This is a genomic window from Pseudoxanthomonas spadix (assembly GCF_003703395.1).
In the GTDB taxonomy this organism is placed as follows: domain Bacteria; phylum Pseudomonadota; class Gammaproteobacteria; order Xanthomonadales; family Xanthomonadaceae; genus Pseudoxanthomonas_A; species Pseudoxanthomonas_A spadix.
In genome coordinates this window covers 114,784-163,688 of the sequence record NZ_RDQN01000007.1, presented here as the reverse complement: position 1 = coordinate 163,688, position 48,905 = coordinate 114,784, and the positions used below count along the sequence as shown (strand labels likewise).

The window sequence follows — 48,905 nt, the reverse complement described above, 5'->3', positions numbered from 1 at the left end:
AGACGCGATACGAAGCCCTGCGCCAACGGGGCAAGTGCGCCAAGGTCGCCATCACCGCCTGCATGCGGGTACTGCTCACCCGCCTCAACGCCATGGCCAGAGACCAAACTGAATGGAGAATGACAGGCGCCTGAGAAGACAGTTGCTCCTACGGGGGGGAGAAGGGTTTCGGCGGCGCTGGGTCGCACGACCGCCCTCATTGCGCTGCGCAGCCGGCCTCGGTGACGATGCGCAGTACGCGCTGGTATTCGGCCCGGTTGCGGGCTTCGTTCTCCGGTTTTGCGTAGCGGGCGGCCACCTCGGTTTCGCCCAGGCGTTTTTTCCAGGCGCTGCACAGGCGCTGGTCGGGCACGCGCGCGCAGACGTCGTAGATCACCTGGCAGGCCTTGCCCGAGCCGTTGAAGGCATTGCCATCCAGGCCGACGGTCTTGAGCGGCGCGCAGCGCGACTGCGGCGCGGCGTCTTCGCTCAGGTAGGTGCCGCTGTCGTAGGTGGTGCACTGGAACAGGATCGGCGGGGCGGTGCCGGTGACCTTGCCGGCCGGGCCCTCGTCCTCCGGCGCCGCATTGCCGGCCGGTGCATCGGCGACGGCATCGTCCCTGTGCAGCGTGGGGTCCTCGATCAGGGTCATGCCGCCGATGGTCTGGATGGTCTGGGCCTGGTCCGGCGCTGGCAGGCCCAGCGCGTCCGAACGCGGCTGTTCGGCCGCTTGCGCCGGGGTGGCCGTGGCCGCAGGTGCGGCCGCAGCCGGTGCATTGCCCGGCAGCGGCATGCTGGGCACGCCCTGCACGGCCATCTTCTGGCTGTTGCTGCCAGCGGGGCAGGGGCTGTTCTGTACGGTCAGGGCGCCGGTGGCATCGGTGCAGCGATAGAGGGTGGTGGCCGGGCCGCTCGGGGCCGGCGGGTCCACGGCCGGATCGGGTCTGGCGCTCAGGTGCAGCGGCGGCGGCGCCCTGGTCCTCGATGACGCGGTGGCGGCCGGCGCCTCGGAGGCGGACGTGGCCCGCACCGGTGCCGGCTCGGTGGATTTCAGCGAAGACGGCAGCGGCTGGGTGGCCACGTCCTTGACCTGGCGCCTGTCCTGCCTGCTGCCTTGCGGGCAAGGCGCGTTCTGCACCGTCATCTGGCCCTGCGCGTCGGTGCAGCGGTAGATGGTGGTCTGCGCCCGCGCCGCGCCAACGGCGCACAGGCTCAGGACCGACAGCAGCGCCATGCACGCCCACTCCTTCAACGACATCAGTCTGCTCCGCAATCGTTGGCCAGCCGCGCATCCAGGGCACGCTGTTCCTGGTCCAGTGCATGGCGCTCGCTCTGCAGTGCGCTGTGGTACTGGCGCTGGATCTGATAGCGCCGGTCGCGCAGGCGATCGCAGACCTCGGCCTGGGGCAGTTGATGGCAAACGTCGCGCACCCAGGTGTTGCCGATCGCCACCGCACCGCGGCCGTGATAACCCAGTGACCAGATCGGCACCAGCCGCGGATTGCCGTCGCCGCTGTCGCTGGTGTAGGTCTTGCCTTCCTCGGTGGTGCATTCGTACATGGGGCGTGGCGGCGTCCGGTAGACCACCACTTCGCGCACGATCGGCGCCGCAGGCGGGGGCGCCGGTGGCGGCGCTGGAGGCGTCGGCGCCGGTGGCGGATCCTGCGGGCGCAGCATCTGCCGCACTTCCTGGCGCTGGCCGGCCGGGCAGGGCGCATCGCTCAAGGTGACATTGCCGTTGTTGCCCTGGCAGCGATAGACGGTGACCTGGGCGTTGGCCTGTGCCGCCACCAAAGCCAGCACACCGGCCAGGACGCAGGAAAAGAGCCGGGGCGAGGCAGGCGACATGGCGGCATCTTGCGCGATCGGCGGCGGCCGCAACAGGGCCTGTCCGCCGCGATGTTCAGCCGCGCAGAACCTGGCCGCTCAGGGCGTCGCGGATCACGCTGGGGCGATCCAGCCCACCGGTGGCGCCCGGCAGCAGGCCATCGAGGCGTTCCAGCAAGGCCGGATCGAGTGCATCCTGCGCCGAAACGGCCGGCCGTCCGCTCAGATTGGCGCTGGTGGACACCAGCGGCCCGCCGAATGCCTCGCACAGGGCGATCACCTGCGGATGCGCGCTCACCCGCACCGCGATCCCGCGATGCACGCCGGTCACCCAGCGCGGCGCGGCCGGCGCGGCCGGCACGATCCAGGTGTTGGCGCCCGGCCAGCTGTCCAGCACCGCGCGGCGACGATCGTCCGGCAGCGCCGACCAGTCGAGCAGCGCATCGAGCTGGGCCACGCGCGCGGCAATCAGGATCAGGCCCTTGTCCAGGGGACGCTGCTTGATCGCCAGCAGGTGCCGGACCGCAGCCTCGGACATCGGATCGCAGCCCAGGCCCCAGACCGCTTCGGTCGGATAGGCGAGCACGCCGCCGTCGCGCAACAGCGCAGCGGCAGCATCCAGCGACAGCATGGGGACGGCCATCGCGCGACTTCAGAACGGCGCGGCGCCCTGGCTGGCAGCCTTCTTGGCCACCGACTTCTTGGCCACGGTCTTCTTCGCGGCGAGCTTGCTGGCCGCGCCTGTCCCCTTCCCGGGATTCCTGGCGGTCTTGCCGGTCGCCTTTTTCACGGCCTTGCGGGCGGCGGGCTTTTTCTCGGCCGGCTCGGCCTTCTTGGTGACCTTCCTGGCCGCGGTCTTGGCCCCCTTTTGCGGGGTCTTGGCGCCGAAGCCCTTGCGCACCGGCTTGCCGGTTTCTTCCAGCAGCCTGATCACCTCCTCACCGGTCAGCGACGCCGGATCGCGGTCCTTGGGGATCTTGCCGTTGAGCTTGCCATCGCTGATGTACGGGCCGAAGCGGCCGTTGAGCACCTGGATCTGGCTGTCCGGGAAGGTCTTGATGATCCGGTTGCGCGCGATTTCTTCCTTCTCCTCGATCAGGAACACCGCGCGGGCCAGGTCGATCGTGTACGGATCGTCTTCCTTCTTCAGCGAGGCATAGCTGCTGCCGCGCTTGGCGAAGGGTCCGAAACGGCCGATGCCCACGCTCACCTCCTCGCCCTTGTCCTGGCCCAGCGCGCGTGGCATCAGGAACAGCTCCAGCGCGTCTTCCAGCGAGATGGTGTGCATCGACTGGCCCGGACGCAGCGAGGCGAACCTGGGCTTGTCCTCGGCGTCCTCGGCGGTGCTGCCGATCGCCGCGTACGGCCCGAAGCGACCCAGGCGCACGCTGACCGGCTTGCCGGTCTTGGGGTCGGTGCCGAGCTCGCGCGCGCCACTGGCCTCGGCGCGGTCGACCGATTCCTTCTTCTCTTCCACCAGCTGGCTGAAGGGGCCCCAGAAGCGGGCCATCAGCGGGATCCAGTCTTCTTCGCCGCGGCTGACCGCGTCCAGTTCGTCTTCCAGCTTGGCGGTGAAGTCGTAGTCCACGTAGCGGGTGAAATGCCCGGACAGGAACTTGGACACCGCGCGGCCCACGTCGGAGGGACGGAAGCTGCGGCCTTCCATTTCAACGTACTTGCGGAAGAGCAGGGTCTGGATGATCGAGGCATAGGTCGAGGGACGGCCGATGCCGTATTCCTCCAGGGTCTTGACCAGCGCCGCTTCGGTGAAGCGCGGCGGCGGCTGGGTGAAGTGCTGCTCGGCCACGATGCGGTCCAGCGGCACGCTGTCGCCGGGCTTCATGGCCGGCAGCTTGCGGCCTTCGTCCTCGTCCTCGGCGCTCCTGGTGTCCTTGCCTTCCTCGTACACGGCCAGAAAGCCGGGCACCACCACGGTGGTGCCGCTGGCGCGGAAGCTGTGCGCGCTGCCGGCGGCCAGCTCGACGCTGACCGTGTTGAGCGTGGCCGGGATCATCTGGCAGGCCACGGCGCGTTTCCAGATCAGCTCATACAGGCGGCGCTCGTCGTCGGACAGGAACCTGGCCACCTGCGACGGGGTGCGCAGTGCGGAGGTCGGGCGCACGGCTTCGTGGGCTTCCTGCGCGTTCTTGGACTTGGTCAGGTAAATGTTGGGCTGGTCCGGCAGCGAGGCGGTGCCGTAGTCGCGTGCGATCACGTCGCGGATTTCATTCAGCGCATCCTGCGACAGGTTCACCGAGTCGGTACGCATGTAGCTGATCAGGCCCACGGCGCCTTCATCGCCCAGGGCGACGCCCTCGTACAGCTTCTGCGCCACCTGCATGGTCTTGCGTGTGGTGAAGCCCAGCTTGCGCGAGGCTTCCTGCTGCAGGGTGGAGGTGGTGAACGGCGGCGCCGGGCGGCGCTTGCGCTCCTTGCTGGTCACATCCGTCACGTGCAGCACGCCCTGGGCGGCCTGCTGGATGCGCATGCGCGCCGCTTCGGCGGTGTCACCGTCGGTGACGGTGAACTGCTCGAACTTCTGCCCGTCCAGCTTCACCAGCTTGGCGGTGAAAGGCTGCGAGGGGTGTGCGCAGGCGGCGGCGATGGACCAGTACTCGCGGGCGATGAAGGCCTCGATCTCCTCCTCGCGCTCGACGATCATGCGCAGCGCCGGGCTCTGCACGCGGCCGGCGGAGAGCCCGCGCTGGACCTTGCGCCACAACACCGGCGAGAGGTTGAAGCCGACCAGGTAGTCCAGCGCGCGGCGCGCCTGCTGCGCATCGACCAGGTCGCCGGCGATGGCGCGCGGCCTGGCCATGGCTTCCTTGATCGCGCGCGGGGTGATTTCGGTGAACACGACCCGGTGCATGGGCTTGTTGCCGATCAGGTTGCGCTCCTTGAGGATCTCGGCGATGTGCCAGCTGATCGCCTCGCCCTCGCGGTCCGGGTCGGTCGCCAGATAGATGTCGTCGGCGCCCTTGGCGGCCTTGGCGATGGCTTCGACGTGCTTCTGGTTCTTCTCGATCAGGTCGTAGCGCATGGCGAAGTTGTTGTCGGGGTCGACCGCGCCTTCCTTCGGCACCAGGTCGCGCACATGCCCGTACGAGGCCAGGACGGTGAAGTCCTTGCCGAGGTATTTGTTGATCGTCTTGGCCTTGGCCGGCGATTCGACGATGAGCAGGTGCTTGGGCATCAGTGGGGTTCGATTGGGTTCGGGACGGGCCGCGCGAAAGCGGCGAGTGTGCGCCAGAAGGACGGGGGACAGCGGGCCAGGCCCGGGCCTGGCGGCGCCGGGCGTTCAGCCTTTCTCTATTTATAGTGGAATCACGCGCCCGGGCCGGCTGTCAAGCGCGGTCCGTTGCGGCAGGTGCGTCTACTGGCCGAAGCGGCCGGAGGCCAGGGTGACAGCCAACACCCCGAGCAGCGCCATGCCGAGCAGGATCAGGGCGCCGGCGGCGACCAGGATGGCGATGGTCACCGTGCCCAGTTCGCGACGCTGCCGTTCGGGCTGGTCGGTGCGTCCAGGCCGATGTGGCCGTGCCGAACGCGCTGCGCCAGCGCCTGTGCCTGCATCGGGCCGTGGGTCTGCCGGTTGCGGCCCGCGTAGTACCAGTTGCCCCCTGCCAGCATTCAGCTATCCTTGGCAGAAGATCTGGAGCAAAGCCATGCAGCAGACCTATACGGCAGTCGTAAAACGTGAAGCCGACGCCTGGATCGGGTGGATCGAAGAGGTTCCTGGTGTGAATTGCCAAGAGGCAACCCGCGAGGAGCTTCTTGAGTCTCTCCGGGTCACCCTGGCCGAGGCCATCGAGTTCAACCGCGCCGATGCAATCGACGCCGCCGGTCATGGATTTGAAGAGTTGCCTATCGCGGTATGAAGCGCCGCGATTTTCTTCAACATCTGACATCCAACGGCTGCAGTCTGCTCCGTGAGGGCGCTCGCCATTCCTGGTGGCACAATCCGGCACTTGGCAACCGCAGCGCCGTCCCGCGCCACACCGAAATCAATGATCATCTCGCTCGCAAGATATGCCGTGATCTGGGCATCACCGAGCCAGGGCAGCGCTGACAATTCGTTCAGGCCGAACCCGCCTCGCGGGCCGGCTTGATTCAGGCGTTGGACATGGTTCCCGGTCCCGGCTGAGGACGTTCAGTGAACCGGCTCGGGTTCGTCGGCGAACATCTGGGTTTCCATCCAGGCGTAGGCCGCTTCCGAACCCGGCTGGTTGAACAGCACCATCAGCACCACCCACTTGAGGTCGTCCAGGTCCAGCTCGTCCTGGTCCAGGGCCATGGCCCGGTCCAGCACCAGCTCGCGCTGGTCCCCGTCCAGCACGCCTTGCTGTTCCAGGAACATCAGGAATCCGCGGCCCTCCACGTCCAGTTTTTCCAGCTCAAGGCCATGGAAGATGCGGATCGGGCCATCCACGCGCGGCTCGGTCGCGGCTGGCCGCTGTTCGGCCAGCGCATCGAGCCAGTCGAAGGCCTTGTTGATTTCGGTGGGGCTGAAGCCGGCCTGGATCAGGCCGTTCTGAAGGGAGTCGCGGTCGCGGACCGGGTCGGCGTCTTCGGTGAAATAGTGTTCAAACAGGTACAGCAGGACATCCAGGATGCTCTCTTTCATTGCCCTCGGCCTGTGCTTCCAAAGCACTGTGGAGGTGGGAAAACTACGATCTGCGTGAGTAGCGCCCGTGTTCGACCGCGACCCGCCCATCCAGTTCCATGACCAGCAGCATGGAGGACAGCTCGGCGGTCGTCAATCGGGTCCGCGCGACCAGTGCATCCATACCGGTTGGGTCATGGCCGAGGGCCTTCCACAAGCGCTGGTAGTCCGGATCCGGGAGCGCGGGATCTGCAGAGACTTCTGGATGAGGGCTCCCGGACCCTTCCGCAAGGCGCTGGCGCAGGGCCTGGGCCAGCTCGCCAGCCAACCCGCCGATTCCCTCCACGATCTCCTGCGGCCGCTCGACCAGGGTGGCACCATCGCGGATCAGGCGATGACAGCCGCGGGCCATCGGGTTGTGGATCGAGCCGGGCACGGCGAACACCTCGCGCCCGGCCTCGGCCGCCTGCCGGGCGGTGATCAGGGCGCCCGAGCGCTCGGCGGCCTCGATCACCACTGTGCCCAGGCTCAGCCCGGCCAGCAGCCGGTTGCGGCTGGGGAAGTGCGCGGCGCGCGCCTGGGTCCCGGGCGGGAATTCGCTCACCACCGCGCCCTGATTCACGATCCGCTCGCGCAGCCGTGCGTGGGCGGCCGGATAGGCCAGGTCCGGGCCGGTGCCGACCACCGCCACGGTGCGGCCCTGCGGCAGGGCCAGGGCCGCCTCGTGCGCGGCCGCGTCCACGCCGGCGGCCATGCCACTGAAGACGACCAACTCGGCCGCGGCCAGTGCGTGGGCGAAGGCGCGCGCGTTGTCGCGCCCGCCGGCAGTGGGCGAGCGGCTGCCGACCACGGCCACCCCCGGATGCCAGAGCAGGTCGGCATCGCCTTCGACGAACAGCGCCAGCGGCGGCGAGCCGATCTGGCGCAGCAGGGCTGGGTAGTCCGGATGCTGCCAGTGCAGCAGATGGTGGCCCGGTGCGGTCAGCCAGGCCGTGCAGCGATCCAGGGCGGCGCCGCCGGGGCAGTGCAGGCGCGCGCAGCGCTTGTCATCCAGGCCAGCCGCGCGCCAGGCAGCCGGGCCGGCGGCCAGCGCCGCCTGGGCGCTGCCATGGGTGTCCAGCAGCAGCCGTCGCGGCGCGGTGGCGCCGCCGGCCAGGATCAGGGTCAGCAGGGCGCAGGTTTCATCTTCCATGCGGCCAGCCTGGCCCGGAAACGACGACGGCGCACTCGGGCGCCGTCGCGGTATTGGGTAGGAAAAGCCTGAAACTCAGTGCAGGCTGGCGGTCGCGGTGGAGCCCTGGCCGGCATCGGGATCGCGCAGGAAGTAGCCCACGCGCGAAGGCGCCGAGCCTTTCATGATCAGGCCGTAGCTGACCTTCTCGTAGGTCTTGAACAGCATCACGTGCGCGGTGTACTGGTCGGGCAGCTTGTTGCGGCCCTGGCCGGGTTTCCTGGTCTCCTCGATGCGCGAGCTGGGGCTCTTGAGCGGGTCCAGCCTGTAGCTGCCCGGGCGCCAGATCGACAGCACGGTGCCGTTGTCCAAGCCTTCGCGGCGGCCCCCCGAGACGGCGACCACGTCGTGCTCGCCGCCGCGGCTGAGCGTGTCGGCCACCGAGATGACGCGGACCTTGCCGTCGACCAGCGGGGTCCTGGGCGGGTGCGGGAAGAACTGCAGGTCGTAGGGCTGGGCCTCGACCGGGATCAGGCGGTCGCCGGCGCGCACTTCGCGCCCGTCGCCTTCCAGTTTGAGCGTGGTGATGTTGCCTTCGGCATCGACCGCGGTGACCGTGCCCACGCTCATCTGCTCCAGCTCGTAGCCCAGGAAGTCGCTGTGCTCGTTGGGGACCTCGGTCTGCTTCCAGAGGCTGCCTTCGCCCAGGGTGCGCTTGCCGCGCCGGTCAAGATCCGAACTGGGCCTGGGCTCGTCGTAAAGCCTGGTCGGCCGGACCACGGCGTAGCGCTGGCCCAGCTGCGGGGCCTGCAGGCCAACGGCGTAGAGGTCCAGATCGCCGAAGGCGCGCAGGCGGTCCTCCTGCAGTCCGGCCACGTAGGGCAGCTCCTCGAAGCTGTCCACCACCCGCATGTTGCGCAGGAACGGCTCGATGTCGGCCAGCGGCAGGCCGGTCAGCGGGGCTTCCTGGCGCGGACCGGGCTGCACCGCCACCCGGTCCAGGTAGGCCAGGCTGATGATGTCGCCGGGATAGATCAGGTGCGGATTGGCGATCTGCGGATTGGCCTGCCAGATCTCCGGCCACAGCCAGGGTTTCTTGAGAAAGCGCGCCGAGATGTCCCACAGCGTGTCGCCCTTCTGCACCACGTAGGTGTCCGGGTGATCGCCGGCCAGCTCCTGCGCGGTCGCATAGGCGGCAAGGGTCAGGAACGCGACAGCCGCAGCTGTACGAAAGTGTTTGAACATGGCGGTATGTACCTGATTCCCCAACAGGCGGTCCGCACTATAGTCCACAAACCAAGCGAAGGCACAAGCGCCCTGCGCCAGTACCGTAGCCCGGAGATAACGGAACATGGTGAAAGTGATGGATTCAAGTCCAGGGCAAGGCGCAAGCTGCCGCCAAGGCAGGCCGCCTTGGCAAGGCTTGCAACGCCGCCCTGGGCTTGAATCCGCGCTTTCACGTTTCGATATCTTCGGGTTGCGGTACTAGAATGGCCGGCCACTTGCCGGACCCGCGCTGGCACCCCATCTAGGTGTTCACCATGGCACTGCTGCCCATTCTCGAATTCCCCGACCCGCGCCTGCGCACCCGGGCCGTTCCGGTGACCGCCGAACGTCTGGCCGAGCCGGCATTCCAGACCCTGCTCGACGATATGTTCGAAACCATGTACCAGGCGCCGGGGATCGGCCTGGCCGCCAGCCAGGTGGACGTCCACCAGCGCTTCATGGTGATCGACGTCAGCGAGGAGAAGAACACCCCGCAGGTGTTCATCAACCCGGAAATCGTCGACAAGTCCGGTGAACAGGTCTGCCAGGAAGGCTGTCTGTCGGTGCCGGGCATCTTCGCCGACGTGACCCGTGCCGAGGCGATCACGGTCAGGTTCCTGGACCGCACCGGCGCGGCGCAGGAGCTGCAGGTCGAAGGCCTGCTGGCGGTGTGCATCCAGCACGAGCTGGATCATCTGGACGGCAAGCTGTTCGTCGATTACCTCTCGCCGCTCAAGCGCGAGATGGTCAGGAAGAAGCTGGCCAAGGCCAAGCGCAGCGCGGCCTGATGGCCGTGGCAGGTGCTGGCCGGCGCCGTCGCCCGCGCCGGTGGGCGATTCCCTTCGCGTTTTCCTTCCCCGTCCTGGTCGCTCACCGATGAAAATCGTCTTTGCCGGCACCCCGGAGTTTGCCGTGCCCTCGCTGCGCACGGCTGCGCGCCACAACGAAGTGGTCGCCGTCTATACCCAGCCGGATCGTCCGGCCGGCCGCGGGCGCGGGCTGTCCGCCTCCCCAGTCAAGCTGGAGGCGCTCAGGCGCGGCATCCCGGTGCTGCAGCCGCAGACCCTGCGCGATCCCGGCACCCAGGCCGCCCTGCGGGCGCTGGCGCCGGACCTGATGGTCGTGGTCGCCTATGGCCTGATCCTGCCCAGGGCGGTGCTGGAGATCCCCCGCCATGGCTGCTGGAACGTGCATGCCTCGTTGCTGCCGCGCTGGCGCGGGGCCGCGCCGATCCAGCGTGCGATCGAGGCCGGCGATAGCCAATCGGGCGTGTGCCTGATGCAGATGGACGCCGGCCTGGACACCGGCCCGGTGATTCTCAGGCAGGCCACGCCGATCAGCGAAACCGACACCGCCGGCCTGCTGCACGACCGCCTGGCCGAGCTGGGTGCGCAGGTGCTGGCCGATGGCCTGGGCCTGCTGCGCGCCGGGATCCGGCCGATCCCCACCCCACAGCCGGCCGAAGGGGTGACCTACGCCCACAAGCTGGACAAGGCCGAAGCCCGCCTGGACTGGAGTCAGCCTGCCGCCGCGCTGGCGCGCAAGGTGCGGGCGTTCATGCCCTGGCCGATCGCCGAGGCCACGGTGGCCGGCGAGCGCCTGCGCATCCATGGCGCCGTCGCCCTGGACCTGCACCACCAGGCCGCGCCGGGGACCCTGCTGGCCGCGACCCGCCAGGGCCTGGACATCGCCTGTGGCGCCGGTGCGTTGCGCCTGCGCGTGGTCCAGCGCGAAGGCGGCAAGGCGATCACCGCGGCCGATTACCTCAACGCGCGCCGCGACCTGGCCGGCGCATGAGCACCAGCCAGGCCGGGGTGGCGGTGCGGGTGATGGCCGCACGCGTGCTCGATGCAGTGCTGCACCGGGGGCGTTCACTCAAGGGCGAGCTGGCCACCGCCCTGCCGCAGCTGGCCGACGTGCGCGACCGCGCGCTGCTGGAGGCGATCTGCTTTGCCGCGCTGCGCCGCCGGGGTGCCTACGGCGCGGTGCTCGAGGCTTGGATGAGCCGGCCGCTGGGCCCGCGCGATGGTGACCTGCGCGCGCTGCTGCTGGCCGGCCTGGCCCAGCTGGACGCGCTGGAACTGCCGCCGCACGCGGCGCTGTCGGCCACGGTCGAAGCCGCGCGCACGCTGGGTCGACCGCACCAGGCCGGGATGGTCAACGCGCTGCTGCGCCGCGCCCAGCGCGAAGGGGTCCGGCAAGGCGATCCGGCCCAGGCCTGGCCCGCCTGGCTGCGCACCCGCATCGGCGCCGCCTGGCCGGCGCAGGCCGAGGCGATCTTCGCCGCCAGCGCCCAGGCCGCGCCGACCTGGCTGCGGGTCAACCGGCAGTTGGGCACGCGCCAGGCCTATCTGGCCGAACTGGCCGGGGCGGGCATCGACGCGCAGCCCAGCGCGGTGCTGGCCGACGCGCTGTGCCTGGCCGGCTCGGTCCCGACCGCGGTGCTGCCCCGGTTCGCCGAAGGCGCGGTGTCGGTGCAGGACGGCTCGGCCCAGCAGGTGGCCGACCTGTTCGCGCTGGCCGACGGTGCACGCGTGCTCGATGCCTGCGCCGCGCCGGGCGGCAAGTCGGCGCACCTGCTCGAACGCTTCCCCGGCCTGGCGCTGACGGCGGTGGACGTGGACGCGCGGCGCCTGCGCCAGGTGCGCCAGACCCTGGAGCGGGTCGGCGTGCAGGCCACCGTGCGCGCGGCCGATGCCGCCGACCCGGACGCCTGGTGGGACCGGGTGCCGTTCGACGCGGTGCTGCTGGATGCGCCCTGTTCGGCCACCGGCATCGTGCGCCGCCAGCCCGACGTGCTGCTGCACCGGCGCCAGGACGACATCGCCGCGCTGAGCGCGCTGCAGGCGCGCCTGCTCGATGCGGCCTGGGCCGTGCTCAGGCCTGGCGGCACGCTGGTCTACGCGACCTGCTCGCTGCTGGTCGAGGAGAACGCCGGTCAGATCGATGCGTTCCTGACTCGGCACGTCGATGCGCAAGCCGACGATCCCGGCTCCGCCTTCGGCCATGCCAGCGGTGCGGGTCGGCAGCGGCTCACCGGCGAGGACGGCATGGACGGCTTCTTCTATGCGCGCCTGCGCAAGGCCGCCGGCTGAGTCGCCGCGTCCGCACCGCTGCGCAAGCGCACGGCCCTCTGACATCGCCCCGCTATCATTTCCCGCCATGCGCCCACTGTCCTTCGCCCGTCCCCGTCCCCTCGATGCCTGGCTGTTGTTCATCACCGCGTTGCTGGTGATCGGTGCGGGCATCGGCCTGCGCGATCCCTGGCCGGCCGACGAGCCGCGCTTTGCATTGGTGGCCCAGCAGATGGTGGCCAGCGGCGACTGGCTGTTCCCGCATCGCGGCACCGAGCTGTACTCGGACAAGCCGCCGATGTTGATGTGGCTGCAGGGCCTGTTCTACCTGCTGACCGGCAACTGGCGAGTGGCCTTCCTGATGCCTTCGCTGCTGGCCTCGCTGCTGGCGATCTGGTGCGTCAAGGACCTCGGCCAGCGCCTGTGGACGCGCAAGGTCGGGCTGTACGCGGGCTGGGCGCTGCTGTTCGCCTTCCAGTTCACCTACCAGGCCAAGCGCGCACAGATCGATGCGCTGGTGCTGGGCATGGTCACCCTGGCCAACTACGGCCTGATCCGCCACCTGATCAAGGGCCCGGACTGGAAGATGTGGGTCCTGGGCTGGTTCTTCGCCGGCCTGGGCACGATCACCAAGGGGGTGGGGTTCCTGGCGCTGCTGATGATCCTGCCGGCGGCGCTGGCCTCGGTGCGCGGCTGGCCGGGGGTCAGGGTCGGAGCGGGCGACAGGCGCTTCTGGCTGGGGCCGTTGGCGTTCCTGGTGGCGGTCTCGATCTGGCTGGTGCCGATGGTGGGTACGGTGCTGACCTCGGCCAATCCCGAGCACCGCGCCTACCTGGAGGACATCCTGTTCCGGCAGACGGCCAAGCGTTATGCCCAGTCCTGGGACCATCCGCAGCCGGCCTGGTACTTTTTGGGCGTGCTGCTGATGTGGGCGCCGACCATCCTGGCCCTGCCGTGGGCAATCGCCCCGTGGGCACGGCGCCTGCGCCTGCGCCACGACCCGCGCTATCTGCTGCCGATCGCGTGGTGGTTGATCGTGATGGTGTTTTTCTCCATTCCGCGGGGCAAGCGCGATGTCTACATCATGCCGGCCCTGCCGATGCTGTGCCTGGCGCTGGCGCCGCTGCTGCCGGGGATCCTGCGCCAGCGGGTGCCGCGAGGCGTGCTTTATGCCTTTTCAGGGGTGCTTGTGGCGGTGATGCTGGGGCTGGGCGTGACGATGCTCACCGGCGAACCGGGCTTTGAACGCAAGTTGCATGCCGAACGCGGCCTGGACCGGGCGGTCACCGATGCCCTGGCCTGGGTGCTGCTGGCCATCGGCAGCTGGGGTGTGGGCAGCCTGCTGTGGTTCGCCCGGCGCCCGGCCGCGGCGCTGTTTTCGGTGCTGGGCGGGGTGTGGGTGTTGTACGGCATCGCCGTGGCGCCGTTGCTCAATGATTCCAGCTCCGCGCGCGGGGTGATGCGCGAGGTGGCCATGCGCATCGGGCCCGAGGCCGAGCTGGGGATGGTGGCCTGGAAGGAGCAGAACCTGCTGATGAGCCAGTCGCGCACCACTACCTTCGGCTTCAACCAGACGCCGTGGAGGGAACAGCTGCGGCGCGGGCTGGCCTGGCAGGCCCAGGCGCCGGCCCGCCGCTGGCTGCTGGTGCAGGATGTGGCCTTGCCCAGCTGCGTGGATCGCCAGGTGGCCGAGCAGCTGGTCAACTCCAACCGGCGCGGCTGGTGGCTGGTGCCGATGGCCGCCCGGGTGAACTGCCCGGTCTCGCCGGAGCTGCCGGTGGACGGGGCCGCCGGCGCCACCCAGGCCGAAGACGGGTGAGCTGGCGTTCGGCTTTCGCGGCGTAGATGAATCCGATGCTCGCGCCCCGCCACAGGATGTTTCTGGACCAGCCGTTCCCCGACTCGCGGCGGCTGCGCACGGCGCGTGCGCTCTACGCCTTGGCATTGCTGCTGATGCCTGCATGCATGATCGCCACCCCGTGGGGGCTGACCCCGGCCGCATGCCTGACCCTGGTCGCCGTGCTGCTGGCGCCGGACCGCATCTGGGCCGCGCGCAAGGCTGCCGGCTGGCCGGTGCTGATGATGACCGGGGTGGTCGTGACGGTCGCCTGTGTGGTGAGCTTTTCGGTGCTGGTGCACCACGATAGCTGGGACGAAGCCGGCAGCCGCGGCCGGGTGCTGCTGATCCCGCTGGCCTCGCTGATGGTGCTGGGCCTGGCGCCGCCGCGCGCCGCGCTGTGGGGCGGGGCGGTCCTCGGCTTGCTGGGCGCGGCGGTGGTGGCGATCCTGCAGATCCGGCAGCACCTTCCGCGCGCCGATGGCTGGACCAACGCGATCACCTTCGCCGATGCCGCGGCGATGCTGCTGGCGCTGGTGGTGTTCCTGCGGCCTTCCGGTCGGTTCGCGATCACTGCCCTGGCGGCCTGTGCCGGGGTGGTGGCGATCGGACTGAGCGGGACCCGAGGGGCCTGGCCGGCGGCAGCGATGGTGGTGATCATGGCGCTGTTCGTGCGCGCCACCAGTGGCCGTGGGCATCGCCTGGAAGCCTGGGCGCTGGCGGTGCTGGCGCTGCTCAGCATCGCGCTCGTCCTGCCGCAGGTGCAGCAGCGGGTGGAGGCGCTGCGGGTGGACCTGATGCGCTATGCGGCGGGCGATCCGGATTCGTCCTCGGGCGCACGCCTGCAGTTGCTGGACCTGGCCACCGAGGCCTTGATCGCCGATCCCTGGACCGGCGTGGGCGTGGGCCGTTTCGAGCGGGTGCTCGAGACCGCGCCGCAATGCCGGGTCCCGGCGCCGGACGACTGGTGCCGGCTGCGCCACGCGCACAGCGACTTCCCCGAATGGGGCGCGACGATGGGCATCCCCGGGCTGGTGGCGCTGTTGGCGCTGTACGGCGTCCCGGCCTGGCTGTTCGCCCGCCAGCTGCTGGTCCAGCCCTTCCCGCGCCGGTCGCGCAGTGCCGCGCTGGCCGGATTGGCGGTGGTGGTGGTGTTCGTGTTGTGCGGGCTGAGCCAGTCGATGTGGGCGCACCAGCTGACCGGCAGCAGTTTCGTGGTCCTGGTCGGGGTGTTGCTGGGCTTCAGCCTGCGCGAAGACCCGCACAAGGCTTAGGAGTTCCTACGGATCCCGCACCGGCTGGCCGTGCTGCAGCAGCCACAGCATGATCGCCTTCTGGCGCACGTAGTTGGCGCGCACGTAGGCGTAGACCAGGCCGCGCCAGCCATCCAGGAAGCCCAGCCGGAACACGTAGCCGCGCCAGAACCGCCAGGCCGGTGACACCACCAGCTTGGCCCACGAGGCGCGCTTGCCGCGGGCGAATTCGTGCTGGGCCATCATCAGGGCGTAGCGCTGGGTCTTGGCCAGCTGCTGTTCCAGCGAGCGGTACGGGAAATGCAGCAGATGGCCGGCCAGCGTGCGCACCGGTCCATCGACGCTGGCCGCTTCGTGGATCTGGCGGCTGCCGCGCCAGCCGCCACGGCGCCGGTCGAACAGCCGCAGGACCCGGTCCGGATAGGCGTTGCCGTGGCGCAGGAACCTGCCGAAATAGTCCGAAAGCCGGTTGAAGCGGTAGCCCGCCGCCCCGGCAAACCCGCCATCGCGAGCGGCCAGGATCGACGCGCGCAGGGCATGGTCCACGCGCTCGTCCGCGTCCAGGCACAGCACCCAGTCGTGCAGCGCCTGTTGCACGGCAAAGTCCTTCTGGCTGCGATAACCGTCGAAGGCGCGAACCAGGACCCGTGCGCCCAGCGATTCGGCGATCCGGCAGGTGGCATCGGCGGAACCGGAGTCGACCACGATGATCTCCTCGCAGAAGGCCAGCGAGCGCAGGCACTCGCCGATCCGGTCGGCCTCCTCAAGGGTGATCACGCACGCCGAGATTGGCACCGCGGCCCGCTTCACCGGCTCGGTTCCGCGGCCAGCGTGGCATCCAGGGCGACCACCCGGTAGCCGGCGTTGCGGTACAGCTCGGGCCCGCGCAACGGACTGGCCACAGGCACCACTGCGGCGCGCACGCCGTAATCGCGGGCGAGCGCGGCCAAGCCGCTGGCCGGCAGGCGCGCATAGGCCGCATCCAGGGCCTGGGCCACTTCGATCCGCCCGGCTCCGGTCGGCAGGGCGCCGCCGGTGATTGCATGCAGGCGCTCCAGCCATTGCTCGCGACCGGCGCCACCGTCGGGGTTGATCTTGAATTCGACCAGGGTGGAGCGGTCGCTGCACGCGGTGAAGCCGACATGTCCCGGCGGGGTTGCATACAGCACCTGTGGACCGCGTGCGCGCACCCAGTCGCACAGCTCGGTCCAGTCACCGCGCATGCGGGCGGCATCGACCACGCGCAGGCTTGGCGGCTCGCCCTTGGCAAACGCCACACCCAGGGCCCCCAGCGCAAACAGGGCTGCCGCCAGCCACGGCCAGCGCTCGGCCCGGGGCGCAGGCCAGGGGCCCTGCGCCAGCAGCGCGCACGCGGCCAGCACCGGCACGAACATGCTCAGCCGCAACAGCTGGGCGCGCGCGATCCAGCCACTGCGCAGCAGGTAGTAATCCAGATAGTGCAGCACGGTGAAGGCCATCAGGATGAGCGCGACCGACAGCAGTGGTGCGAACCGTGTCGCGCGCGCATCGCCACGGCTGCGCCAGCGCCGCCACGTCCAGGCGAACAGGCCCAGGTACAGCAGCACCACGGCCATGCGGTTGCCATGGAAGGTGAAGTGCTGCGGCATCCGGAAGGCCACGTCCTGCAGCGCGCCCATCTGCCGGGTCAGGCCCTGCTGCGCCAGCGCGACCAGGTCGAACAGCGCCGGCGCGGCGATCAGCAGGGCCGCGGCCAGTCCCGGCAGCCAACGAGCCGGCCGCCGCCAGATTCGCTGCCGGGTCGCTTCCAGGGCCATCACCAGCATCCAGATGCCGCCGATCTGCAGGTGCACCAGCGCCACCGCGCCGGACAGGGCCAGGGCCAGGTTCCAGCGCCCGCGCACCAGCGCGGCCAGCGCGAACACGATCCCGGCATGGGCGAAAGTCGGCGGCATGATCGGGCCGTTGCCCAGGAACCGGTTGGCTTCCACGCCGTGATCGAGGAACGCAAAGCCGCTGGCCAGCGCCACCGCCAGCAGCATCCGGCGGCCCCGCGCCAGGGCCAGGGCCGCACCCAGTTGCCACAGCGCGGCAAACACCAGCAGGTAGCCGGACCAGGTCAGCACGGCAAAGGCGGCGCGTTCGCCAAGCGGCAGGGCCAGGGCCGCCACCAGCAGCGCGAAGATGCGATGGTGGTGGGCGCGAAGCTGGATGCCGAAATCGCCGGGCAGGTAGCCCGGATCGAGCAGCCGGCGCACCACCGGGATGAGGCCGGCGTGGTTCTCACGCCCGACCTGGATGCCATGGTCCAGGGCGATGGCCAGCGCGGCGCAAGCCACGATCGCGGCCAGGGCCAACGGCCGGTTCGGGACTTGCAGGGACGGCGGCTGCGACATCAGGGCTGGTCTGGCAAAACGGCGCACAGTTTATCGGAAGCCTGTGGCGGTCCCATGGAAAGGCGGCGCTGGTATCGTGCCGCGCATGTCCGCCTACCTGTTGCTTGCCTCGGAGCTGTATTCGCTGCCTGTGCTGCGCCCGGTCGCCGCTGCCGCGCAGGCGGCGGGCCACCGCGTCGGCTGGCTCTGTGCCGCCCCCCTGGCAGCACGGCTGGGCCCGGGCGAAGTACGCATCGCCGACCGCGCCGCGCTGGCCGCGTTCGCGGCCGACGCCACGTTTTCCACCGTGCACCGCATCCCCCCGCAATTGCCGGGCAAGCAGGTGCAGTTGTTCCACGGCCTGAACATCGACAAGCGCGACGACGGCGGCCGCGGCCATTTCCGCATCCGCGACCTGTTCGACCTGTATTGCACCCATGGTCCGGCGACCACGCCGCGGTTTGCCGCGCTGGCGCGCGAGCATGGGGATTTCGCCGTGGCCGAAACCGGCTGGCCCAAGCTCGATCCGCTGTTCGCGCCCGCGGCGGGCAGGCCGACGTTGCGCGACGCCGCCGGCGGCAGGCCGGTGGTGATGGTGGCCTCGACCTTCACCCGATCGCTGAGCGCGGCCCCGGCACTGCTGTCGGTACTGCCGGAGTTGATCGCCCGCGGCGACCGCTACTGGCTGCTGACCCTGCACCCCAAATGCCCGCCGCCGCTGTTCGACGCCTATCGCGCCCTGGCCGGTGCCCACGCCCGGTTCCTGGAATCGCCCGATGTGGTCGACATGCTGCGGGCCGCCGACGTCCTGGTCTGCGATACCTCCTCGGTGATCGAGGAATGTGTGCTGCTGGACAAGCCGGTGGTCACCCTGCGCACCCGCCGCCCGCAGCCGTACCTGCTGGACGTGCAGGCACCGGAACAGGTCGATGCGGCCATCGATGCGGCGTTGGCGCAACCGCCGGCGCAGATGCAGGCCGCCAGGGAGTATGGCGCGCGAATCCATCCCTCGCGCGATGGCCACGCCGCCCAGCGCGTGGTGGCCGCCACCGAGCGCCTGCTCGAAGGTGGCTTTGGTCCGCTGCGGTCGCGGCCAGCTCACCCGTGGCGGCGCTGGCGCGCGCGGTCGACGATGCGGGCGCTGTTCGAGCCGGGGCTGTCGTAGCGCGGGTCTGGGCCGGCCATCCTGGGCCGCCGCGTCACGTGCGTGGACGCGTGCGCGGATCAGCAAGGCAACAGCGCGAGGGTCCACGGCCCCATCGCAACGGTTTGAGCCGATGGTAGGCTCCTGCGCGATGACCGCCGCCGGGAGCACCGGACGGCACACATGCCGGACCGAGTTCCCTCGACCTGGCGTTTCTTTGCACTTCCCGCCAGGTCACGCGCGTTGCACGACATCCCTGCTCCCGACCGTCTGCCACCACCGCTCGGCGAAGATCCGGACACCGGCACGGGCCTGCCCGAAGGCTGGCAGCAACTGCCTGCGCGCGGGGCAAAGCTGGCCGCCGCCGGTGCCTTGCTCGGCACCCTGGGCGCAGGGCTGGTGGCCCTGCTGGTGGCGCACCTGACCCTGCCGCTCGCCTTGCCGTGGCGGTGGCTCGTCGCCGCCAGCGCGGTGCTGGCCGTGCTGGCCGGGGGGATTGCCTACCGCCGCCATCGCTATACGCGCTGGCGCCTGGACGCGCAGGGCCTTGCCCTGAGGCAGGGACGGTTGTGGCAGAGCCAAACCCAGGTCCCGCTTTCGCGCGTGCAGCACCTGGACCTGCGCCGCGGCCCGCTGGAACGCGCCGCGGGCCTGGCCACGCTGGTGGTGCACACGGCCGGGACCCGGCTCAGTGCGGTGTCGGTGTCCGGCCTGGACCAGCGCGACGCCGAGCGCCTGCGCGAGCGCCTGGCGCGCCAGCTGGACCGCGACGACGACGCACTGTGAGCGAGGCGGCCGCCATCCCGGCAGCGATGCGCGAGCAGCGCCTGCATCCGTGGTCGTGGCTGTTCGTGCTGCTGCAGCAGCTCAAGCAGTTCCTGCTGCCGCTGATCGTGCTGGTGGTATTCGGCGGCCGCGACGGCGAGCGCGATGTCTACGAGAACGTGGCCACCCTGGTGGTGATGGCGATCCTGGTCGGCGTCTCGCTGGTGCGTTACCTGACCTATCGCTACCGCATCGGTGCCGATGGCCTGAGCATCCGCAGCGGGCTGCTCAGCCGCAACCGCCGCGAAATCCCGTTCGCCCGGATCCACAACGTGGTGGTGCACCAATCGCTGCTGCACCGGATCTTCGGCGTGGCCGAACTGCGCCTGGAGTCGGCCGGCGGGGTCAGACCCGAAGCACAGATGCGGGTGCTGCGCCTGGACCAGGCGCTGGCCCTGGAACAGCTGGTGCGCCACCGTGGCCAGGCAACCGCGGAGCAGGCGACCCAGGTGGCCGACAGCATCACCCTGTTGACCCTGGCGCCAGGCGAGATCGTGCGGCTGGGGTTGATCTCCAACCGCGGCATGATCGCCATGGCCGCCACCGCCGGCGCGCTCTACCAGGTGCTTCCGCAGAAGATGGCGGCCAGTGCGATCGAGGATTATGGCCAGCAGGTGTTCGGTTACGCCGGCCAGCTGCACCTGGGCTGGATGTCCGGCCTGATCACCGCGGCCAGCCTGCTGGTGTGGGCGATCGCGCTGCTGCGGGTGCTGTCCATCGCGCTGGCCGCGCTGCAGTACCACGGCTTTCGCCTGAGCGAATCGCAGCGCCGGCTCACCGTCGAGCGCGGCCTGCTGGCGCGCGTGCGCACCAGCGCCGCGCGGCGACGCATCCAGTCCTGGACGCTGCGCGAGGGCGTGCTGCATCGCTGGTTCAACCGGCGCAGCCTGAACATCGATACCGCGGTGGTCGAGTCGCGTGGCGAGCACCGCAAGTCGATCCGCGAACTGGTCCCGCTGGCCACACCGGACACCTGCGATGCGCTGGTGCGGCACGTGCTGCCCGGCGTGCAGTGGCCGCCCACGCACTGGCATGCGGTGCCGATCCGGCACTGGTGGCGGCTGTGCCTGTGGCCGGCGTTCTGGCTGGCATTGATCGCCGCGGCGCTGTGGCCGCTGGCCGGTCAGTCCGCGCTGCTGGTGTTGCTGTGGCTGCCGTGGTCGGCGTTCAAGGCGCATCGCCAGGTGCGGCGCATGGGCTGGAGCGTGGACGCGCGTCTGGTCGCCGTGCGCGGCGGCTGGTGGACGCGCTGGTGGCGCTTTGCCGAAATCGACAAGCTGCAGGCGCTGCGCCTGAGCCGTTCGCCCCTGGACCGGCGTTGCGGCACCGCCTCACTGCTGCTGGATACGGCCGGCGCGTTCGGCGATGGCCCGCGTCTGAAGCTGCGTTTGGTGCCGCTGGAGCAAGCCCGCGCGCTGTACGCACAGCTCAGCCTGACGCTGGCCCGTCGACGCCTGCGCTGGTGAGCAACGGCGCGCAGCGCGCCAGGGGCCGGGCCCGCATGCGGTCCATCGTGCCCGTCCAGGAGCCAAGGAGTTGCCATTGTTGGCGGTTCCCGCCCATGGCGGCTTTTTGACTTGAAGTTCATCGCCTGCGTCCATGCGCGCCGGCGCCGCAAGCGGGTGGTCGAAAACCGGGCTACGACAGCGAGGCGATCAGTGCATCCACATCCAGCGCATGGCCGGCGCGTGCGGCCTTGGTGCGCAGGTAGCCTTCGTTGTCGGCGGTGATCCGGCCGGTGACCGGCATGCGGCCCACCACTTCGATGCCGGTCGCGCGCAGGCGCTCGACCTTGGCCGGGTTGTTGGTCAGCAGGCGCACCTGGTTCACGCCCAGCCCGCGCAGCATGGCCGCCGCGCCTTCGTAGCGGCGCTCGTCCGGGCCGAAGCCCAGCAATGCGTCCGCATCGATGGTGTCCATGCCCACATGCTGGTAGCCGTAGGCGCGCAGCTTGGCGGCGATGCCGGTGCCGCGGCCTTCCTGGTCCATGTACAGCAGCACCCCGCCGCCCAGCTCGGCCAGCTTGAGCAGGCCGTTGCGCAACTGATCGCCGCAGTCGCACTTGAGCGAGCCGAACAGGTCGCCGGTCAGGCACGAGGAATGCACCCGCACCGGCACCGGTCGGGTCAGGTCGGGTTGGCCGACGATGATCGCCACCTGGTCGCGCTGGGCCACCCCGCCACGGAATACCACGAACTGCGCCGGGCCGACCTCGCGCAGCGGCACCTCGGTGCGCACCACCAGTTCCCAGTCGCGGTTGGCGTGCGCGGCGCCGGCAGCCAGCTCCTGCAGCGACAGCTGCGCGCAGGCATCGAAGGGCGAGGGCGCCGCCTCCAGGTCGTGCACCAGCAGCACCGGCAGCAGCAGGCCAAGGCGCGCGATCTCGGCCGCCCCGGCATCCAGGCCGGTCGGGGACGTCCATGCAGGCGGAGCGCCCTCGGAGGGCAGGTAGGCCAGTGCAGCCAGGCTGTCAAAGTGGCGGCCGGCCACTTCCAGACGCGCGCCGCGCGGTGCATCGATGCCCAGCACGCGGGCACGGATGCCGGTCACGAACAGCGACACCCCGGCGCCTGCGGCGGCCACGAACGCCGCGTAGGACGCCGGCGTGGCGCCATCCAGCGCCAGCACCGCGGTGCGCGCGCCGGTGCCCTCGTGCAGCACCAGCGGACGCCCGCTGCGCAACTCGGCCGCCGCGCGTTCGCAGGCGATCGCGGCGGGGTGGCCGAACGGGGCGGGCAAGGGGACGGTGGGAGTGCTCATGGCAGGTGCGCGCAGCGGGTAGGCAGACATGCAGGGACTCCTTTCAGGACTGACGAAACCGGGAATGGCCGCCTGGAAAAGGCTCGGCGTCGTTCCGGAGACGCGCCTGTCGCTGCATGGGATGCAATCGCGTCGCCGAAATTCAAGCTCGGTGCGCAGCCATGACTGCGATGCGAAAGCGCGGATGATCCTTCTGTCAATGAAATGCAGGTGCCCATGATAAGCGGCTGTTCACCGCTGACACATCTTTCGGCCCTTGCCGGAGGACACGAACCAGCGCGCGGACGGCCATTTTCCGTCATTGCCCCTTGCCGGCACGAGCACGACGGCAGAACGGTGCAGGGCACTCTACGCGCCCCTTGCCCAGTCCAGCCAAGCCGCCGCGAACAAGCCGTTCACGTCGGCCCCGTCAATGCAAGTGCCTGGCCGGTGGGAATCGGCCTGGCCGCCGCCCGGCGGCCCGCAGCGTGTAACGCGTAGGTCCACGGGTACTGGGCTGGATCGCGCCGGGCCATGCGCTCGATCCGGGCGTTCAGCGCGGCCGCGCAGATGCCGCAGGCCCGTCATTGCAAAGCGGCCGGCGCGTCCACACCTTGTGCAGCCCGTCCGCCCCCCAAGGAAGCCTGCTCCCATGTTGTCGCTGATCCAGCGCGTGATCCGCGCTTCGGTGGAGGTGGAAGGGCAGCGCGTCGGTGCGATCGGCCCGGGCCTGCTTGCGCTGGTGGCACTGGAGCCGCACGACGGCCCGACCCAGATCACGCGCATGGCCGAACGGCTGCTGGGCTATCGGGTGTTCGCTGACCAGGCCGGCAAGATGAATCGCTCACTGGCCGAGACCGGCGGCGGGTTGCTGCTGGTCAGCCAGTTCACCCTGGCCGCCGACACGCGCTCGGGGATGCGGCCCAGCTTCACCACCGCCGCACCACCGGAACAGGCTGAACGCGGATTCAACCAGCTGGTGCAAATCTGCCGACAACGCTACGCCGGGGTGGAAACCGGGCGCTTTGGCGCCCACATGTTGGTGGAGCTGGTCAACGACGGACCGGTGACCTTCCTGTTGCGGAGCTGATTTTTTCGCGGCAGGACCCTGAAACCTGAACGCCACGCGGCCAGACTGAGCACGGCCGGGCTGGTATAATACGTGGTTCTCCTGACTTTTCCTTTAAGGCGGCGCAAGCACTCATGGCCAACGAACGTCCTGCCCAGGCATCCGACATCAAGCTGTTGATCAGCAAAGGCCTCGAACAAGGCTACCTGACCTATGCCGAGGTCAATGATCACTTGCCCGACGACATGGTCGACCCGGAGCAGATCGAAGACATCATCGGCATGATCAACGGCATGGGCATCGCTGTCCATGAAGTGGCCCCGGACGCCGAGACCCTGCTGCTGGCCGGCGAGGCCTCGGGCAATCGCGAGGTCGACGAGACCGCCGCTGAGGAAGCCGCTGCCGCGCTGACCTCGCTGGATACCGAAGGCGGCCGCACCACCGACCCGGTGCGCATGTACATGCGCGAGATGGGCACGGTCGAACTGCTGACCCGCGAGGGCGAAATCGCCATCGCCAAACGCATCGAGGAAGGCCTGGGCAAGGTCCAGGCCTCGCTGGGCCTGCTGCCGTCCATCATCGAAAGCGTTCTGGAAGACTACGAGCTGCACAAGGCCGGCAAGAAGCGTCTGGCCGAAGTGATCGTGGGCTTCAACGACCAGGTCGACGAGCCGGAACCGCCGGCCGTCGTCGCCGATGCGGTCGACGCCACCGACGAGGCCGATGCCGAGAGCGTCGACGAGGAAGTCGATGAGGATGCTGCCGAGGAAGAGGCCGGCCCGACCGGTCCGGATCCGGAGGAAGTCGCCCGGCGCATGGAGATGCTGGCCTCGACCCTGGCCAAGTTCAAGAAGGGCTACGCCAAGGCCGGTGCCGACAACAAGGCCGGGGCCAAGCTGCGCGCGGAAATGGCCGACATGTTCGTAACCCTCAAGCTGCCACTGGCGCTGACCGATACCCTGGTCAAGAACGTGCGCGAGGTGCTGCAGCAGATCAAGGACCAGGAGCGCCGGGTGCTGCACCTGTCCACGGTCACTGCCAAGATGCCACGCAAGGACTTCATCCGTTCGTGGGAAGGCAACCAGACCAACCTGGAATGGGTCGACGAAGCCCTCAAGCGCAAGCAGAAGTGGTCTTCCGGCCTGCGTGAGGTCAAGGACCAGATCATCGCCGAGCAGCGGGCCACCATCGCGGTGGAGCAGGCGATGTTCATGAGCCTGGCCGAGCTGAAGGACATCAGCCGGCAGATGGCCTATGGCGAGGCCAAGGCACGCAAGGCCAAGAAGGAAATGGTCGAGGCCAACCTGCGCCTGGTGATCTCCATTGCCAAGAAGTACACCAACCGCGGCCTGCAGTTCCTGGACCTGATCCAGGAAGGCAACATCGGCCTGATGAAGGCGGTGGACAAGTTCGAATACCGGCGCGGCTACAAGTTCTCCACCTACGCCACCTGGTGGATCCGCCAGGCCATCACCCGCTCGATCGCCGACCAGGCGCGCACCATCCGCATCCCGGTGCACATGATCGAGACGATCAACAAGCTCAACCGCATTTCCCGGCAGATGCTCCAGCAGTACGGCCGCGAGGCCACGCCGGAGGAGCTGGCCAAGGAGATGGACATGCCCGAGGACAAGATCCGCAAGGTCATGAAGATCGCCAAGGAACCGATCTCCATGGAAACCCCGATCGGCGACGACGAGGATTCGCACCTGGGCGATTTCATCGAGGACACCAACGTGGAGTCCCCGGTGGAGAACACCACCAACATCAACCTGATGGAAACGGTGCGCGACGTGCTCGCGGGCCTGACCCCGCGGGAAGCCAAGGTGCTGCGCATGCGCTTCGGCATCGACATGAACACCGACCACACCCTGGAGGAGGTCGGCAAGCAGTTCGATGTCACCCGCGAGCGCATCCGCCAGATCGAGGCCAAGGCCCTGCGCAAGCTGCGTCACCCCTCGCGCTCGGAAACCCTGCGCAGCTTCCTGGACATCGATTGATCCTCTGAACGCATTCCTTGCGAGCAAGGCTTGCCGTCCGCACGGGCCCGCCATCGGCGGGCCTGTTGCGTGATGGCCGGCCGGTTCTGTCATCCCAGGCCATGGGCGCCACCACGCCCGGACGCTAACGCATCGCGCAGTAGCATCGGCAGGCGTTGCCCCCCACCTTGAGGAAAACGCGTGCGCCGATGCGAAGCCTTCACCGCCACCGCCGCCACGCCGCGGCGGCCGGTGTCCCCGACACGGCCCACCGGCCCCACTTCATCCAGGTCGTGCTGCCGCGGCCCTGAGCTGTCCACGGCGGTTGTTGCACTGCAGCTGTATTCTTGCAGCCATGCCCCCGCTGTCATTGCGTCCTTGAACCCATCCTTGAACCTGGCCCGGACGCCAGGCGCCCGCATCGCGATGCCGCGCCGGCAGCTGCCGGTGTCCTTGCCATGCGCTGTCGCCGCGGCCGCCCTTCCCCCTGTCATGGAGTACCGGCCGCCGTGCTGGACCCAATGAAGACCGTCGCGCCCATCAACGTCTGGCAGGTCGAGCCGCCCATCAGCGAAGAAGCGGTGGCCTACGAACTGATGCCGCCGCCGGCGCCGCTGCCGATGCCGCAGCAGTCGCTGCGCGCCGGCAAGCTGCAGAATCCGCCGATGCCCTCGGCGCCGCCCAACATGGTCGCGCGCCGGATCTACATCTTCGGCGGGACCGCGGCGATCACCCTGGTGGCGCTGTACCAGATGTTCCGGGTGATGGCCACCGACGGACTGGGCGTGCTGGAGGTGGTGTTCCTCGCCCTGTTCACGCTGCTGTTCGCCTGGGTGGCGCTGTCGTTCGTCAGCGCGTTGGCCGGCTTCGTGCTGATCGTCACCAGGCGTCGGCGACGGCTGGGCCTGCGCCCGGAGGATCCGCTGCCCACCCCGACCGTGCGCACCGCCCTGTTGATGCCCACCTACAACGAGGAGCCACAGCGGCTGATGGCCGGCCTGCAGGCGATCTACGAGTCGGTGCGCGATACCGGGCGCCTGGCGCAGTTCGACTTCTTCATCCTGTCCGACACCACCCGCGGCGCGATCCGCATGGAAGAGGTCATCGAGTTCCATCGCCTGCGCGAGCGCCTGGGCGGGGCGACCAATCTCTACTACCGCCACCGCGCCGACAACGTCGAGCGCAAGGCCGGCAATATTGCCGAGTGGGTGCGCCGGTTTGGCGCCGCCTACCCGCAGATGCTGATCCTGGACGCGGACAGCCTGATGACCGGCGATACCATCGTGCGCCTGGCCTGGGGCATGGAGCAGCACCCGGACGTGGGCCTGATCCAGTCGTTGCCGCTGATCGTCAACGGCAGCACCCTGTTCGCACGCATGCAGCAGTTCGCCGGGCGCGTGTATGGCCCGGTAGTCGCCCACGGCGTGGCCTGGTGGCACGGCACTGAGAGCAACTACTGGGGCCACAATGCGGTCATCCGCACCAAGGCCTTCGCCGACCACGCCGGCCTGCCCAAGCTGGGCGGCATCAGGCCGTTCCGGGGGCATGTGCTGAGTCATGACTTCGTCGAGGCCGCGCTGATCCGCCGCGGTGGCTGGGCCTGCCACATGACCCCGGCACTGGGCGGCAGTTTCGAGGAAGGCCCACCGTCGCTGACCGACCTGCTGGTGCGCGATCGCCGCTGGTGCCAGGGCAACATCCAGCATATCGCGGTGCTGCCCGCACGTGGCCTGCACTGGATCAGCCGCACCCATTTCATGATCGGCATCGGCCATTACTTCACCGCGCCGATGTGGGCCATGATGCTGCTGATCGGCATCGCCATCCCGCTGGAACAGGCCGGGGCGCTGGTCAGCCTGCAGGCGCTGGAGCATTTCTCGCCGATGTCCTACTGGCGATCGCTGGACCCCGAGCGCATCGTCTACGTGTTCCTTGCCACGATGTTCGCGCTGTTCGCGCCCAAGGTGATGGGTTACCTGGCCGCGCTGGCCGATCCCCAGGTGCGCCGCGGCTGCGGTGGCGCGCTGCGCATGGTCGTGAGCATCCTGGTGGAGAGCGTGCTGGCCGCGCTGATGGCGCCGATCGTGATGTACGTGCAATCGCGTGGCGTGGCCGAAGTGCTGGCCGGGCGCGACTCGGGCTGGGACGCGCAGCGCCGCGATGACGGCAGCATGCCCTGGTCCACGCTGGTGCGCCGCTACGGTGGGCTGTCGCTGTTCGGTGCGCTGATGGGCGCGGCGGCGTACGTGGTCTCGCCGGCACTGCTGGCCTGGATGTCGCCGGTGATCATCGGCCTGGTGTGCTCCATCCCGATCGTGGCGCTGACGTCCTCGCGTGGCGCCGGCCGGTTGCTGCGGCGCCTGCACCTGCTCAGCATTCCGGAAGAAACCGTGCCGCCGCCGATCCTGGTGCGCGCAGCTCGCCTGCGCCAGCGCATCGAGGCCGAAGCCGAGGCGGCCGCTGCCGCTTCAACCCCCGGCGCCTGACCGCAGCAGCAGCCTTCCACGCGCGCCAGGCGCCAGCGCCGCCGGTACAATGCGCTCCCCGCGGGCCTATAGCTCAATGGTTAGAGCAGAGGACTCATAATCCTTTGGTTCCAGGTTCGAGTCCTGGTGGGCCCACCATTCGCGCCTGCGCTACAGGTCTGATACGTGCTCGTTGTCGAGCAACTCAAATCCAGGCGGCATGACCGCGAGGGGTTTGCGTGTGGCGAGCCCACGCTGGATGCCTACCTGCGGCAGCAGGCCGCCCAGCACCATCGCGCCGGCATCAGCACCACGCACGTCCTGGTGGATGACGGCGATCCGGCCCGCATCCTCGGTTACTACAGCCTGTCCGCTGCCCAGCTTCTGCTCACTGACTTGCAGGAGGCGGATCGAAAGCGCCTGCCCACCTACCCGGCGCCGGCCATCCGCATGGGACGACTAGCCGTCTCGACCAGTGAGCAGGGCAAGGGGCATGGTGGCTACCTGCTGGCGCATGCCGTGGCGCGTAGCCTGGGGCTGCGCGACAAGCTAGGTGTGCGCGTGCTGCTGGTGGATGCGCTGCACAAGGACGCGGCCGGTTTCTATCGCGCCTATGGCTTCCGCGAAGCCACGGCGAATTCGCATACGTTGTATTTGTCGTTGGGCAATGTATGAACACGTTACAGGGGCCACTGTGTCACGACTGACCGACTTGACTGCCGAGGTCCGCCAGCGGGCGGGCCGGTCGAGCGCTCTTGGCGCGGCGGCGCCACCACGGGCCGGCGGCTCCCCACCCGGGATCTGCCTGGAGTGGTCGATCAGCGCCTGGTGATGCAGTTGCGTGCGCAGTGACGCCCAGCGCGCCCTCCAGGTGATCCCGAACCGCTCCAGGACGTGGCTGAAGCGGTGCAGGGTGTACCTGGGATCGCGGGCCGGGTTGCCCATGTGCGGCATCGTGGTCACGGCGATCTGCTGACCATGCGCCAGCGCCGCCATCCGCTCCGGCGTATCGAGCGGGACGAATCGCTCGCCTCCGCCCTTGGCCCTGCCCTGATCCGCAGGTAGAGCTGGGATTGAAGTTGCTCCAACGGCAGGCCGGTCGCCTCGAACTCGACCACTTCAGCACGGCGATGATCTGGCTCTGGATAAAAACCGGACTTCTTCATGGAATCCCCTCGGGTCAGGCGACGAGACAGGTCCACTTCTGGCGTCAGCTCGTGGCGGGGGACTGGATGACCGCGGATGGCGCACCCCCAGATGGCGCACCCGCCGCCGCGGGCAGGGGGCCTTGCTCTGGTCCGGCAGCTACATGGCCAGCAGCCAGGTGCGCAATGTGCTGTTCCAGCAAGCACGTCAAGCCAACCCGGCAGGTTGGAGCGGCCGAACCCCCAAAACCGGGATCGTAATCGACGCAATGGCGTTGAATACCGGGACAAGGCGGCCGTCGCGGCAGCGACCGAACACTCCAAAAGCCGCATGAATCAGGCGATAACTCCCTTGACATGCGCCGGTAGGGGCACGGCTCAGCCGGGGAACTTGGGGAACTTCTCGTCCGGATGGTTCTTCTTCCACTCGTGATAGGCAGCGGTGCCTTCCCAGGCGGAGAACGCGCGCGGCGGGCGTCCGCGGCCGCTCCAGGTCTCGCCGGTGTGCGGTAGCCAGTACTTGGGAGCCACTTGCTGGCGTGAGCCGGTGGCGGGCTTCCTGGCCTTGGCGCCGGCCACGACGTAACCGGCGATTTCCGCCTTCTGCCTGGCATTGAACTGTTCGGCGAAGTGCTTCAGCAGCGAGGTGATCTGCTCGAAGGCCTCGCTGGACTGCTGGCTGAGCAGCTCGACTTCCTGAGCCTCCAGCGCGCGCAGTTCTTCGGCCAGCTTGGCCTTGGCTTCGGCGATGGCGGCCAGGTTGGTGTTTTTCGACGTCATGGGGTTGGGATGCACCGGGATGGAATGTGGTCGCCATTCTCGGCGCTTGCGCCCACGCCGGCAATCAGGTCCCTGCAATCAAGCCCTGATCCGGTCGCGATGTGGCCTGCAGGCAACGCGGCCGGCCGTCCGACGCGCCCGTGCCCGGCCGAGGGCTTCGGCCGGGCACGGGCCTTGATGCACGCGCATCGCCCGGATGCGCAGCGCGGCTTTCGGTCGCGCAACAGCAAAACGGGCGCCCTGCGGCGCCCGTTTCCTGCATCGCGGCAAGGCACCGCAGGTCGATCAGTAGCGGTAATGCTCCGGCTTGTACGGGCCGGCCACGTCCACGCCCAGGTAGTCGGCCTGCTCCCTGGTCAGGGTGGTGAGCTTGACCCCGATCTTCTCCAGATGCAGGCGCGCCACTTCCTCGTCCAGCCGCTTGGGCAGGCGGTAGACGGCCTTTTCGTACACCTCGCGGTTCTGCCACAGGTCGATCTGCGCCAGGGTCTGGTTGGAGAAGCTGTTGGACATCACGAAGCTCGGGTGGCCGGTCGCGCAGCCCAGGTTGACCAGGCGGCCTTCGGCCAGCAGGAAGATCGCGTGGCCATCGGCGAACACGAACTTGTCCACCTGCGGCTTGATGTTGATGCGCTGCGCGCCGCAGGCATACAGCGCCTCGACCTGGATTTCGTTGTCGAAATGGCCGATGTTGCAGACGATGGCCTGGTCCTTCATCGCCTGCATGTGCGCCAGGGTGATGATGTCCTTGTTGCCGGTGGTGGTGACGTAGATGTCGGCCTGGCCCAGGCTGTCCTCGACGGTGTTGACCTCGAAACCCTCCATCGCCGCCTGCAGCGCGCAGATCGGGTCGATCTCGGTGACGATCACGCGCGCACCATAGGCGCGCAGCGAATGGGCCGAGCCCTTGCCCACGTCACCGTAGCCGCAGACCACGGCGACCTTGCCGGCCAGCATCACGTCCATCGCGCGCTTGAGGCCATCGGCCAGCGACTCGCGGCAGCCGTAGAGGTTGTCGAACTTGGACTTGGTGACCGAGTCGTTGACGTTGATCGCCGGCACCAGCAGCTTGCCTGCTTCGGCAAGCTGGTAGAGGCGGTGGACGCCGGTGGTGGTTTCTTCCGAGACGCCCTTCCAGTCGGCGACCACCCGGGTCCAGTAACCCGGGCGCTCGACGGCCACGCGCTTGAGCAGGGCCTTGATCACCCCTTCCTCGTGCGAGGCGGCCGGCTCGTCGACCCAGCTGGAACCATTTTCCAGCTCGTAGCCCTTGTGGATCAGCAGGGTGACATCGCCGCCGTCGTCCACCACCAGCTGCGGGCCGGTCAGGGTGCCGTCGGCCAGGGTGAAGGTCAGCGCGTCCAGGGTGCAGTCCCAGTACTCCTCCAGGCTCTCGCCCTTCCAGGCGAACACCGGCGTGCCGGTGGCGGCGATCGCCGCGGCGGCGTGGTCCTGGGTGGAGAAGATGTTGCACGAGGCCCAGCGCACGTCGGCGCCAATGTCCTTGAGCGTCTCGATCAGCACCGCGGTCTGGATGGTCATGTGCAGCGAGCCGGTCACCCGCACGCCCTTCAGCGGCAGGCTGGTGGCGTGTTTGCGGCGGATGGACATCAGCCCGGGCATCTCGTGCTCGGCGATGTCGATTTCCTTGCGGCCCCAGTCGGCCAGGGCAATGTCGGCAACCTTGTAGTCGCCGTCGGTGGAAAAGCTCTTCAGTCGTGCGTTCATGCAGTGTGCTCCGGTCAAGGGCGGGCTCTGGAAGCTCGCGGTTGCCGGGCGCCGTTGTGCGGTGTCATCGCCAAGCCTGGCCCGGGTTGCGTGCATGGCACGAAGTCAGGTCGCAGCGCCCCTTGAGCGAGGCGCGCAGTATATCGCCCCCTCAGGGCGAGGGATGAATGCGCCGCTGGCACTTGCAGTAGGCTTGAAGTCCCCTTGTGACCAGGTCAGCGTGGCTCTCGCGATGAATTCATCTGCAACTGTGTCGGCATCCTCGCCGGTTTCCGAGTACGCCGCGCCCGACCTGCCGCTGCGCGATGACGTGCGCCGGCTGGGCGCGGTGGTCGGTGACATGTTGGCCGAGCAGGTCTCGCCCGAGTTCCTTGACCAGGTCGAGGCCATCCGCACCGCCGCCATCGCCCGTCGCCAGAAAGGCGAGAGCACCCAGGGCCTGGCCCAGACCCTGGCCGGCATGCCTGCCGGCGACGCACAGGCGCTGATCCGTGCCTTCAGCGCCTACTTCCAGGTGGTCAACATCGCCGAGCGCGTGCATCGCATCCGCCGCCGCCGCGATTACCAGCGCCAGGGCGATGCGCCGCAGCCCGAAGGCCTGCATGCCAGCCTGCTCAAGCTCAGGGCGCAGGGCGTGGACCTGGCCGAAGCCAGCGCCTGGCTGGAGCGGATCGACCTGGAGCCGGTGTTCACCGCGCATCCGACCGAGGCGGTACGCCGGGCGCTGCTGGAAAAGGAACAGCTGATGGTGGCCAGCCTGGTCGCCGGGCTGGACGGGGCGCGCACGCCGGGCGAGGCGGCCACCGATGCGGCGCGCTTTCGCATGGCGCTGACCGCGGCCTGGCAGACCGCCGACTCCTCGCCGGTGCGGCCGACCGTGGACGACGAGCGCGAGCATGTCGGCTTCTACCTGACCGAAGTGCTGTACCGGGTCATTCCGGTGTTCTACGAATCACTGGAGCACGCCTTCACCGCAACCTACGGCAGCGCCCCGGAGCTGCCGCGCGTGTTGCGCTTCGGCACCTGGGTGGGCGGCGACATGGACGGCAACCCGAACGTGGATGCCGGCACCATTGCCGCGACCCTGCGCGCGCAGCGGCACGCGATCGTGCATCGCTATCAGGCCGAGCTGAAGGCGCTGGGCAGCCTGCTCAGTCAGTCCACGCAACTGGTGCAGGTCTCACCCGAGGTGCTCCGGCGCGTGGACCAATACCGCGCGCTGCTGCCGGAGGCGGCCGCCCGCGCCCGTCCGCGCCACGCCGACATGCCTTACCGCCTGCTGTTGGACCTGATGCGTGCGCGCCTGCACGCCACCCTGGACGAGCAGGATCGCGGCTATGCCGGGCCCGAGGCCTTCGGCCAGGACGTGGCGCTGATCCTGCACAGCCTGGAAGCCAATCGCGGCGTGCATGCCGGCTGGTTCGCGGTGCGGCGGCTGGCCTGGCGGGTGCGCACCTTCGGCTTCCATCTGGCGCGGCTGGATGTGCGCCAGGAATCGGGCGTGCATGCGCGCGCGCTCGCCGCGGCGCTGGGCGATGCCGGCTTGGAGGCACGCGATGCCAGCGCGCGCGCCGAGTTGCTGCAGCCCTATGCCGCGGGCGAACAGGTCCTGCCGGCCAGCACGGAGGAGGGCAATTCGCGCCTGGACGCGGTGTTCGCCGCGTTGAGCCAGGCGCGGCGCCTGCACGGTGCCGACGCGCTGGGCGCCTACATCATCTCGATGGCGCACAGCCGCGCCGACGTGCTGACCGTGCTCGCCCTGGCCCGTCGCGGCGGGCTGGTGGACGATCAGGGCCAGGTGCCGCTGGATATCGCGCCCCTGTTTGAAACCGTGGAGGACCTGCGCCACGGCCCGGAAGTGCTGCGCGAACTGGCCACCGATCCGGTCTATCGCAGGCACCTGGCCGCGCGCGGCGACACCCAGATGGTGATGCTGGGCTATTCGGACAGCGGCAAGGACGGCGGCACGACCGCCTCGCGTTGGGGCCTGCAGCGTGGCCAGGTGGAGCTGCTGGAAACGGCGCACGCGCTGGGCATCAGGCTGACCTTCTTCCATGGCCGCGGCGGCTCGATCAGCCGCGGCGGCGGCAAGACCACCCGGGCGGTGGATGCCTCCCCGCGCGGCAGCGTCGATGGCCGCCTGCGCGTGACCGAGCAGGGCGAAGTCATCCACCGCAAGTACGGCATCCGCGCGCTGGCGGTGCGTTCGCTGGAGCAGTCGCTGGGCGCGGTGCTGGTGTCCAGCATCCGCCCGCGTCCGCCCGAGCCGCGCGAGGCGCAGTGGCGCAGGATCATGGACACCGTGTCCAGGGCCAGCAATCGTGCCTACCGGGACTTCGTCGGCGCGCCCGGCTTCATGGACTACTTCCGCAGCGCCACCCCGATCGACGTGATCGAACGCATGACCCTGGGCTCGCGCCCCTCGCGCCGACTGGGCCAGGACGCGGCCCTGGACAACCTGCGTGCGATCCCGTGGGTGTTCGCCTGGAGCCAGGCGCGCGCCACCATTCCCGGCTGGTACGGCGTGGGCAGCGGCCTGGCCGCGGCGGTGGCCGAGTTCGGCGAGGACGCAGTGCGCGAGATGGGCCGCGACTGGCCGTTCGTGCGCACCTTCCTGGACGACATCGCAATGGTGCTGGCCAAGGGCGACCTGGGCATCGCCGCGCTGTTCTCGCAGCTGTCCGGCGAGCTGCACGCGCGGTTCTTTCCGCTGATCCAGGCCGAGCATGCGCTGACCCGGCAATGGCTGCTGCGCCTGAACGGCAGCGACACCCTGCTCCAGCACGACCAGCGCCTGGACCTGTCCATCCGCCTGCGCAACCCGTATGTGGACCCGATGAGCCTGCTGCAGGTGGACCTGCTGCGCCGCTGGCGCGCCGCCGGGCGCGAGGACGAAGGCCTGCTGCGCGCGCTGGTGGCCAGCGTCAACGGCGTTTCGCAAGGCGTGCAGAACACCGGTTGAACGCGCCCCCCGGCCAGTGCCGCGTGGCCCCTGGGAAGTGGCCGCTGGAAGCGACCGGTCGCGCTGGCAAAACGTGCACCCCCGGCGTTGCACGTCGCTGTCCGAACGCTGAATCCCGGCGCTGGTTGCCGGCTTGAAAATGCGCTGCGTGCGCCTATCTGTGCCGTCGCCAGTCCGGTGCGCCTGGCCGCGGCGGAAGGCTTCGCCGACCAGCACGGTCGCGCGGACCGGGTCGGCATTTACCGAAACCCTTCCGGAGATGACTGTCATGAGTGTGAGTCAGTTGATTCCTTGGAACCGCAACCGCGTCGCCGCCGCCCCGCAATCGGCCTTGCGCGAAACCCCGGACCCATTCGTGTCGCTGCATCGCGAAATGAATCGCCTGTTCGACGATCTGTTGCGGCAGGCCGACCAGTTGCTGCCCAGCCGCGCCGCGGATAACGGCAACTTCGCTTCCGGCTGGCCGAGCGTTGAGGTGGTCGAAAAGGAGCGCGAGATCGTGATCAGCGCGGAACTTCCCGGCATGCAGGACAAGGATGTTGAAGTGACCTTCGAAAATGGCGAACTGATCCTGCGCGGGGAACGTCGTGGCGCGCACGAGGACAAGGAGCGCCGCTTCAGCGAACGCTGGTACGGCCGCTTCGAGCGCCGCATCCCGCTGGACGTGGAGGTGCAGGTCGACCAGGCGCGCGCCGAGTTCCGCGATGGCGTGCTGAGCGTGACCCTGCCCAAGAGCGAGAGCGCCATTGCCACGCCGGTGCGCATCCCGGTCGGCAAGGCCGCCTGAGGCCGCCTGAGACCACGCGGCGCTGGCCGCCACGTCGTTTGATCGCCGGCGCGGGGGACTTCCCCGCGCCGGTTTTGTTTGGCTGAGCCCAACGACGCCGGCCAGCGAAGGCCCTTGCTGGCACGTGGCCAGCCGAAGGCGCCATGACGCCTCTTCCGCGCCCGTGGCGCGCCGGTTTCAGCTCAATTGAGGGTTGCCGGATCCGGACCGCGACGCTGACCGGCATCCAGCTCGGCGATGGCGGCCATGTCCTGGTGGCTGAGCTTGAAGTCGAAGATGTCGATGTTCTCCCTGATCCGCGCCGGAGTGACCGACTTGGGGAACACCACCAGCCCCAGCTGGATGTGCCAGCGCAGGATCACCTGGGCGGCGGTCTTGCCGTGGCGCTTGCCGATGTCCTTCAGCACCGGGTGTTGCAGCAGCTCGCCGCCCTGGGCGATCGGGCTCCAGGACTCGGTCAGGATGCCGTGGGCCTGGTGGTAGTCGCGCAGGGCGCTCTGCTGCAGCAGCGGGTGCAATTCGATCTGGTTGACCGCGGGCATGACCCCGGTTTCGGCGACGATGTGCTCGATGTCCTCGATCCGGAAATTGGACACGCCGATCGACTTTGCCTTGCTCTGGTCGCGGGCCTGGATCAGCGCCTTCCAGCTGTCGATGAACCTGCCATTGGCCGGGCACGGCCAGTGGATCAGGTACAGGTCCACGTACTTCAGCCCCAGCCTGGACAGGCTGGCGTCCAGCGCCTTGAGCGCGCTGTCGTAGCCCTGGTCGGCGTTCCACAGCTTGGTGGTGATGAACAGGTCCTCGCGGGCGATGCCGGCCTGGGCGATGGCCTGGCCGACGCCTTCCTCGTTCTTGTAGATGGCGGCGGTGTCGATGTGCCGGTAGCCGGCGTCCAAGGCGGTGCGCACGGCCTGTGCGGTCTGCTCGGGCGGGGTCTGGAACACGCCCAGGCCGAACTGCGGGATGGTCCGGCCGTCGAGCATTTCCAGGAACGGGACGTTGGGCATGGAAGGCTCCGGGTGCGGTGGGTTGGGCCCTCCAGTCTAGCGGTGTGGATGTCGAAGTCCCGACAACACGCCACTGGCCGGTGGTCTTGCATGGCGCAAGGCAGGCATCATGGCCCGATGCCGTCATCGCCCGTGTCCGTTCCTGCCCGTCATGGGTCCCGCCTGCGCCGTGTCCTGACCTGGTGGCTGGTTGCGCCGCTGGCGCTGTGGGCATTGTTGGCCAGCCTGTACCTGGACCACGCGCCGGCCGCGCTGCGCGGGTCGCTGGCAGTGCTGTGGCTTGCGCTGGCCGTGGTGGTGCTGTGGCGTCGGGCCTGCCCGGATGGAAGGCGCTGGGCCTGGCTGGCACTGGCGGCGTGGCTGGTGTTCGTGGTTGGCTGGCTGCTGCAGCAGCCGCGGCAGGACCGGGACTGGGCCGATGACGTGGCCCGGCTGCTGCAGCCGCAGGTCAACGGCACGCAGGTCGTGCTGCACAACGTGCGCAACTTCGACTGGCGCAGCGACCACGACTACAGCGCAAGGTGGGAAACCCGCCAGTACGACCTGGACCAGCTGCGCGGGGTCGACCTGGCGATGTCCTACTGGATGGGTCCGGCGATCGCCCATACGCTGCTGTCCTTCGAGTTCGCCGATGGCCAGCGCGTGGTCCTGTCGCTGGAGATCCGCAAGGAGCGCGGCGAGTCGTTCTCCGCGCTGGGCGGCTTCTTCCGCCAGTTCGAGAAGGTGCTGGTGGCCGCCGACGAGCGCGACATCCTGCGCGTGCGGACCAATGTTCGCGGCGAGGACATGCAGCTGTACCGGTTGAACATGCCGCCTGAAGCGGCGCGCGCGCTGTTCCTGGCCTATCTCGATCAGGCCGACGCCCTGCGCGCCAGGCCCGCGTTCTACAACACGCTCACCAGCAACTGCACCACGGTGGTGTTCGAGCTGGCCAGGACCCTCGATCCCAGCCTGCCGCTGGACTGGCGCCTGCTGCTGTCCGGTTACTTCGACCGCTACGTCTACGCGCTGGGCGGCCTGGCCCCTGGCCTGGATCTGGCCACGTTGCGCGACCGCGGCAACGTGACCGCCCGGGCGCGCGCGAGCCGGGACCCGGACCGGTTTTCCGAACGCATTCGCCAGGGCGTGCCCGGCGCGCGGGCGCCATGAGCAGCTGGCGCAAGGCACTGGGCTGGCTGCGGCCGCTGGCCGGGGCGGCTGTGCTGCTGGGCCTGGCTTCGTGCGCCATGGTGCAGGTGGAGGCGCGCAAGCCGGGCGACTACGTCGGCCAGGTGCGTGGTGATGTGCTGAGCACCGGCGCGCTGAGCCAGGCCGGGCTGGAGACCCTGCGCGTGTCGGGCCTGGAGCCGGAGCAATGCCTGCGCGCACTGCAGGCCTGTGCCAGCCAGCTGGAAGCGGTCAGTGGGGTCAGTGCCGAACGGCGCATGGCCACCCTGGCGGAAATGTGGACCGGGCAGGCGTTGACGCACATGCCTGAGCGCGGGCAGGCACCGGACCAAGTGGCGCTGGATGCGTGGCTGCGCGCGGCGCGCTATGCCTACGCCTACCTGTTCTTTACCGAGCGCATGCCCGGCGAACGGGCCTTCGAGAACCGCCAGACCCAGGTGCGCGACTACTACAACTACGCGGCCGAACAGGTGGGCGCAGGCCTGTTCCAGCGTGGCGAGCTGGAAGGCGCGCCGGATGGCACCGCCGGCGCGGTGCGGATCGGCCAGTGGAGCGTGCGCACGGACATGCAGGACTTCCGCCTGCCCGGCGGCATCGCCAGGCCCGATGCGCTGGTGCCGGCGGGCATGCTGCGCTTCAGCGGGCTGCTCAGCATCTACCGTCGCGACGGCTTCGGCGCCGAACTGGTGGCACGGGTGCCGCCCGGACAGGTCGGCGACCCGAGCGCGACCGGCCAGGGCCCGCTGCGCCCACGCAGCCAGCAAACGCCCGCATACAATGAAATCCCGTACGCGCCGGCCACGGTCCTGCTGGATTTCCAGGGCCAGGACCTGGGCACGGTGCTGGCCTCCAGGCAAGTGGTCCTGCACCCCTACGATCCCTATCGTGTGGAACAGGTGTCCCTGAACGGGCAGCGCGTGCCGCTGGCCGGCAACTTCACCGCCGCCTATGGGCTGTGGCTGGCCCAGTCCGGGTTCGCCCGGCAGTCGCTGCGCTCGATGCTGGGCCGCGAGAACGGCATCGAGCGCCCGCACCTGTACCTGATGCAGCGCTACGACCCCGACCGGCGCATCGTGCTGATGCTGCACGGACTGGGCAGCAGTCCCGAGGCATGGGTGAACGTGGCCAACGAGATCATGGGCGACCAGCTGCTGCGCCAGGAGTACCAGATCTGGCAGGTCTACTACCCCACCAACGTGCCCATCGCGATCAACCGCGCGCAGATCCAGGCGCTGGTGGAACAGACCCTGCAGCACTTCGATCCGCAGGCGACCGCGCGCGCCTCGCGCGAGATGACCCTGATCGGCCACAGCATGGGCGGGGTGATCGGCCGGCTGCTGGTGAGTTCGTCGGGGGATGGGCTCTGGAACCGGTTCGTGGCCGGGCGCGAGCTGGATGCCGCAAGGCGCCAGCGGGTGCGCGAGCGGCTGAAGCCGCTGCTGAATTTTTCGCCACTGCCGCAGGTGGACCGGGCCATCTTCATCGCCGCACCCATGCGTGGCACGGCGCTGGCCGGGAGCAGGCTGGGCCGCTTCCTGGGCCGCCTGGTGCGGCTGCCGGTGACCATGCTGGCGCGGTTCGGTGATGTGCTCCAGGACCTGGCCGGGCACGACGGCGCCGCAGCTGGCAAGCCAGGCGTGCCCAATGCCATCGACAACCTGCGCGACACCGATCCGTTCATCCGCGCCACCGCCGAGCTGCCGGTCGCGCCCGGCGTGCGCTACCACACCATCATCGCGCGGCGGGACCCGCAGGTGCCGCTGGAGCAATCCGACGATGGCCTGGTGCCCTACCGCAGCGCCCACCTGGATGGGGCGGAATCGGAAAAGGTCATCACCTCCTGGCACAGCGTGCAGGAGACGCCGCAGGCGATCCTCGAGATCCGCCGCATCCTGCATGCACAGCTGGCCTCGGACCAGCCGCGCCCCTGAGCAAACGGCCCGGGGACCGGGCGCCGATGCCATCAGCCGTCCAGCTCGCTCCAGCGGGCGTAGGCGGTTTCCAGCTGGGCGTTCAACGCGGCCAGGGCTTCGTTGGCCGCGACGATGGCGGCAGCATCGCGCTGGAAGAACGCCGGCTCGCTCATCGCGGCGGTGCGCGCGGCGATGTCCGCTTCCAGCTGCTCGATGCGGGCCGGCAGCTGTTCCAGCTCGCGCTGGTCCTTTAAGCTGAGTTTCTTCTTCGGTGCGGCAGCTGCGGGCGCTGCGCTGGCCGCTGCGGCATTGGCCGCGACCGCCCGTTCCTGCGCGGTGCGGTCGGTGATCACCCCGGCGCTGTCAAAGCCGCTGCGCCCGCGTGGGCGCTGGCGCAGCCAGTCGTTGTAGCCGCCCACGTACTCGCCCACCCGCCCGCCGCCTTCCAGCACCAGGGTGCTGGTGACCACGTTGTCGATGAAGTCGCGGTCGTGGCTGACCAGCAGCAGGGTCCCGGTGTAGTCGGCCAGCAGTTCTTCGAGCAGCTCCAGGGTCTCCACGTCCAGGTCGTTGGTCGGTTCGTCCATCACCAGCAGGTTGGACGGCTGGGCGAACAGCTTGGCCAGCAGCAGGCGGTTGCGCTCGCCGCCGGACAGGCGGGTGATCGGCGCGCGCGCGCGTTCGGGCGAGAACAGAAAATCCTGCAGGTAGCCGATGATGTGCTTGCGCGCGCCATTGATCTGGACGAAGTCGCTGCCCTGGGCGACGTTTTCCAGCGCGCTGCGGGTCTGGTCCAGCTGGCTGCGGTGCTGGTCGAAGTAGGCGATCTGCAGGTTGGTGCCGGTCTGGACGCTGCCGGCATCCGGGGACAGTTCGCCCAGCAGGATCTTCAGCAGGGTGGACTTGCCCGAACCGTTGGGGCCGATGATGCCCACCCGGTCGCCGCGCATGATGTTGATCGACACATCGTCCAGCAGGACTCGCCCGGCATAGGCCTGGGTGATGTGCTCGGCGCAGATGACCTTCTTGCCGGAGGACTGCGCGGCGGAGGTTTCCATGCGCACGTTGCCGGTCAGCTCGCGGCGGGCGGCGCGCTCGCGGCGCATGGCCTTGAGCGCGGTGACGCGGCCCTCGTTGCGGGTGCGGCGGGCCTTGATGCCCTGGCGGATCCAGACTTCTTCCTGGGCCAGCAGCTTGTCGAAGCGGGCGTTCTCCTGTGCTTCGGCGTGCAGGCGTTCCTCACGGCGGCGCAGGTAGTTGTCGTAGTCGCCCGGCCAGTTGCTGACCTGGCCGCGGTCGATCTCGACGATGCGCGTGGCCAGCGCCCGCAGGAAGCTGCGGTCGTGGGTGACGAAGACCAGGCTGCCTTCGAAGGATTTCAGGAAGCCTTCGAGCCAGTCGATGGCCTCGATGTCCAGGTGGTTGGTCGGTTCGTCCAGCAGCAGGATGTCCGGGGCGCGCACCAGCGCCTGGGCCAGCAGCACCCGGCGCTTCATGCCGCCGGACAGGGCGGCGAAATCGGCTTGGCCATCCAGCTCCAGCCGGTCCAGGGTGGCCTGCACGCGCTGGTCCAGGTCCCAGGCGTTGTTGTCCTCGATCCGGGTCTGGGCGCGGCCCATGGCGTCCATGTCGCCGGCGTGCAGGGCGTGGTGGTAGTCGGCCAGCATCTGGCCGAGCGCGCCCAGGCCGGCCGCCACCACCTCGAAGATGCTGCCGGCGGTGTCCTGCGGCACTTCCTGGGCCATGCGCGCCACCACCGCGCCCGAGCGCAGGCGGATTTCGCCGTCGTCGGGGTGGATGTCGCCGGCGATCAGCTTCATCAGGGTGGACTTGCCGGCGCCGTTGCGGCCGACGATGCACACCCGCTCGCCGGGGTCGATGGACAGCTCGACCTGCTCGAGCAGCAGCGGGCCGCCGACGCTGTAGTCGACGCGCTGGAGTTGCAGTAGGGACATGCGACCATTGTAGCCGGGCCACCTGCAGCAGCGCCGGAACATCCAATGTCTGAACACCGGGATGGGGCAAGACGGTTGTCACCCTGGGCGGGCATCGGGATCGCGGCGTGCGCGGTCGGGTTCGCGCTGTTCTACCTGGGGCTGTTCCGGCGCGACAACGCGGCCCCGGCGATCGACCTGGCCGGGATCGCGCCGGCGCCGGCCGGCCAGTTCTTCTTTCACCTGGACCATTGCCGGGTGAGCGCCCACACGCTGGTGGTGCGCGGCTGGGCGGTGCGCAAGGGCCACAGCTGGCCGCTGACCCACAGCCGGGTGGTGCTGCGCCTGGCCGATGGCCGCGCGGTGGGCCTGGACACGGCCTGGCTGGGACAGCAGCCGGCGCTGGCCAGGGCGATCCACGCGCGCACCGGCGATCAGGTGGTGTATTACGCGCCGCGCTTTGCCGCCTCGCTCAACACCTCGGTGGCCCGGATCGACCCGGCCGGTGCCCGGCTGCTGCTGCTCTGGGAGCAAGGCCCGGTGCGCGCGCTGCTGCCGCTGGACTGCCCGGCGCTGGCGCGATGAAGGCGTGGCTGCGTTCCTGGCCGGCGCTGGGCTGGGCGTGGATGCTGGCCAGCATCGTCTGCATCCATGCCTTCGGCATCAGCCTGGCGCCGGTGGCCGACGATGGCTACTTCGCGCAGATGTTGTCCAGGTACACGCTGGCCCAATACCTGGATCATCGCTATCACACCTGGACCGGGCGCCTGCCGATCGAGGCGGTGCTGGTGGTGATCGTCCACCATCCCTGGCTGTGGCGGGCGTGCAACAGCGCGATGCTGGTGCTGCTGTGCGTGGCCAGCGGGCGGCTGGCCCGGGTCGGGACCGAGCTGTCGCGCAGCGGCGCTGCGGTGCTGGCCTTCATGCTGGTGATGTTGATGACGCCGCAGGCGATCTTCGAATCGGCCTGGTGGCTGACCGGTTCGCTCAACTACCTGTGGCCCATCGCCCTGGGCCTGTGGAGCCTGGTGCCGCTGGTGGAAGGCGGGGCGTATCGCTGGCCGCAGCGGCTGGGTTTCGTGCTGGCCGCGGCCTGGGCCGCGTACTGCGACCAGCTGGCGCTGGTGCTGGTGCCGCTGAGCCTGGGGCTGCTGGCCCGGCGCGGCTGGCAGCGCCGCGCCACTGCCTGGGATGTGGTCCAGGCGGTGGTGCTGTGCGCCAACGCGGCCGTTGCGTTGGGTGCGCCGGGTAACGCGCGCCGCTTCCTGGAAGAGCAGGGCATGCGCTTTCCCAACTTCGCCGACCAGGACGTGCTGGAGAAACTGCGCATCGGCCTGGGCCTGATTGCGCGCGCGCTGGCCGATCCGCGTGCCTATCTGGTCGGCGTGGTCGCCGCGTTGGCCCTGTTGCTGCTGTGGCCCAGCCCGCTGTCGCGGCTGGTCAAGGCCGTGCTGGGGCTGGTGCTGGCGACGCTGCTGGTGCAGCTGGTGTTGTTCGTGCCCGGCGTGCCCGGCGATCCGCTGCAGCTGTGGCTGCCCAGGCGCCTGGACGGCGATGCGGTTGCCTTCGGCCGGCATTACCTGCTGTCGGCGTGGCTGGCCTTCAGCGCCGGTTGCCTGGTGATCGCCTGCGCGTGCTGTTTCTGGCCGCGGCCGGGCGAGGTGCTGCGCATGCTCGGGGTGCTGCTGTTGGGCCTGGCATCGCTGGGGATGATGGGCTTCTCGCCGACCGCGTATCTGTCGGGCATGCGCATCGCGTTCCTGTGCCTGCTGTGCCTTGCCATCGTCGGGGTGCGCCTGCTGGCGCGCGTGCCGCAGGTGTACGGCCCGCGCATGCAGCAAGGCGTGGTCGGGCTGGTGGCGGCGCTGGCGTGCTGGCGGATCGCCTTCAGCGCGTTGCTCTGACCGTCGCCGGGCCATGCAGGCGGCCACCTGCATGGCCCGGCACGGCGTGCCCTGCCCGGCCCGGTCGCTGCAACGCTGAGGGCGTCATCCAACCGACGCTTCGATGGCATGGCGCCCTGGCGCCATGCTCCGGCGCCGCGCACGGCTTTCCGTTGGGTTCCACGCGCCAACGGCGCAGTGCGGGCTCAGCCCGGTTCGGCCGCTTCCTGCTGCTGTGGCAGCGGCGGTGCCTCGCCCTGGGGCACCGCCGCTGCGGGCTGGGTGAACAGGCGCACCGCATCCAGGAATTCACGGCCCCAGCGATCCACGTCGTGGTACTCGACGATGTCGTGCAGCTGGCGCAGGCGCCCGCTGGCCTCCTCTTCGGGCATCTGCAGCGCCTGTGACAGGGCTGCGGTCAGGTCGGCCTGATCGTGCGGATTGGTCAGCAGTGCACCCTTGAGCTCGGCCGCGGCGCCTGCAAACTCGCTCAGCACCAGCACACCGCTGCCGCCCTCCATGCCCTGGGTGGCGACGAATTCCTTGGCTACCAGGTTCAGCCCGTCGCGCAGCGGGGTGATCCACATGACCTGCGCGGCGGCGTAGTGCGCCACGACCTCCTCGAATGGGAAGGCCTGGGCGAAGAAGCGCACCGGCGTCCAGTCCATCCGTGCAAAGCGGCCGTTGATGCGGCCCACGGCCTGCTCGATGGCGTTCTGCAGCTGGCGGTAGACGGTCATCTCGCGTGCGGCCGGTACGCAGATCATCAGCAACGTCACCTTGTTGTGCAGGCTGGGCTGGGCTTCGAGCAGGCGTTCGAAGGCTTCCAGCTTGGCCAGGGTGCCCTTGGTGTAGTCCAGGCGTTCGACCGAAAGCACCAGCTTGCGCGCGCCGATCTCCCGGCGCAGCTTGTAGATGTTGTTGCGCACCTCCGGGTTGGCCAGCACGCCCTTGATCCGGCGCAGGTCGGTGCCGACCGGATGCGCACCCAGGGCGATCTCGCGGCCGGGCACGCGCAGGCGCGTGGTCATGGTGTCCAGGCCCACCGCGCAGCCATAGGTGAGAAAGCGCGGGGCGCAGCTTTCGGTGCAGACCCGTTCGACCGGGGCCACCCCGCGGACCACGTCGACGAAGTTCTCCACCTGGCGCGGGATGTGGAAGCCCACGTAGTCGCACGAGAGCAGGCTGCCGATGATCTCCCGCCGCCACGGCACCACGTTGAACACGTCGGCCGAAGGGAAGTAGGTGTGATGGAAGAAGGCGATCTTCAGATCCGGGCGCAGCTCGCGCAGGTAGGCCGGCACCATCCACAGGTTGTAGTCGTGGATCCAGACCGTGGCGCCTTCAGCGGCGTCGGCCGAAGTGGCCTGGGCGAACTTGCGGTTCACCTTGAGGAACACCTGCCAGTCGTCCTCGCGGAACTTGGCCCGTTCCCAGAACACGTGCAGCATCGGCCAGAACGCTTCCTTGCTGAAGCGCTTGTAGAAAATGTCCACCTCGGTCTTGGTCAGCGGCACGCGGGTGACGGTCAGCTGCGGATACTTGTCCACATCCACTGCGCTGTGGGTCGGCGGCGCCACGCGCTTGGGGTCATCGATGCCCCAGGCCACCCACGAGCCCTTCTGGCCGCCGGCGAAGAAGCCCAGCAGCGAGGGAATGATGCCGTTGGGCGACTTGGGCTGGCGGCGGACGATCCGGTCGTCCTCGATGACTTCCTCGTAGGGCAGGCGATGGTAGACCATCACCAGGTCGGCCTTGCCGGTGGACAGGGTGCGCGCGGCCGGCAGGTACGGGTCGTCCTCGGCCAGCAGCCCGAAGTGGGCGATGGCTTCCAGGATGCCACCGCAGCCCGGTGCCTGCGCATGCAGTACGTCCGACAGCGAGCCGGTGGCCTCGATCAGTGCCGGCTCGGACTCCCCGACGCAGACGCCGCGGAAGCCGGCCACATACATGGACAGGTCGTTGAGCGTGTCGCCGGCAACCAGCACGTGCTCGCGCCTGAGCTTGAGCTGCGCGGCCAGCGCCGAGAGCGTGCGGCCCTTGTCGGTGTCCGGCGGCAGGATGTCCAGGTAACGGTCGGCCGAATACAGCACCGAGCAGCCCAGCGCGCGCGCGGCCTCCTCGATCTGGCTGCGCAGCGGCATCAGGGTCTGCGGATCACAGAAGTACGAGCAGCGCCGTTCCTGGGGCACGTCCTGGCGGGCCAGGGCGGGAAAGGCGCGCATCGCCTGGGCCACGGTCTGGTCGCCGGGCCAGCGCGCGTCGATCCTGCTCTGCAGCGGCTGCAGCGGCTGCAGGGTGTGGCCGTCGACCACGGTTGCGCCCACGTCGCAGACCACGTAGTCGGGGCGGGGAATGGAGGGGTCGGTCAGCAGCGGCATCACCGCTTCCAGGCCGCGCCCGGTGATGAAGATCAGGCAGATCTCCGGATGCTGGTCCACCAGGCGGTACAGGTGGTGGCGTTGTTCGGCGCTGCCGGCCAGGAAGGTGCCGTCCAGGTCGGTGGCGAGGATCAGGCGTGGGTCGGGCCGGGCCTGGGTGGAGCGGGGTGAGGTGTTTCGGGATGTGGTGGTCAGATCAGTCATGAGAATCCTCTGAGGGTGGATGGGAAGGTTCGGTCTCGGGCATCAGTTCCAGCGCCGACGGGGTGGTGCGCAGCATTGGCCGGAACGGCGCGGCGAAGGTGCGTTCGCGGCGGAAACGCAGCCGCACAAACAGATAGCCGGCCAGCGCGACCAGCATCACCGCGAAGTACACCGGCAAGGCCGACGGGCCGAACCGGTGCATTGCCCCGCCGGCCAGTGCCGGGCCGATGGCCGAGCCGACGCCATTGACCAGCAGCAGGCTGGAGCAGCCCGAGAGCAGGTGTTCGCGCGGCAGGTAATCGAGCATGTGCGCCACCGCGAACGGGTACAGCGAGAAGCTCAGCCCGCCGAACAGGAAGAACAAGCCGAACAACACCCGGTGGTTGGCCTGCACCGCCGGCAGCAGCATCGCCAGGGCCACACCGGCCGCGGCCAGCGCGGTGATGGCCAGCGCCAGGCGCCGGTCGTGACCGTTGCTGATCCGGCCGATCGGCACCTGCAGCAGCGCGCCGCCGGCAATGGCGGCCAGCATGAACAGGGCAACGCCCCGCGTATCCAGGCCGATGCGCCCGGCGTAGACCGGCGACAGGCCCCAGAATGCGCCCATCGCCAGCCCCGACAATCCGGCGCCCACCGTGGCCGCCGGTGCCAGGGCATACAGGTGCCTGAGGCTGAAGCGGGTCAGCGAAGGGATCTCCGGCTGCACCAGCCGGGTGGCCGAGACCGGCATCACCGAGGCGCAGATCAGGATCGCGGTCAGGTTGAACAGGGTGGCCAGTTCCATGCCGCCCCAGCCCAGCAGAAGCTGGCCCAGGGCCAGCCCCGACAGGTTGATCATCATGTAGACCGAGAACACCCGTGCGCGGGTGTCCGCGTTGGGCTCGGTGTTGAGCCAGCTTTCGATGGTGGTGTACAGCCCCACCAGCGCCACCCCGGTCACCAGCCGCAGCAGGCCCCATGCCCAGGGGTTGACCCAGATTGGATGCAGCAGGATCGCGATCGCCGCCAGGGCGGCAAAGAACGCAAAGGCGCGGATATGGCCGATCCGGCCGATCATCGGCGGCCCCAGGAAGGTGCCGAAGAAGAACCCGGCGAAGTAGCCGGACATCACCAGACCCAGGGTCCGGTCATCGAAGCCGGCCTGCGCCCCACGCACCGCCAGCAGGGTGCCGAGCAGCCCGCTGCCGGTCAGCAGCAGGGCAACGCCGAGCAGGAGTGAAGTGAGCCGCAGCATCAGCGCGACCTTCTTGGGGAAGGGGAGCTGGTCACCAATGAAATCATAACATATTGATTCATTTAGGGAAAATCTCGTCGTGGAAAAGTGGGGTTGGATTGGCCGCAAAGCCCGCTGCGGCAGGCGTTCAAGGCCGCTGCCGGGGGACCTGGCTGCGGCGCGTCTGGACCCGCGCCATGCCTGGCCATACTGCGCCGCAACATCATGCTGCCGCATGTGCCGGGTCGGAACGCGCACCGCTTGATTCGCAGACCGCCAGCCCCCACCGTGGCGACCCCGCACATCGCCTGAGCAACGCACGCCATGCCGATCTACGCCTTCGAATGCAGCACCTGCGGCCACCACTTCGACAAGCTGCAGAAACTGTCCGACGCCGACCCCGCCACCTGCCCCAGCTGCGGCGCCGCCACGGTCAGGCGCCAGGTCACCGCGCCCTCGTTCCGGCTGGCCGGCGGCGGCTGGTACGAGACCGACTTCAAGAAGGACGGGGACAAGAAGCGCAACCTGGTCGAAGGCGGCTCCGGCGGCGAGTCCAAGCCGGTTGCCAGCGACAGCAAGCCCGCGCCGGCGGCCAGTGACAGCAAGCCCGCACCGGCGGCCAGCGCCAGCAAGCCCAAGTCCGGTGCCAGCGGCAGTCCCGACTGAAGCCGCGCTGGCCTGCCGCCGGAAGCTGACAAACAGCTCCCCCCGCGGCACGCTCGCGGTCCGGTGGGCGCGCCCGGCGCTGCCGGTCTGCCCGGGTCGACCGTGTTGGCAGCGGCGAGCGATGACCGGCGCCGGTCAGGGCGCCATTGCGGGCACTGCCAGGGCCAGCGGCCGTGTCAGTGGCCGCCGCCGCGATCTTCGGCGAACTCGCCCCGGCAGCCCTGGCTGACCCAGATGCTGCTGCCGCGCTGGCCCCAACTGCGGCCTTCCACGCAGCGGCTGTCGGACAGCTGACGCACCAGCACGGCCCGGCCGCGGAAGCCGGCGGCGCACTCGCGGGTGCGGTCGTCCGTGCTTTCGCAGCGGATCGTGCGGCCCTTGCCGGCGCCGCCGGGACCGGCGTGCCAGCTGGGGACAAAGCGCCCCCGGCAGCCCTGGTCGACCCAGATCATGCCCTTGCGCGTGCCCCAGGTGCGGCCTTCGATACAGGGCGCATCGGACAGGGCCCGGTCCAGGCGGGCGCGGCCCTCAAAGCCCCGGCATTCCCGGTACCTGTTGTCACGGCTTTCGCAGGTCACCGCGTCCTGGGCGCGGGCCGGCCCGGCTGCATGCAGTCCCAGGGCCAACAGGACGACCGCAAACACTCGCAACATGGCACGGCTCCGGCGGGATCGAGGTGGGGCGGACTATATACGCGCAACGGTCGCGTTCGCCGAAAGGGCGGGCATTTGCCGCACCGCGGCGGCGGCCGCAAAATAGCCGGCTTTGCGGCCGCTCCTTCGCGGCCAGCCTGGAGTTGCAATGCGTACCCACTTCTGCGGCCTGGTCGATGAGACCCTGATCGGCCAGACCGTCACCCTGGCCGGCTGGACCGATGTGGCCCGTAACCAGGGCGGGGTCTGCTTCATCGACCTGCGCGACCACGAGGGCATCGTGCAGGTGACGGTGGAGCTGGACAACGCCGAGGTCTTCGCCATCGCCGCCTCGCTGGGCTATGAGGACGTGCTGCAGGTCGAGGGCGTGGTCCGCGCCCGCCATGCGGTCAACGACAGGCTCAGGACCGGCAAGGTCGAGGTGATCGCCAGCGCGATCACCGTGCTCAACAAGGCCGCGCCGCTGCCGTTCCATGCGCACGAGAACCCGGGCGAGGAAACCCGCCTGAAGTACCGCTATCTGGACCTGCGCCGCCCGCAGATGCAGCGCATGCAGCGCACCCGGATCAGGCTGGTGCAGGCGCTGCGCCGGTATCTGGACGCGCGCGGCTTCCAGGACATCGAGACCCCGATCCTGACCAAGGCCACCCCGGAGGGCGCGCGCGACTTCCTGGTGCCGGCGCGCATGCATCCGGGCGAGTTCTACGCCCTGCCGCAGAGCCCGCAGCTGTTCAAGCAAATCCTGATGGTGGCCGGCTTCGACCGCTACTACCAGATCGCGCGCTGCTTCCGCGACGAAGCCCTGCGCGCAGACCGCCAGCTGGAATTCACCCAGCTGGACATGGAGTTTGCCTTCGTGGGCGAGCGCGACGTGCAGGATTTCGTCGAGCAGAT

General features: G+C 69.3%; 39 protein-coding genes, 1 tRNA gene, 1 pseudogene and 1 riboswitch (1 of these 42 running past the window's edge). Of the genes and pseudogenes, 23 read left to right on the top strand and 18 right to left on the bottom strand.

Annotated features, from left to right (window positions below; genetic code table 11):
- Nucleotides 1–196 precede the first annotated feature (196 nt).
- From D9R12_RS12275 to D9R12_RS15820, 5 genes are all read right to left on the bottom strand, one after another.
- The gene (locus D9R12_RS12275; protein ID WP_122230853.1) at nucleotides 197–1,237 is read right to left on the bottom strand and encodes a DUF4124 domain-containing protein; all 1,041 of its coding nucleotides are present in this window, start codon (nucleotides 1,235–1,237) and stop codon (nucleotides 197–199) included.
- Complete coding sequence (locus D9R12_RS12270) at nucleotides 1,237–1,827, bottom strand: DUF4124 domain-containing protein (RefSeq protein WP_122230879.1); 591 nt, start codon at nucleotides 1,825–1,827, stop codon at nucleotides 1,237–1,239. Before D9R12_RS12270 ends, D9R12_RS12275 begins: the two co-directional genes overlap by 1 nt.
- Nucleotides 1,828–1,882: 55 nt before the next feature.
- Nucleotides 1,883–2,449 (bottom strand): L-threonylcarbamoyladenylate synthase type 1 TsaC, encoded by a 567-nt coding sequence (gene tsaC, locus D9R12_RS12265; protein ID WP_014159757.1) that lies wholly within the window; start codon nucleotides 2,447–2,449, stop codon nucleotides 1,883–1,885.
- 9 nt (nucleotides 2,450–2,458) lie between these two features.
- Complete coding sequence (locus D9R12_RS12260) at nucleotides 2,459–4,999, bottom strand: DNA topoisomerase I (protein ID WP_122230851.1); 2,541 nt, start codon at nucleotides 4,997–4,999, stop codon at nucleotides 2,459–2,461.
- Nucleotides 5,000–5,280: 281 nt separating this feature from the next.
- Nucleotides 5,281–5,436, bottom strand: coding sequence for a hypothetical protein (locus D9R12_RS15820; RefSeq protein ID WP_170159251.1), 156 nt, complete (start codon nucleotides 5,434–5,436; stop codon nucleotides 5,281–5,283).
- Nucleotides 5,437–5,471: 35 nt separating this feature from the next.
- Between D9R12_RS15820 and D9R12_RS12255 the strand changes: the two genes are divergently transcribed.
- Both D9R12_RS12255 and D9R12_RS16205 read left to right on the top strand, forming a co-directional pair.
- Nucleotides 5,472–5,684, top strand: a complete 213-nt coding sequence (locus tag D9R12_RS12255) for a type II toxin-antitoxin system HicB family antitoxin (protein ID WP_122230849.1) — start codon at nucleotides 5,472–5,474, stop codon at nucleotides 5,682–5,684.
- Nucleotides 5,681–5,875: a type II toxin-antitoxin system HicA family toxin gene (locus D9R12_RS16205; protein ID WP_122230847.1), complete on the top strand. Its 195-nt coding sequence runs from the start codon at nucleotides 5,681–5,683 to the stop codon at nucleotides 5,873–5,875. Before D9R12_RS12255 ends, D9R12_RS16205 begins: the two co-directional genes overlap by 4 nt.
- An 81-nt stretch (nucleotides 5,876–5,956) precedes the next feature.
- On the opposite strand, the gene D9R12_RS12245 is transcribed toward D9R12_RS16205, so the two are convergent.
- From D9R12_RS12245 to D9R12_RS12235, 3 genes are all read right to left on the bottom strand, one after another.
- Complete coding sequence (locus D9R12_RS12245) at nucleotides 5,957–6,430, bottom strand: DUF494 family protein (RefSeq protein WP_014159763.1); 474 nt, start codon at nucleotides 6,428–6,430, stop codon at nucleotides 5,957–5,959.
- Nucleotides 6,431–6,473: 43 nt separating this feature from the next.
- On the bottom strand, nucleotides 6,474–7,601 hold the full coding sequence (dprA, locus tag D9R12_RS12240; protein WP_122230845.1) for a DNA-processing protein DprA: 1,128 nt from the start codon (nucleotides 7,599–7,601) through the stop codon (nucleotides 6,474–6,476).
- A gap of 75 nt (nucleotides 7,602–7,676) precedes the next feature.
- Nucleotides 7,677–8,825, bottom strand: coding sequence for a LysM peptidoglycan-binding domain-containing protein (locus tag D9R12_RS12235; RefSeq protein ID WP_122230843.1), 1,149 nt, complete (start codon nucleotides 8,823–8,825; stop codon nucleotides 7,677–7,679).
- A gap of 296 nt (nucleotides 8,826–9,121) precedes the next feature.
- Here D9R12_RS12235 and def point away from each other — a divergent pair, with 296 nt between their 5' ends.
- The 5 genes from def (at nucleotide 9,122) to D9R12_RS12210 (ending at nucleotide 15,031) form a co-directional block, all read left to right on the top strand.
- Entirely contained in the window at nucleotides 9,122–9,634 is a 513-nt protein-coding gene (gene def, locus D9R12_RS12230) for a peptide deformylase (protein ID WP_122230877.1), read from the top strand.
- Between the two features lie 88 nt (nucleotides 9,635–9,722).
- Nucleotides 9,723–10,643 (top strand): methionyl-tRNA formyltransferase, encoded by a 921-nt coding sequence (gene fmt, locus D9R12_RS12225; RefSeq protein ID WP_122230841.1) that lies wholly within the window; start codon nucleotides 9,723–9,725, stop codon nucleotides 10,641–10,643.
- Nucleotides 10,640–11,941: a 16S rRNA (cytosine(967)-C(5))-methyltransferase RsmB gene (rsmB, locus tag D9R12_RS12220; RefSeq protein WP_122230839.1), complete on the top strand. Its 1,302-nt coding sequence runs from the start codon at nucleotides 10,640–10,642 to the stop codon at nucleotides 11,939–11,941. Before fmt ends, rsmB begins: the two co-directional genes overlap by 4 nt.
- Nucleotides 11,942–12,008: 67 nt before the next feature.
- Complete coding sequence (locus tag D9R12_RS12215; protein ID WP_122230837.1) at nucleotides 12,009–13,739, top strand: ArnT family glycosyltransferase; 1,731 nt, start codon at nucleotides 12,009–12,011, stop codon at nucleotides 13,737–13,739.
- A 35-nt stretch (nucleotides 13,740–13,774) separates the two neighbouring features.
- A complete protein-coding gene (locus D9R12_RS12210; protein WP_170159250.1) occupies nucleotides 13,775–15,031 on the top strand; it encodes an O-antigen ligase family protein in 1,257 nt (418 codons plus the stop codon).
- A 6-nt stretch (nucleotides 15,032–15,037) separates the two neighbouring features.
- Here the strand turns inward: D9R12_RS12210 and D9R12_RS12205 are convergent, their stop codons facing one another.
- Nucleotides 15,038–15,805, bottom strand: a complete 768-nt coding sequence (locus D9R12_RS12205; RefSeq protein ID WP_122230875.1) for a glycosyltransferase family 2 protein — start codon at nucleotides 15,803–15,805, stop codon at nucleotides 15,038–15,040.
- A gap of 11 nt (nucleotides 15,806–15,816) precedes the next feature.
- Nucleotides 15,817–17,385: a DUF6798 domain-containing protein gene (locus D9R12_RS12200; RefSeq protein ID WP_170159249.1), complete on the bottom strand. Its 1,569-nt coding sequence runs from the start codon at nucleotides 17,383–17,385 to the stop codon at nucleotides 15,817–15,819.
- A gap of 85 nt (nucleotides 17,386–17,470) precedes the next feature.
- Between D9R12_RS12200 and D9R12_RS12195 the strand changes: the two genes are divergently transcribed.
- The 3 genes from D9R12_RS12195 to D9R12_RS12185 all read left to right on the top strand — a co-directional run bounded on the left by D9R12_RS12195 (nucleotide 17,471) and on the right by D9R12_RS12185 (nucleotide 20,799).
- Nucleotides 17,471–18,529 carry a UDP-N-acetylglucosamine 2-epimerase gene (locus D9R12_RS12195; RefSeq protein ID WP_170159248.1) on the top strand — a complete coding sequence of 353 codons (1,059 nt, stop codon included), beginning with the start codon at nucleotides 17,471–17,473 and terminating at the stop codon, nucleotides 18,527–18,529.
- Nucleotides 18,530–18,751: 222 nt separating this feature from the next.
- Complete coding sequence (locus D9R12_RS12190) at nucleotides 18,752–19,294, top strand: PH domain-containing protein (RefSeq protein WP_244672052.1); 543 nt, start codon at nucleotides 18,752–18,754, stop codon at nucleotides 19,292–19,294.
- Nucleotides 19,295–19,320: 26 nt separating this feature from the next.
- Nucleotides 19,321–20,799 (top strand): PH domain-containing protein, encoded by a 1,479-nt coding sequence (locus tag D9R12_RS12185; protein WP_122230829.1) that lies wholly within the window; start codon nucleotides 19,321–19,323, stop codon nucleotides 20,797–20,799.
- A 172-nt stretch (nucleotides 20,800–20,971) separates the two neighbouring features.
- Here D9R12_RS12185 and ribA read toward each other — a convergent pair whose 3' ends face one another.
- On the bottom strand, nucleotides 20,972–22,123 hold the full coding sequence (gene ribA / locus D9R12_RS12180; RefSeq protein ID WP_122230827.1) for a GTP cyclohydrolase II RibA: 1,152 nt from the start codon (nucleotides 22,121–22,123) through the stop codon (nucleotides 20,972–20,974).
- A 601-nt stretch (nucleotides 22,124–22,724) separates the two neighbouring features.
- Here ribA and dtd point away from each other — a divergent pair.
- From dtd to D9R12_RS12150, 5 genes are all read left to right on the top strand, one after another.
- Nucleotides 22,725–23,162: a D-aminoacyl-tRNA deacylase gene (dtd, locus tag D9R12_RS12170; RefSeq protein WP_122230825.1), complete on the top strand. Its 438-nt coding sequence runs from the start codon at nucleotides 22,725–22,727 to the stop codon at nucleotides 23,160–23,162.
- A gap of 113 nt (nucleotides 23,163–23,275) precedes the next feature.
- Nucleotides 23,276–25,141 (top strand): RNA polymerase sigma factor RpoD, encoded by a 1,866-nt coding sequence (gene rpoD, locus D9R12_RS12165; RefSeq protein ID WP_122230823.1) that lies wholly within the window; start codon nucleotides 23,276–23,278, stop codon nucleotides 25,139–25,141.
- A 500-nt stretch (nucleotides 25,142–25,641) separates the two neighbouring features.
- Nucleotides 25,642–27,606 (top strand): glucans biosynthesis glucosyltransferase MdoH, encoded by a 1,965-nt coding sequence (gene mdoH / locus D9R12_RS12160; RefSeq protein ID WP_280518419.1) that lies wholly within the window; start codon nucleotides 25,642–25,644, stop codon nucleotides 27,604–27,606.
- 62 nt (nucleotides 27,607–27,668) lie between these two features.
- Nucleotides 27,669–27,744 (top strand) — tRNA-Ile (locus tag D9R12_RS12155).
- A gap of 27 nt (nucleotides 27,745–27,771) precedes the next feature.
- The gene (locus D9R12_RS12150) at nucleotides 27,772–28,260 is read left to right on the top strand and encodes a GNAT family N-acetyltransferase (protein ID WP_122230821.1); all 489 of its coding nucleotides are present in this window, start codon (nucleotides 27,772–27,774) and stop codon (nucleotides 28,258–28,260) included.
- Between the two features lie 848 nt (nucleotides 28,261–29,108).
- Here D9R12_RS12150 and D9R12_RS12145 read toward each other — a convergent pair.
- Together D9R12_RS12145 and ahcY are read right to left on the bottom strand one after the other, a co-directional pair.
- Entirely contained in the window at nucleotides 29,109–29,510 is a 402-nt protein-coding gene (locus D9R12_RS12145; RefSeq protein ID WP_014159782.1) for an H-NS histone family protein, read from the bottom strand.
- Nucleotides 29,511–29,795: 285 nt separating this feature from the next.
- Nucleotides 29,796–31,238 carry an adenosylhomocysteinase gene (gene ahcY / locus D9R12_RS12140; protein ID WP_122230819.1) on the bottom strand — a complete coding sequence of 481 codons (1,443 nt, stop codon included), beginning with the start codon at nucleotides 31,236–31,238 and terminating at the stop codon, nucleotides 29,796–29,798.
- A 39-nt stretch (nucleotides 31,239–31,277) separates the two neighbouring features.
- Nucleotides 31,278–31,369: riboswitch (S-adenosyl-L-homocysteine riboswitch) on the bottom strand.
- Nucleotides 31,370–31,470: 101 nt separating this feature from the next.
- Between ahcY and ppc the strand changes: the two genes are divergently transcribed.
- Both ppc and D9R12_RS12130 read left to right on the top strand, forming a co-directional pair.
- Nucleotides 31,471–34,200, top strand: coding sequence for a phosphoenolpyruvate carboxylase (gene ppc / locus D9R12_RS12135; RefSeq protein WP_122230817.1), 2,730 nt, complete (start codon nucleotides 31,471–31,473; stop codon nucleotides 34,198–34,200).
- 268 nt (nucleotides 34,201–34,468) lie between these two features.
- A complete protein-coding gene (locus D9R12_RS12130; protein WP_122230815.1) occupies nucleotides 34,469–34,987 on the top strand; it encodes an Hsp20/alpha crystallin family protein in 519 nt (172 codons plus the stop codon).
- 182 nt (nucleotides 34,988–35,169) lie between these two features.
- Here the strand turns inward: D9R12_RS12130 and D9R12_RS12125 are convergent, their stop codons facing one another.
- Nucleotides 35,170–35,997 carry an aldo/keto reductase gene (locus D9R12_RS12125; RefSeq protein ID WP_122230813.1) on the bottom strand — a complete coding sequence of 276 codons (828 nt, stop codon included), beginning with the start codon at nucleotides 35,995–35,997 and terminating at the stop codon, nucleotides 35,170–35,172.
- A 117-nt stretch (nucleotides 35,998–36,114) separates the two neighbouring features.
- On the opposite strand from D9R12_RS12125, the gene D9R12_RS12120 reads away from it, so the two are divergent.
- Together D9R12_RS12120 and D9R12_RS12115 are read left to right on the top strand one after the other, a co-directional pair.
- On the top strand, nucleotides 36,115–37,146 hold the full coding sequence (locus tag D9R12_RS12120; protein ID WP_122230811.1) for an Lnb N-terminal periplasmic domain-containing protein: 1,032 nt from the start codon (nucleotides 36,115–36,117) through the stop codon (nucleotides 37,144–37,146).
- Entirely contained in the window at nucleotides 37,143–39,095 is a 1,953-nt protein-coding gene (locus tag D9R12_RS12115) for an esterase/lipase family protein (RefSeq protein WP_122230809.1), read from the top strand. Before D9R12_RS12120 ends, D9R12_RS12115 begins: the two co-directional genes overlap by 4 nt.
- Before the next feature lie 32 nt (nucleotides 39,096–39,127).
- On the opposite strand, the gene D9R12_RS12110 is transcribed toward D9R12_RS12115, so the two are convergent.
- Entirely contained in the window at nucleotides 39,128–41,032 is a 1,905-nt protein-coding gene (locus tag D9R12_RS12110) for an ATP-binding cassette domain-containing protein (protein WP_122230869.1), read from the bottom strand.
- Nucleotides 41,033–41,077: 45 nt separating this feature from the next.
- On the opposite strand from D9R12_RS12110, the gene D9R12_RS12105 reads away from it, so the two are divergent.
- Nucleotides 41,078–41,596, top strand: a complete 519-nt coding sequence (locus D9R12_RS12105; RefSeq protein ID WP_147475088.1) for a hypothetical protein — start codon at nucleotides 41,078–41,080, stop codon at nucleotides 41,594–41,596.
- Nucleotides 41,593–42,915 (top strand): DUF6056 family protein, encoded by a 1,323-nt coding sequence (locus D9R12_RS12100; protein WP_122230805.1) that lies wholly within the window; start codon nucleotides 41,593–41,595, stop codon nucleotides 42,913–42,915. Before D9R12_RS12105 ends, D9R12_RS12100 begins: the two co-directional genes overlap by 4 nt.
- Nucleotides 42,916–43,100: 185 nt before the next feature.
- Here D9R12_RS12100 and ggpS read toward each other — a convergent pair whose 3' ends face one another.
- Entirely contained in the window at nucleotides 43,101–45,410 is a 2,310-nt protein-coding gene (ggpS, locus tag D9R12_RS12095) for a glucosylglycerol-phosphate synthase (RefSeq protein ID WP_122230867.1), read from the bottom strand.
- A 61-nt stretch (nucleotides 45,411–45,471) separates the two neighbouring features.
- A complete protein-coding gene (locus D9R12_RS12090) occupies nucleotides 45,472–46,713 on the bottom strand; it encodes an MFS transporter (RefSeq protein ID WP_122230803.1) in 1,242 nt (413 codons plus the stop codon).
- Nucleotides 46,714–47,016: 303 nt separating this feature from the next.
- Between D9R12_RS12090 and D9R12_RS12085 the strand changes: the two genes are divergently transcribed.
- Nucleotides 47,017–47,358 (top strand): FmdB family zinc ribbon protein, encoded by a 342-nt coding sequence (locus D9R12_RS12085; protein ID WP_122230801.1) that lies wholly within the window; start codon nucleotides 47,017–47,019, stop codon nucleotides 47,356–47,358.
- A gap of 182 nt (nucleotides 47,359–47,540) precedes the next feature.
- On the opposite strand, the pseudogene D9R12_RS12080 reads toward D9R12_RS12085, so the two are convergent.
- Nucleotides 47,541–47,936: pseudogene (locus tag D9R12_RS12080) on the bottom strand (DUF3011 domain-containing protein); the annotation flags it as partial.
- 223 nt (nucleotides 47,937–48,159) lie between these two features.
- Here D9R12_RS12080 and aspS point away from each other — a divergent pair.
- A protein-coding gene (aspS, locus tag D9R12_RS12075; RefSeq protein WP_122230799.1) for an aspartate--tRNA ligase crosses the window boundary here: on the top strand, nucleotides 48,160–48,905 show its 5' portion. The gene runs 1,006 nt beyond the window's last position; only the first 746 of its 1,752 coding nucleotides appear in the window; the start codon lies at nucleotides 48,160–48,162; its stop codon lies beyond the right edge, outside the window.

Bases quoted from the DNA above. Each gene is read 5' to 3' on its own strand.
- D9R12_RS12275 (WP_122230853.1), bottom strand. From the start codon at position 1,237: ATGTCGTTGAAGGAGTGGGCGTGCATGGCGCTGCTGTCGGTCCTGAGC.
- D9R12_RS12270 (WP_122230879.1), bottom strand. From the start codon at position 1,827: ATGTCGCCTGCCTCGCCCCGGCTCTTTTCCTGCGTCCTGGCCGGTGTG.
- tsaC (WP_014159757.1), bottom strand. From the start codon at position 2,449: ATGGCCGTCCCCATGCTGTCGCTGGATGCTGCCGCTGCGCTGTTGCGC.
- D9R12_RS12260 (WP_122230851.1), bottom strand. From the start codon at position 4,999: ATGCCCAAGCACCTGCTCATCGTCGAATCGCCGGCCAAGGCCAAGACG.
- D9R12_RS15820 (WP_170159251.1), bottom strand. From the start codon at position 5,436: ATGCTGGCAGGGGGCAACTGGTACTACGCGGGCCGCAACCGGCAGACC.
- D9R12_RS12255 (WP_122230849.1), top strand. From the start codon at position 5,472: ATGCAGCAGACCTATACGGCAGTCGTAAAACGTGAAGCCGACGCCTGG.
- D9R12_RS16205 (WP_122230847.1), top strand. From the start codon at position 5,681: ATGAAGCGCCGCGATTTTCTTCAACATCTGACATCCAACGGCTGCAGT.
- D9R12_RS12245 (WP_014159763.1), bottom strand. From the start codon at position 6,430: ATGAAAGAGAGCATCCTGGATGTCCTGCTGTACCTGTTTGAACACTAT.
- dprA (WP_122230845.1), bottom strand. From the start codon at position 7,601: ATGGAAGATGAAACCTGCGCCCTGCTGACCCTGATCCTGGCCGGCGGC.
- D9R12_RS12235 (WP_122230843.1), bottom strand. From the start codon at position 8,825: ATGTTCAAACACTTTCGTACAGCTGCGGCTGTCGCGTTCCTGACCCTT.
- def (WP_122230877.1), top strand. From the start codon at position 9,122: ATGGCACTGCTGCCCATTCTCGAATTCCCCGACCCGCGCCTGCGCACC.
- fmt (WP_122230841.1), top strand. From the start codon at position 9,723: ATGAAAATCGTCTTTGCCGGCACCCCGGAGTTTGCCGTGCCCTCGCTG.
- rsmB (WP_122230839.1), top strand. From the start codon at position 10,640: ATGAGCACCAGCCAGGCCGGGGTGGCGGTGCGGGTGATGGCCGCACGC.
- D9R12_RS12215 (WP_122230837.1), top strand. From the start codon at position 12,009: ATGCGCCCACTGTCCTTCGCCCGTCCCCGTCCCCTCGATGCCTGGCTG.
- D9R12_RS12210 (WP_170159250.1), top strand. From the start codon at position 13,775: ATGCTCGCGCCCCGCCACAGGATGTTTCTGGACCAGCCGTTCCCCGAC.
- D9R12_RS12200 (WP_170159249.1), bottom strand. From the start codon at position 17,385: ATGTCGCAGCCGCCGTCCCTGCAAGTCCCGAACCGGCCGTTGGCCCTG.
- D9R12_RS12195 (WP_170159248.1), top strand. From the start codon at position 17,471: ATGTCCGCCTACCTGTTGCTTGCCTCGGAGCTGTATTCGCTGCCTGTG.
- D9R12_RS12185 (WP_122230829.1), top strand. From the start codon at position 19,321: ATGCGCGAGCAGCGCCTGCATCCGTGGTCGTGGCTGTTCGTGCTGCTG.
- ribA (WP_122230827.1), bottom strand. From the start codon at position 22,123: ATGTCTGCCTACCCGCTGCGCGCACCTGCCATGAGCACTCCCACCGTC.
- dtd (WP_122230825.1), top strand. From the start codon at position 22,725: ATGTTGTCGCTGATCCAGCGCGTGATCCGCGCTTCGGTGGAGGTGGAA.
- rpoD (WP_122230823.1), top strand. From the start codon at position 23,276: ATGGCCAACGAACGTCCTGCCCAGGCATCCGACATCAAGCTGTTGATC.
- mdoH (WP_280518419.1), top strand. From the start codon at position 25,642: ATGAAGACCGTCGCGCCCATCAACGTCTGGCAGGTCGAGCCGCCCATC.
- D9R12_RS12145 (WP_014159782.1), bottom strand. From the start codon at position 29,510: ATGACGTCGAAAAACACCAACCTGGCCGCCATCGCCGAAGCCAAGGCC.
- ahcY (WP_122230819.1), bottom strand. From the start codon at position 31,238: ATGAACGCACGACTGAAGAGCTTTTCCACCGACGGCGACTACAAGGTT.
- ppc (WP_122230817.1), top strand. From the start codon at position 31,471: ATGAATTCATCTGCAACTGTGTCGGCATCCTCGCCGGTTTCCGAGTAC.
- D9R12_RS12130 (WP_122230815.1), top strand. From the start codon at position 34,469: ATGAGTGTGAGTCAGTTGATTCCTTGGAACCGCAACCGCGTCGCCGCC.
- D9R12_RS12125 (WP_122230813.1), bottom strand. From the start codon at position 35,997: ATGCCCAACGTCCCGTTCCTGGAAATGCTCGACGGCCGGACCATCCCG.
- D9R12_RS12120 (WP_122230811.1), top strand. From the start codon at position 36,115: ATGCCGTCATCGCCCGTGTCCGTTCCTGCCCGTCATGGGTCCCGCCTG.
- D9R12_RS12115 (WP_122230809.1), top strand. From the start codon at position 37,143: ATGAGCAGCTGGCGCAAGGCACTGGGCTGGCTGCGGCCGCTGGCCGGG.
- D9R12_RS12110 (WP_122230869.1), bottom strand. From the start codon at position 41,032: ATGTCCCTACTGCAACTCCAGCGCGTCGACTACAGCGTCGGCGGCCCG.
- D9R12_RS12105 (WP_147475088.1), top strand. From the start codon at position 41,078: ATGTCTGAACACCGGGATGGGGCAAGACGGTTGTCACCCTGGGCGGGC.
- D9R12_RS12100 (WP_122230805.1), top strand. From the start codon at position 41,593: ATGAAGGCGTGGCTGCGTTCCTGGCCGGCGCTGGGCTGGGCGTGGATG.
- D9R12_RS12090 (WP_122230803.1), bottom strand. From the start codon at position 46,713: ATGCTGCGGCTCACTTCACTCCTGCTCGGCGTTGCCCTGCTGCTGACC.
- D9R12_RS12085 (WP_122230801.1), top strand. From the start codon at position 47,017: ATGCCGATCTACGCCTTCGAATGCAGCACCTGCGGCCACCACTTCGAC.